49 protein-coding genes are annotated in these 55,045 nt (G+C 70.3%); 12 read left to right on the top strand and 37 right to left on the bottom strand.

Going from position 1 to position 55,045, the window contains the following annotated elements:
- Positions 1-95: 95 nt before the first annotated feature.
- From qcrB to ACZ7L9_RS34415, 8 genes are all read right to left on the bottom strand, one after another.
- Positions 96-1,757 (bottom strand): cytochrome bc1 complex cytochrome b subunit, encoded by a 1,662-nt coding sequence (qcrB, locus tag ACZ7L9_RS34450; protein ID WP_471421470.1) that lies wholly within the window; start codon positions 1,755-1,757, stop codon positions 96-98.
- Positions 1,758-2,121: 364 nt separating this feature from the next.
- Positions 2,122-2,964, bottom strand: coding sequence for a hypothetical protein (locus tag ACZ7L9_RS34445; RefSeq protein WP_471421469.1), 843 nt, complete (start codon positions 2,962-2,964; stop codon positions 2,122-2,124).
- A gap of 134 nt (positions 2,965-3,098) precedes the next feature.
- A complete protein-coding gene (gene mnhG, locus ACZ7L9_RS34440; RefSeq protein WP_471421468.1) occupies positions 3,099-3,452 on the bottom strand; it encodes a monovalent cation/H(+) antiporter subunit G in 354 nt (117 codons plus the stop codon).
- On the bottom strand, positions 3,449-3,808 hold the full coding sequence (locus ACZ7L9_RS34435; protein ID WP_471421467.1) for an MrpF/PhaF family protein: 360 nt from the start codon (positions 3,806-3,808) through the stop codon (positions 3,449-3,451). Before ACZ7L9_RS34435 ends, mnhG begins: the two co-directional genes overlap by 4 nt.
- The gene (locus tag ACZ7L9_RS34430) at positions 3,805-4,410 is read right to left on the bottom strand and encodes a Na+/H+ antiporter subunit E (protein ID WP_471421471.1); all 606 of its coding nucleotides are present in this window, start codon (positions 4,408-4,410) and stop codon (positions 3,805-3,807) included. The genes ACZ7L9_RS34435 and ACZ7L9_RS34430 overlap by 4 nt, the downstream gene beginning before the upstream one ends.
- A gap of 14 nt (positions 4,411-4,424) precedes the next feature.
- A complete protein-coding gene (locus ACZ7L9_RS34425; RefSeq protein WP_471421466.1) occupies positions 4,425-6,080 on the bottom strand; it encodes a Na+/H+ antiporter subunit D in 1,656 nt (551 codons plus the stop codon).
- Positions 6,077-6,679, bottom strand: coding sequence for a Na(+)/H(+) antiporter subunit C (locus ACZ7L9_RS34420; protein WP_471421465.1), 603 nt, complete (start codon positions 6,677-6,679; stop codon positions 6,077-6,079). Before ACZ7L9_RS34420 ends, ACZ7L9_RS34425 begins: the two co-directional genes overlap by 4 nt.
- Positions 6,676-9,603 (bottom strand): Na+/H+ antiporter subunit A, encoded by a 2,928-nt coding sequence (locus ACZ7L9_RS34415; RefSeq protein WP_471421464.1) that lies wholly within the window; start codon positions 9,601-9,603, stop codon positions 6,676-6,678. Before ACZ7L9_RS34415 ends, ACZ7L9_RS34420 begins: the two co-directional genes overlap by 4 nt.
- Before the next feature lie 417 nt (positions 9,604-10,020).
- Between ACZ7L9_RS34415 and ACZ7L9_RS34410 the strand changes: the two genes are divergently transcribed.
- From ACZ7L9_RS34410 to ACZ7L9_RS34390, 5 genes are all read left to right on the top strand, one after another.
- Positions 10,021-12,777: a sensor histidine kinase gene (locus ACZ7L9_RS34410; RefSeq protein ID WP_471421463.1), complete on the top strand. Its 2,757-nt coding sequence runs from the start codon at positions 10,021-10,023 to the stop codon at positions 12,775-12,777.
- A complete protein-coding gene (locus ACZ7L9_RS34405) occupies positions 12,774-13,211 on the top strand; it encodes a roadblock/LC7 domain-containing protein (protein ID WP_471421462.1) in 438 nt (145 codons plus the stop codon). The genes ACZ7L9_RS34410 and ACZ7L9_RS34405 overlap by 4 nt, the downstream gene beginning before the upstream one ends.
- Positions 13,208-13,612: a DUF742 domain-containing protein gene (locus ACZ7L9_RS34400; protein WP_471421461.1), complete on the top strand. Its 405-nt coding sequence runs from the start codon at positions 13,208-13,210 to the stop codon at positions 13,610-13,612. The genes ACZ7L9_RS34405 and ACZ7L9_RS34400 overlap by 4 nt, the downstream gene beginning before the upstream one ends.
- Before the next feature lie 6 nt (positions 13,613-13,618).
- A complete protein-coding gene (locus ACZ7L9_RS34395; RefSeq protein ID WP_471421460.1) occupies positions 13,619-14,188 on the top strand; it encodes a GTP-binding protein in 570 nt (189 codons plus the stop codon).
- Positions 14,189-14,250: 62 nt separating this feature from the next.
- Positions 14,251-15,384 (top strand): FAD-dependent monooxygenase, encoded by a 1,134-nt coding sequence (locus ACZ7L9_RS34390; RefSeq protein ID WP_471421459.1) that lies wholly within the window; start codon positions 14,251-14,253, stop codon positions 15,382-15,384.
- A gap of 64 nt (positions 15,385-15,448) precedes the next feature.
- Here the strand turns inward: ACZ7L9_RS34390 and ACZ7L9_RS34385 are convergent, their stop codons facing one another.
- Complete coding sequence (locus ACZ7L9_RS34385; RefSeq protein ID WP_471421458.1) at positions 15,449-15,850, bottom strand: RidA family protein; 402 nt, start codon at positions 15,848-15,850, stop codon at positions 15,449-15,451.
- On the bottom strand, positions 15,847-16,974 hold the full coding sequence (locus ACZ7L9_RS34380; RefSeq protein ID WP_471421457.1) for an acyl-CoA dehydrogenase family protein: 1,128 nt from the start codon (positions 16,972-16,974) through the stop codon (positions 15,847-15,849). Before ACZ7L9_RS34380 ends, ACZ7L9_RS34385 begins: the two co-directional genes overlap by 4 nt.
- Positions 16,975-17,103: 129 nt before the next feature.
- On the opposite strand from ACZ7L9_RS34380, the gene ACZ7L9_RS34375 reads away from it, so the two are divergent.
- Positions 17,104-18,711: an AMP-binding protein gene (locus tag ACZ7L9_RS34375; RefSeq protein WP_471421456.1), complete on the top strand. Its 1,608-nt coding sequence runs from the start codon at positions 17,104-17,106 to the stop codon at positions 18,709-18,711.
- 48 nt (positions 18,712-18,759) lie between these two features.
- Entirely contained in the window at positions 18,760-19,596 is an 837-nt protein-coding gene (locus tag ACZ7L9_RS34370; protein WP_471421455.1) for a GNAT family N-acetyltransferase, read from the top strand.
- On the opposite strand, the gene ACZ7L9_RS34365 is transcribed toward ACZ7L9_RS34370, so the two are convergent.
- On the bottom strand, positions 19,583-21,904 hold the full coding sequence (locus ACZ7L9_RS34365; RefSeq protein ID WP_471421454.1) for a bifunctional salicylyl-CoA 5-hydroxylase/oxidoreductase: 2,322 nt from the start codon (positions 21,902-21,904) through the stop codon (positions 19,583-19,585). The two genes, ACZ7L9_RS34370 and ACZ7L9_RS34365, sit on opposite strands and share 14 nt — an antisense overlap.
- A 76-nt stretch (positions 21,905-21,980) precedes the next feature.
- The gene (locus ACZ7L9_RS34360; protein WP_471421453.1) at positions 21,981-22,808 is read right to left on the bottom strand and encodes an enoyl-CoA hydratase family protein; all 828 of its coding nucleotides are present in this window, start codon (positions 22,806-22,808) and stop codon (positions 21,981-21,983) included.
- A 240-nt stretch (positions 22,809-23,048) separates the two neighbouring features.
- Here ACZ7L9_RS34360 and ACZ7L9_RS34355 point away from each other — a divergent pair, with 240 nt between their 5' ends.
- Complete coding sequence (locus ACZ7L9_RS34355; protein WP_471421452.1) at positions 23,049-23,513, top strand: ATP-binding protein; 465 nt, start codon at positions 23,049-23,051, stop codon at positions 23,511-23,513.
- Positions 23,514-23,515: 2 nt separating this feature from the next.
- Here ACZ7L9_RS34355 and ACZ7L9_RS34350 read toward each other — a convergent pair whose 3' ends face one another.
- From ACZ7L9_RS34350 to ACZ7L9_RS34280, 15 genes are all read right to left on the bottom strand, one after another.
- A complete protein-coding gene (locus ACZ7L9_RS34350; protein ID WP_471421451.1) occupies positions 23,516-24,955 on the bottom strand; it encodes an amino acid permease in 1,440 nt (479 codons plus the stop codon).
- A gap of 207 nt (positions 24,956-25,162) precedes the next feature.
- A complete protein-coding gene (argF, locus tag ACZ7L9_RS34345; RefSeq protein WP_471421450.1) occupies positions 25,163-26,170 on the bottom strand; it encodes an ornithine carbamoyltransferase in 1,008 nt (335 codons plus the stop codon).
- Between the two features lie 108 nt (positions 26,171-26,278).
- Positions 26,279-27,511: an arginine deiminase gene (locus ACZ7L9_RS34340; protein ID WP_471421449.1), complete on the bottom strand. Its 1,233-nt coding sequence runs from the start codon at positions 27,509-27,511 to the stop codon at positions 26,279-26,281.
- 115 nt (positions 27,512-27,626) lie between these two features.
- Positions 27,627-30,218 (bottom strand): polynucleotide kinase-phosphatase, encoded by a 2,592-nt coding sequence (locus tag ACZ7L9_RS34335; RefSeq protein WP_471421448.1) that lies wholly within the window; start codon positions 30,216-30,218, stop codon positions 27,627-27,629.
- The gene (locus ACZ7L9_RS34330) at positions 30,215-31,714 is read right to left on the bottom strand and encodes a 3' terminal RNA ribose 2'-O-methyltransferase Hen1 (RefSeq protein WP_471421447.1); all 1,500 of its coding nucleotides are present in this window, start codon (positions 31,712-31,714) and stop codon (positions 30,215-30,217) included. Before ACZ7L9_RS34330 ends, ACZ7L9_RS34335 begins: the two co-directional genes overlap by 4 nt.
- Before the next feature lie 173 nt (positions 31,715-31,887).
- A complete protein-coding gene (gene mmuM, locus ACZ7L9_RS34325) occupies positions 31,888-32,853 on the bottom strand; it encodes a homocysteine S-methyltransferase (RefSeq protein WP_471421446.1) in 966 nt (321 codons plus the stop codon).
- Positions 32,854-32,938: 85 nt separating this feature from the next.
- Complete coding sequence (locus ACZ7L9_RS34320) at positions 32,939-33,862, bottom strand: LLM class F420-dependent oxidoreductase (RefSeq protein WP_471421445.1); 924 nt, start codon at positions 33,860-33,862, stop codon at positions 32,939-32,941.
- Between the two features lie 111 nt (positions 33,863-33,973).
- Positions 33,974-34,510, bottom strand: a complete 537-nt coding sequence (locus ACZ7L9_RS34315) for a DUF6099 family protein (RefSeq protein ID WP_471421444.1) — start codon at positions 34,508-34,510, stop codon at positions 33,974-33,976.
- A 124-nt stretch (positions 34,511-34,634) separates the two neighbouring features.
- Positions 34,635-35,003, bottom strand: a complete 369-nt coding sequence (locus ACZ7L9_RS34310) for a nucleotide pyrophosphohydrolase (protein ID WP_471421443.1) — start codon at positions 35,001-35,003, stop codon at positions 34,635-34,637.
- On the bottom strand, positions 35,000-35,203 hold the full coding sequence (locus ACZ7L9_RS34305) for a hypothetical protein (protein WP_471421472.1): 204 nt from the start codon (positions 35,201-35,203) through the stop codon (positions 35,000-35,002). The genes ACZ7L9_RS34310 and ACZ7L9_RS34305 overlap by 4 nt, the downstream gene beginning before the upstream one ends.
- A gap of 168 nt (positions 35,204-35,371) precedes the next feature.
- Positions 35,372-35,770 carry a cell division protein SepF gene (locus ACZ7L9_RS34300; RefSeq protein ID WP_406384557.1) on the bottom strand — a complete coding sequence of 133 codons (399 nt, stop codon included), beginning with the start codon at positions 35,768-35,770 and terminating at the stop codon, positions 35,372-35,374.
- 104 nt (positions 35,771-35,874) lie between these two features.
- Positions 35,875-36,087, bottom strand: coding sequence for a hypothetical protein (locus ACZ7L9_RS34295; protein WP_471421442.1), 213 nt, complete (start codon positions 36,085-36,087; stop codon positions 35,875-35,877).
- A 429-nt stretch (positions 36,088-36,516) separates the two neighbouring features.
- The gene (locus ACZ7L9_RS34290) at positions 36,517-37,518 is read right to left on the bottom strand and encodes an MBL fold metallo-hydrolase (RefSeq protein ID WP_471421441.1); all 1,002 of its coding nucleotides are present in this window, start codon (positions 37,516-37,518) and stop codon (positions 36,517-36,519) included.
- Between the two features lie 369 nt (positions 37,519-37,887).
- On the bottom strand, positions 37,888-39,060 hold the full coding sequence (locus tag ACZ7L9_RS34285) for a Gfo/Idh/MocA family protein (RefSeq protein ID WP_471421440.1): 1,173 nt from the start codon (positions 39,058-39,060) through the stop codon (positions 37,888-37,890).
- 242 nt (positions 39,061-39,302) lie between these two features.
- A complete protein-coding gene (locus tag ACZ7L9_RS34280; protein ID WP_471421439.1) occupies positions 39,303-40,103 on the bottom strand; it encodes a DeoR/GlpR family DNA-binding transcription regulator in 801 nt (266 codons plus the stop codon).
- A gap of 185 nt (positions 40,104-40,288) precedes the next feature.
- On the opposite strand from ACZ7L9_RS34280, the gene ACZ7L9_RS34275 reads away from it, so the two are divergent.
- Entirely contained in the window at positions 40,289-41,173 is an 885-nt protein-coding gene (locus tag ACZ7L9_RS34275; protein WP_471421438.1) for an SIS domain-containing protein, read from the top strand.
- Between the two features lie 246 nt (positions 41,174-41,419).
- Here the strand turns inward: ACZ7L9_RS34275 and ACZ7L9_RS34270 are convergent, their stop codons facing one another.
- The 4 genes from ACZ7L9_RS34270 to ACZ7L9_RS34255 all read right to left on the bottom strand — a co-directional run bounded on the left by ACZ7L9_RS34270 (position 41,420) and on the right by ACZ7L9_RS34255 (position 45,513).
- A complete protein-coding gene (locus tag ACZ7L9_RS34270) occupies positions 41,420-41,989 on the bottom strand; it encodes a hypothetical protein (protein ID WP_471421437.1) in 570 nt (189 codons plus the stop codon).
- Between the two features lie 88 nt (positions 41,990-42,077).
- The gene (locus tag ACZ7L9_RS34265) at positions 42,078-43,199 is read right to left on the bottom strand and encodes a DmpA family aminopeptidase (protein ID WP_471421436.1); all 1,122 of its coding nucleotides are present in this window, start codon (positions 43,197-43,199) and stop codon (positions 42,078-42,080) included.
- Positions 43,200-43,307: 108 nt separating this feature from the next.
- Complete coding sequence (locus tag ACZ7L9_RS34260) at positions 43,308-43,997, bottom strand: 4'-phosphopantetheinyl transferase family protein (RefSeq protein ID WP_471421435.1); 690 nt, start codon at positions 43,995-43,997, stop codon at positions 43,308-43,310.
- A 121-nt stretch (positions 43,998-44,118) separates the two neighbouring features.
- Positions 44,119-45,513: an LCP family protein gene (locus tag ACZ7L9_RS34255; protein WP_471421434.1), complete on the bottom strand. Its 1,395-nt coding sequence runs from the start codon at positions 45,511-45,513 to the stop codon at positions 44,119-44,121.
- A 231-nt stretch (positions 45,514-45,744) separates the two neighbouring features.
- Between ACZ7L9_RS34255 and ACZ7L9_RS34250 the strand changes: the two genes are divergently transcribed.
- Positions 45,745-46,215, top strand: coding sequence for a GNAT family N-acetyltransferase (locus ACZ7L9_RS34250; RefSeq protein WP_471421433.1), 471 nt, complete (start codon positions 45,745-45,747; stop codon positions 46,213-46,215).
- An 86-nt stretch (positions 46,216-46,301) separates the two neighbouring features.
- Here ACZ7L9_RS34250 and ACZ7L9_RS34245 read toward each other — a convergent pair whose 3' ends face one another.
- Positions 46,302-47,135, bottom strand: coding sequence for a lysophospholipid acyltransferase family protein (locus tag ACZ7L9_RS34245; protein ID WP_471421432.1), 834 nt, complete (start codon positions 47,133-47,135; stop codon positions 46,302-46,304).
- Between the two features lie 574 nt (positions 47,136-47,709).
- On the opposite strand from ACZ7L9_RS34245, the gene ACZ7L9_RS34240 reads away from it, so the two are divergent.
- A complete protein-coding gene (locus ACZ7L9_RS34240) occupies positions 47,710-48,432 on the top strand; it encodes a hypothetical protein (protein ID WP_471421431.1) in 723 nt (240 codons plus the stop codon).
- Positions 48,433-48,716: 284 nt separating this feature from the next.
- On the top strand, positions 48,717-49,409 hold the full coding sequence (locus tag ACZ7L9_RS34235) for a DUF4232 domain-containing protein (RefSeq protein WP_471421430.1): 693 nt from the start codon (positions 48,717-48,719) through the stop codon (positions 49,407-49,409).
- 283 nt (positions 49,410-49,692) lie between these two features.
- Here ACZ7L9_RS34235 and ACZ7L9_RS34230 read toward each other — a convergent pair whose 3' ends face one another.
- From ACZ7L9_RS34230 to ACZ7L9_RS34210, 5 genes are all read right to left on the bottom strand, one after another.
- Entirely contained in the window at positions 49,693-50,838 is a 1,146-nt protein-coding gene (locus tag ACZ7L9_RS34230) for a YncE family protein (protein ID WP_471421429.1), read from the bottom strand.
- Positions 50,835-51,431 carry an ankyrin repeat domain-containing protein gene (locus tag ACZ7L9_RS34225; RefSeq protein WP_471421428.1) on the bottom strand — a complete coding sequence of 199 codons (597 nt, stop codon included), beginning with the start codon at positions 51,429-51,431 and terminating at the stop codon, positions 50,835-50,837. Before ACZ7L9_RS34225 ends, ACZ7L9_RS34230 begins: the two co-directional genes overlap by 4 nt.
- Before the next feature lie 272 nt (positions 51,432-51,703).
- Positions 51,704-52,600 carry a transcriptional regulator CynR gene (gene cynR, locus ACZ7L9_RS34220; RefSeq protein WP_471421427.1) on the bottom strand — a complete coding sequence of 299 codons (897 nt, stop codon included), beginning with the start codon at positions 52,598-52,600 and terminating at the stop codon, positions 51,704-51,706.
- 53 nt (positions 52,601-52,653) lie between these two features.
- The gene (locus ACZ7L9_RS34215) at positions 52,654-52,869 is read right to left on the bottom strand and encodes an SDR family NAD(P)-dependent oxidoreductase (RefSeq protein WP_471421426.1); all 216 of its coding nucleotides are present in this window, start codon (positions 52,867-52,869) and stop codon (positions 52,654-52,656) included.
- Positions 52,870-52,878: 9 nt separating this feature from the next.
- The gene (locus ACZ7L9_RS34210; protein WP_471421425.1) at positions 52,879-54,609 is read right to left on the bottom strand and encodes a hypothetical protein; all 1,731 of its coding nucleotides are present in this window, start codon (positions 54,607-54,609) and stop codon (positions 52,879-52,881) included.
- Positions 54,610-55,045: the final 436 nt, after the last annotated feature.

Here is a 55,045-nt window from a genome sequence, read left to right as displayed (position 1 = left end):
CCGCCGCCCTGCGCGTATCTCACACCCCACAGCTACCGACCCGACTCAGCCGCTGTCAGGCGAACGGCCCGACATCACCCAATCAAGTTCAGTAGTCAGCGTTTCCTGTCCGCCGCCGCGGTGGGCTTTTCTTCCGGAGCGGTGGCCGGGTCCTTCATTTTCTCCGAGATCTGCATGCGTTCCTTCGCCGTCGTCGGCATGTCGACCCGATCGCGGTAGTACCAGGCGCTCAGCGCGGAACGGAGCCGGGCCGCGCGTGATGCCCGCGTACGCGGCGGGGCCAGCGGCTGAGGGACGTCCCTGACCAACAATCGGTAGCGCCGGGCCGCGGTCAGTGGTTGATGGCTGTCGGTGATCCGCCCGTAGACACTCTGGCTGACCTTGCCTTTCGCCTCGCCCTCCGCCAGCACCTGTCGGTCATGTGCTTGCAGGGCCAGGCACGCGCGCTTGGCGACCATGAAGGCGATCACCGGGCCGACGATCAGGGCGGCCCTGAGAATCCAGGTCAGCGTTTCGATCGAGACTCGGAAGATGAAGGCGCTCAGATCATTTCCCCCCGCAATCAGCAGAACCGCGTAGAAGACAATCGCCGCCACTCCCAGACCCGTACGCGTGGGGCGATCACGCGGCCGGTCACACAAGTGGTGCTCCATCAGATCGCCCGTCACCCATTTCTCGAAGTACGGGTACAGATAGAGAATCATGAAGAGGACGCCAGGCAGCACCACAGCGGGGAGGAGGACATTCCACATGACGGTGTGCCCCGCCACTGTGGTCTCCCAGGGCGGCATCACCCGCAGCGCCCCCTCAAGAAAGCCCACGTACCAGTCCGGCTGCGAGCCGGTGGAGACGTGATCTGTGCGGTAGGGGCCATAACGCCAGACGGGGTTGATCTGGGCAGTGGCCCCGAGCCAGGAGATGACGCCGACGACCATCAGACTCAGGCCCGCGGACTTCGCGGTGAAATGCGGGAACATCGGCTGCCCGACGACATTCCGGTTGGTCCTGCCCTGAGACGACCACTGAGTGTGCTTCAAGTAGACGACCAGTACCAGATGCACAACGACCAGGGCGATCAACAGGCCGGGAACGAACAGCACATGAACGATGTACAGTCGCGGGATGATGACGTCACCGGGGAAATTCCCGCCCCACAGAAAGAAGCCCAGGTAGCTCCCGACAATCGGGATCGAGGTCACAATCGTGTAGGCGGTGCGCATCCCGGTGCCGGACAGCAGGTCATCGGGCAGCGAGTACCCGGCAAATCCCTCCACCAGAGCAAGCATGAACAGCGTGACGCCCACCATCCAGTTGATCTCACGCGGCCTGCGGAACGCGCCGGTGAAGAAGACTCGGAGCATGTGCACGCCCAACGCGGCGACGAAGATGAGGGCTGCCCAGTGATGCATCTGCCGAATCAGCAGCCCGCCTCGCACGTCAAAACTGATGTCCAGCGTCGTCGCATACGCCTGTGAGACCAAAACCCCTTGCAGGGGGACGTGCGAGCCCCGGTACAACTCCTGCTCCATGCCGGGGTCGAAGAACAGTGTGAGGTAGCTGCCCGTCACTACCAGAGCGATGAGGCTGTACAGGGCGAGCTCACCCAGCAGATACGACCAGTGGTCGGGAAACGCCTTGCGCAGGAGCGCTCTGCCCGCCTCGGAGACCGGCGCTCGACGGTCCATCGCAACGTAGCCGGCAACCGCTGTCTGACGGACTTTCCGTTCAATCCTTCGCCTACGGGTACGGAACAACAAATCCGTCAGCTCCTTTCCTCGTGCGAGCTGTGTGGGACACCGGCAGCGTCCAGGACTCGGACGGATATCGGCACTATGCGTGGTCGGACGAGTGCCATTCCCGCATTAGGCAGAACATGGGCACGGCCCTCCGGCCAGAGGTGCGCCCTGATTGCCGACGGCCGGTGCGGCGCCCCCCATCGGTCCACGTGGAGACGTCATTTGGCTGTGCGCCCCGCGCCGGGACTCCGACGCCAGGTTCGCCGCTCTCATCGTCGGCCCGGGCCATGGCACGAATCACCCCGCAGGGCCGCGCCTCAGAAGCGGTGGCCCCGGAGGACGGCCATGCCGCCCGGTCGGGCGCCGAAACCGCTGGTCGTGCCGTTCACCGGGGCGTCGGCCGGTCCGGGCGGCGCTGGTGGCCGACGTCGCGGACGAGGTCCAGGCCGAGGACGCGGTCGAGATGGGCGAAGGTCTCGAATTTGGCGCCGGGCGGCACATCGGACCGTTCCGCCACATCCGCGAGCAGATCGAGGACGGCGGCGACGTCGAGATCGTCGACCAGCGCCGCATGCGACTCCCGCAGCAGATCGGCGGGGACCGGCCGCGACGGCTCCTGCGCCCAGTCGGCCACCTGCTGACGCCACTGCCGCAGTGTCCCCCGGGCCTCGGCCAGCGCCGCACCGGTGACCGTGACCGGCGTGGCATAGGGACGGTGGAGCAGCAGCAGGCGCACTGCCAGCGGATCGGCGGTCTCGGGCACGAGTACGTCCGGCCTGTCCGGGGAGAGGAGGTGGCCGGGGTCGGGCACGCCCTCCTCCAGCAGGACCGTGCTCACCTGGCCCACCTCGATCCGGCCCCCGCTCGTGGCGTCGCCGGTGTCGGCGCCCTGGGCGACCACGTGCACGTCGGCGGGGCCGCCGAGTGCCGCGTCCGGGTGGTGGGCTCCGACGACGGCAGGGGGATGGATGCCGAGTACGGCCATGACGCGGTCGAGCGCGCTGGCCTGATCAGACGTCAGTTCCGGGGTGGTGAGGACCGTGAGGACCTGGAGGCCGTTCAGCTCGGCGGTGCGCGCCAGTACGTCACCGACCAGCGGCACCCGCAGGTGCACCGGACCGATGCCGGTGCCGAGGGCCGGCAGATGGACACAGCTGCGCAGCAGGTGGCGGGGCGCGGCGGGGATTTCCACGAGGTGGCCGGTGCGGGTGTCGGCGATACGCAGCATGGTGCGGAGGCTAGTCCCGGACACCGCCCGCGCGTGGGAGAAACGGGGCGGGGAGTCCGCCAGGGCGTTTCGGCAACGCGGGAAGCGTGCGTGCCAGGGCGTGGCCGCCCGATCAGAGGTCACCCGACAGGCTCTCAGTGCTCCTCGGTCAATTGCTCGTCCAGTTCGTCGAAGAGCAGCTCGCTGTGGTCGATCTGGCCGGTCCGGTAGGCGGATCGCGCCACCAGGTGGGCGGCGACCGGACCGGTCATCAGCTGGAAGAAGCCGATCAGCGCGAGGGTGGCGAGATCCATGCCGCTGCGCAGCCGCAGGGCCACCCCGGCGAGGACCAGGAGCATGCCGAGGGTCTGCGGTTTCGTGGCGGCGTGGCTGCGGGACAGCACGTCCGGCAGCCGCAGCATTCCGATCACACCGAGCAGACAGATCGCCGCACCGATGAACACCAGCACCGCACCGGCCGTGTCGAGGATCTGGAGCCAGATGTTCACCGTGCTTCCCCCTCGGTCCCGCCCGTGCCGTCGCGTCCGTCGCCGCCGGTTCCGCCCGCTTCCCGCCGCAGCGCCGGCCGGTCGCGCGCGGCGATGAAGCGGGCGATGCCGACCGACCCCGTGAACCCGAGGAAGGCCAGCACCAGCATGATCGGGAAATAGAACGGGTCGCGCGCGAAGGCGGACTTGGCGCCGAGGCCCGCGATGATGAGGGCGGCGCACACATCGAGTGAGATGGCCCGGTCCAGCATTGAGGGGCCTCGCCGGATCCGGGTGAGGAGCCCCGCACCGGCGATGACGATCACGACGACGGCCGCGGTGAGCAGCACCCGGTCGACGGTCTCCGGCACACTCATGCGCGGTCCCCCCTGTCGCGCCCGGTCGGTGGCGGCGGTTCGGCGACGCGGGCGATCTCGTCGGACGTGCCGAAGGCCCGTACGGTCAGCTCCTCGATCCGCCAGACGGAGCGCCGCGCCGCGTCGAGTACGGCGGGTCGGTCCGCGTCGAGGACATGCAGGAAGACGGTGGCCGTGGCTCGGCGTACCTCGACGATCGATCCGCCGGGCACGTTCGACACGGCGACGGCGGTGGCCGCGAGCATCAGGTCGGAGCGGCAGCGCAGCGGTACGGCGATGACGGCGGCCCGGTGCGGATGGTCGACGAAGATCTGCCGGGTGACCCGTACGCCCGAGGTGTACATGTCGTAGAGCAGATAGCCGGCGAGCATGAGGATGCCCCAGGGGTGCAGACGGAGCCCGAGGTCGACCCGGGGCAGCGGGAAGGCCAGGCAGACGGCGACCGCGACGACCGCGCCGATCAGTACGTTGGCCCAGTTCAGGCCGGACCAGAGCATCACCCAGATGAGGGTGAGCCAGGCGATCAGCGGGAGGTCGAGCACGCGTCCCCGTCCGCCGAACTCGCAGCTGAAGGGCGGCAGGTCCTTGTTCCGGAAGGACATCCTGACGATGCGTTTCACCGGCCGAGCACCGCCTCCACGTAGGGGGTACGTGCGAGGAGTTCGGCGGCCGCGCGGTCGGTGTAGGAGGTCAGCGGTCCGGCGCACACGGTGAAGGCGAGCCCGAGGGCGACGGCTGCCGCGGTGGCCGCGGTCATCGGCAGCGGGAGCTTCGTCGTGGTGGTGACGGCGTGTCCGTGCAGGGTGGCCGCGACCGCGAGCCCGGCGGGCTGGTAACGGGGGCGGACCGGTTCGTCGCCGCTGCCGGGGATGTGGTCGGGGCCCTCGTCGACGTCGTTGTCGTCCTCTTCGGAGTCGGACTCCAGGACGGTTCCTGCCGCGGTCTGCCCCGGGGGCGCGGCCCGCCAGAACGCCAGGTTCCAGACCTTGGCCATCACGTACAGCGTGAAGAGGCTGGTCACCGCCGATCCGGTGACGAGGAGCCATGCCCAGACGCTCCCGTCGGCGACGCCGGCCCGCATCAGTCCGAGCTTGCCGATGAAACCGGACAGCGGCGGGATGCCGGCCAGGTTCATGGCGGGTACGAAGAACAGGACGGCGAGCAGCGGGGATGCCTTGGCCAGTCCGCCGATCCGGGTGAGTTCGTTGGTGCCGCCCCGGCGTTCGATGAGGCCCGCCACCAGGAAGAGCGTGGTCTGGACGGTGATGTGGTGGGCGACGTAGACGATCGCGCCGCCGTACGCGTCCCGGGTGGCGAGGCCGATACCGAAGACCATGTAGCCGATGTGGCTGATGAGGGTGAAGGAGAGCAGCCGCTTCAGGTCGGTCTGGGCGACGGCTCCGAGGATGCCGACGACCATCGAGGCGAGCGCGGCGGCCATCAGCAGGTCGCCCAGCCGGTTGCCGGGGAAGAGCAGGGTCTCCGTGCGCAGCATGCTGTACACACCGACCTTGGTGAGCAGACCGGCGAAGACCGCGGTGACAGGGGCGGGCGCGGTCGGATACGAGTCGGGGAGCCAGGCCGCGAGCGGGAAGACGGCGGCCTTGATGGCGAAGACGGTGAGCAGCATCCCCTGGATCAGGGTCTGTACCCCGAGCGGGAGCGTGGCGAGCCGGCCGGCCAGTTGTGCGAAGTTGGCGGTGCCGGTCGCCGCGTAGGTCATGGCGATGGCGGTGAGGAACAGCATCGACGAGAACAGCGAGATGATCACGTACGTGGAGCCCGCGCGGATGCGGGGTCCGGTGCCGCCGAGGGTGAGCAGGACGAAGCTGGCGACGAGCATGATCTCGAAGCCGACATAGAGGTTGACGAGGTCACCGGCGAGGAAGGTGCAGGAGACCCCGGCGACCAGGATCAGATATGCGGGGTGGAAGACCGCCACGGGTGTTTCCTCGTCCCGGTCGGCCATGCCCTGGCCCAGTGAGTAGACCAGCACGCAGAGCGTGATGGCGGAGGAGACGGTCAGCATCAGTCCGGACAGCCGGTCGGCCACCAGGGTGATGCCGAGCGGCGGCGCGAAGTCGCCGAGGTGGACGGAGAGCGGGCCGCGGGTGTCGGCGACGATCATCAGCATGAGGGAGAGCCCGAGCACGGCGGTGAGCACGGCGACGCTGACGAGGCGCTGGATCTGCTTGAGCCGGGTGCCGACGGCGAGGCTCAGGCCGGTGGCGCAGAGCGGCAGCAGCACCGGCAGGGGGACGAGTGCGTTCATCCGGTGTCTCCCGGGTCGGCGTGGGGGTGGGGCCGTTTCTGGGCGTAGTCCTCGGGGTCCGCGCCCACTACGTCGTGCCAGAGGTCTCCGGTGGCGTACCGGCCTCGGGCCTGGAGGGCGCGGTCGGCGCGCAACCTGGCCCGCAGGCGGCGGCGTTCCTCGCGGTACCGGGCGCGTTCCTCTTCCGTGACGTCCGGGACGGCCCGGTACCGTTCGCGCAGTTCGTCCCGCTCCCCCAGCACCTCCGCGCGCAGTACGATGCGCCGGTCCTCGTCGTCGTCGTGGACCTCGTCGGTGCCGGTCAGCTGGTGGCTGCGGTAGGCCATGGCGAGGAGGAACGCCGTGGTGGCGAGGGTGATGACGATCGCGGTGAGCGCGATGGCCTGCGGCAGGGGGTCGGTGACCTCCCGCAGCGGGACGCCGTAGAGGAGCGGTTCCCGGCCGGCCGATCCGGTCGCGGCGATGATGAGCAGATTGATGCCGTTGCCCGCGATCACCGCGCCGAGCAGGATGCGGGTGAGGGGCCGGGTGAGCATGAGGATGCCGCCGACCGCGCACAGCACCGCGGCGGTGGCCAGGAGCGAGAAGCTCACCGTCATCCGGTGGGGCCTCCCGTCCCGGGTGCGGGTCCCGGTGGGGTGCCGGTGCGCGCGGCGGCGGCCCTTTCGAACGCCGCGCGCTCGATCTGCCGGTCGATCTTGGCGCCGAGCGCGCGCACGATGTCCAGCACCACGCCCAGGACCAGCAGATAGACCCCGAAGTCGAAGAGGACCGGGGTGCCCAGGTGGTATGCGCCGATCAGGGGCAGCCGGCCGTGGTGGGTCCAGGCGTGCAGGACCGTTCCCTCGGCGAGGCCGAGCAGGGCGACGCTCGTCGAGATGAACAGCCCCAGGCCGGTGAAGAGTCCGGGCTGCAGCGGCGCGGCTTCGGCGAGTTCGAAGCGGCCGCCCGCCAGGTAGCGGGTGATCAGGGCGAGTCCGGCGACGAGCCCGCCGACGAAGCCGCCGCCCGGCATGTTCTCGGCGCAGAACAGCAGGTACAGCGAGAGCACCAGGACCGGGTGGAACAGCAGCCGGGCCACGACCTCGAAGACGATCGAGCGGTGCTCGGGGGCGAGCGTGGACCCGGCCGCGAGCCAGCCGCGTTCCGGTGCCCCTTCGTCTCCGTGCGGAAGTCCCGTCATCTCGGGGGCCGTCAATGACCAGGCGGTACGTCCCCGCGTCTCTTGCCGCAGCGACGGGTCCTCGGCGCGGCGGTGCAGATAGATCAGGCTCGTCACGCCGACCGCGGCCGCGGCGAGCACGGCGGATTCCCCCATCGTGTCCCAGGCGCGCAGGTCGACCAGGATGGTCGCCACGACGTCCTTGAGCCCGTGGTGGGCGGTCTCCTCCACCATGGCCGCGCCAGCTGGTTCTGCCGAACGCGCGGCCGCCGCGACCCACACCACCACGCCGAGCGTCGCCGCCGCGGCCAGCGCGACCGGAATGCGTACGGCACGCCGCCAGGTGCTGACCGACTCCTGGAAGCGCACGGGCATCCGCCGCAGCACCAGCACGAACACGATCATCGACACGGTCTCGACGCAGAACTGGGTGAGCGCCAGGTCCGGGCCGCCCTGGACGACGAAGAGCAGCGCGGCGCCGTATCCGGTCAGCCCGGCCAGGACCACGGCCTTCATCCGCCGGCTGACGGTGAGACAGAGCAGGGCGGCCGCGCAGGTCAGCACGGCGATGGCGCCCTGCAGCGGGAAGTCCCAGATCTTCGGGGCGGCCGCCCCGTGCCAGGGCCGGTCCACGCCGAGGACGGTGAGCTGGCCGGCCAGCATCACGAGCAGGGTGGTGGCGAGGTACACGGAGAGCGAGCCGCGCTGGACGAAGCCGGTGAGCTGGAGAGAGAGCCGTTCCAGGCCGAGCAGCATTTGTCCGAAGACGCTGTCGGCGGTGGGCCAGGCGATCCGCCGGGAGAGCCGGGTGACGGTGGTGCGGCCGGCGAAGAGCAGCACGCCGCCCGCCACGGCGGCGGCCGAGAGCAGCAGGACGGTACCGAATCCGTGCCAGAGCGAGAGATGGTAGGGATGCGCGGACGAGGGGAACGCGTCCGCGTACGTGCCGAGCAGCCGGTCGGTCCACCCGACGCCGGGTCCGAGCACCAGCCCGCAGACCGCGAGCACGGCGGGCGGCGCGAGGAACCACGGGCCGACCCGGTGTACCGGAGTGTCCTCGACCCCGGGCTTGCGGGCGAAGGCGCCCCAGACGAACCGCATGGTGTACGCGACGGTCAGCGCCGAGCCCGCCACCGTGATGCCCAGTGCCCAGCGGTCGGCGGTGTCACCGTGCAGCAGCGCCTCGAACGCGGCCTCCTTCGCGGCGAAGCCGAGCAGCGGGGGCAGGGCCGCCATGGACGCGGCGGCGAGCACCGCGACCGTGCAGACGTGCGGCAGCGCCCGCCCGACGCCGGAGAGTTTGCGCAGATCACGGGTGCCGGCCGCGTGGTCGACGATGCCGGTGACGAGGAACAGCGGCGCCTTGAACAGGGCGTGGCCCAGGATCATGACGGCGGCGGCCAGCGCCGCGTCCCGATTGCCGACCCCGGCGAGCAGGGTGAGGAAGCCGAGCTGGCTGACGGTGCCGTAGGCGAGGACGAGCTTCAGGTCGTTCAGGCGCAGCGCCCGCCAGCCGCCGAGCAGCATGGTCGCGGCCCCGAGGACGATCACGACGGGCCGCCAGACCGGCACGTCGGCGAAGCCGGGGGCGAGCCGGGCGACCAGGTAGACCCCGGCCTTCACCATCGCGGCGGCGTGCAGATAGGCGCTGACGGGGGTGGGTGCGGCCATGGCGTTCGGCAGCCAGAGACTGAACGGCCAGATCGCCGACTTCGACAGGGCCCCGCACAGGATCAGCACCACGGCGACCGAGACGGCGAGGCTCGCCGGGGGCGGGTCGGCGAGGATGGCGGAGATCCGGTACGTGCCAGCCGACTGACCGATCATCAGGAAGCCGACGAACATCGCCAGGCCGCCGAGTGTGGTCACGGTGAGCGCCTGGAGCGCGGAGCGGCGGCTGTGCTTCTGCTCGCTGTCGTACCCGATCAGCAGGTACGAGAAGACCGTGGTCAACTCCCAGAACACATAGAGCGAGATCAGGTCGTCGGCGAGGACCAGGGCGAGCATGGCGCCCGCGAACGCGAGAAGGTTTCCGGCGAAGCCGGCCAGTTGCGGGGTTCCGTCGGTGAAGTACGAGGCGCAGTAGAGCAGGACGAGCGTGCCGATTCCGGCCGCGAGCAGCACCATGAGCTCGGCGAGCGCGTCGAGCCTCAGATCGACGGTGACGTCGTAGGCCGGCATCCACCGCCACGACCAGGTGACCGAGCCGCCGGAGGCGGCGGTGTTCCACTGCGTGGCCGCCCATACGGTGGCGGCGGCCGGTGGCAGCCCGAGCACCACGAAGGCACGCGTGCCCAGGGCCCGTACCAGCGGTCGCGCGCAGGCGGCCAGGACGAAGTGGCAGACGATGAGCGCGGTCATACGGCCCCGAGGGGCGTCCCGCGCCCGCGGGGAGCGGGGGTCCGGGGCCCGGGTGAGGCGTTACAGACAAAGGGCACTAAATACAGATATATCCCCGATCACGCTTCACCCGTACGGCGCGCCGCGCCCCGCCCGGCCCGCTACTCGAACCGGCCCGGCCCGGGCTCCGACCGCCTGGGCTTTCCGGCCCGTCCCCGACCAGCCCGGACCGGCCTGAACCAGGCGCTCCGGACCGCAGTGGCGGAGTTGTGTGTGATCAGTGATGCACATGTGAGCCCACTTCCTTTTCATTTTTGCAGTGTGACTAATATCAATGCGCCGAAGTTCTCAACGGATTTGACCAGTCGTGAGGCTGGCATCATCGTCAAGGAGCACGCCCTGCGCACGCGCGCCTCACGGCGGACCGAATCGACCACCATGTCGTTGCGGACAGCCCTGCTCGTACTGGCCATCGTCCCCGGCGTCGCCCTGGCCGCCCTCTGGGCGGTCACCAGCGGCCAGACCCTGCTGGACTTCCAACGTCAGGCAGCCCAGGGACAGTTGGCCCAGAAGGCGGGCCAGCCGTCCAACATCGTCTACTACAACCTGCAGGAAGAGCGCCGGCTCAGTGCCGAGGCGCTCGCCGGGCACAAGGGCTCGACCGATGCGTTGGAGCGGCAGCGCAAGAAGACCGACGACGCGATCAAGAGCTTTCAGTCGCTCTCCGACGTGGCGACGGACGACGCCCCCGCCGAGGTCCGTGACGCGGTCGGCAAGGCCCGCGAGGCGATCAATCAACTGCCCGCCCAGCGCGCCCTCGTCGACGAGGGCGGCAACGATCAGCAGAAGGTCGTGTACGGCTACTACACGGACCTGATCGCGGTCGACCTCGAACTCTTCACCGCGCTCAGCCATGTCGACAACGGCCGGATCACCACGCTTTCGCAGCCGCTCGTCGACCTGTTCTGGACCAAGGAGATGATCTCCCGTTCGGACGCCCTGCTGACGCGCGGCTGGTCCGAGGGGAAGCTGAGCAGCGAGGACCTGCGACAGGTCCGGGAGGCGGTGTCCGGCCAGTCGCTCCACTACTCCACCAAGGTCGTCCCCTATCTGCCGTCGGACGAGAAGGCCATGTGGGAGGAGATCACCCGCAGTCCGGCCTGGAAGACCAAGACGCGGGTGGAGAACGAGGTGCTGCGGCCGGCCGATGCCGACGCCGCCGGCTTCGTCGAGGTCGGCGCCGAGGAGAAGACCTGGCGCGGCGCGATGGACGAGCTCTCTCCCCAGCTCGAGAAGCTGTTGGAGCACCGCACCGCCCTCGTGGTCGAGGAGGGCAAGGGCAGTGTGATGTCCCTGCTGTTCAAGATGGTGCTGACCACGGTGGTCGGTCTGGTGGCCGTGATCGCGGTCATCTGGACCACCTGGCGCCTCACCCGTAACCTCCGCCGTCGGATCGGCAGGCTGCAGGAGCGGGCCGAGGAGTTGGAGAAGGCCCTGCCCGATGTCGTCGAGCGGCTGGGCAAGGGCGAGCGCATCGATGTCGAGGCCGAGGCCCGCGCCATCGAGCGCGACGACAAGGGCGACAAGGGCGACGAGCTGACCCGGCTCGGCGACGCGCTCAACCTGGCGCGCACCAGTGCACTGGCGGCTGCCGTCAAACAGGCCGATCAGCACCGCGGATTCGAGCGGCTGCTCCAGCGCATCGCGCGCCGTACCCAGCAGTTGATCGGCCAGCAGCTGAAGAAGCTGGACGAGCTGGAGCGCAAGCACGAGGACCCCGAGTTGCTGGAAGGCCTCTTCGACCTCGACCACCTCACCGCACGGCTGCGGCGGTACGAGGAGAACCTGGTGATCCTCGCGGGCGGCTCCCCGCACCGGCGCTGGCGCAAGCCGGTTCCGCTGCTGGATGTGATGCGTTCCGCCCAGGGCGAGGTGCAGGACTACCGGCGTGTGGTGCTGGACCTGGACGGCAGCCCCTGGCTGTCGGAGCGGGCCGTCGGACCGGTCTCGCACGTGCTGGCCGAGCTCATCGAGAACGCGCTCAGCTTCTCCCGGCCGCCCTCCCCGGTCGAGGTCCGGGCCGCCAGGGTGAGCCGCGGTCTGGCCATCGAGGTCGAGGACCGGGGCCTGGGGATGGAGGAGGACCAGCTGGCCGCGGCCAACGAGCTGATGGTCCGGCCGCCCCGGATGGACGTGCTCGCCCATTCCGACGACATTCGGCTCGGTCTGTACGTGATCGCGCGGCTCGCGGACCAGCACGGCCTGCGGGTGGAGTTCCGTTCCTCGGCGTACGGCGGTACGCGGGTGGTCGTGCTCGTCCCCGACGAGCTCACCGTCTCCGAGCCGCGGTCCGGTCCGGTCGGCGTGCCCTCCCCCGCTGCCGCGCCCGCCGCCCCAGCGGCGGCCCCCGGGGCCGGTGACGCGCTGCCGACCCGCGTCCAGGGTCAGGCACTGGCCGGAGTCACCGCGTTGAACGCGGCGGGCTCGCCCTGCGCCACCCCGGAGCAGCCGTACGCGGCGCCGGAGAACCCGGTTCCGGCGCCGGACGAGCCGTACGGGGCGCCCACCGACCCGCACTCCGCACCGGCCGCACCAGCGGCGCCGTACACGGCGCACGAGCCCCCGCACGAGCCCCCGTACAACGCGGCCGAACAGCCGTACATGACGGCAGCCGGCCAGTACCCCGTGGACCAGCCGCCGTACCCGATGCCCGAGGAGCCGCACCGGGCTCCGCAGCAGCCGTACGCCGCTCCGTACCCCTCGGGTGTCGGGGCGGACCGCTCCGGCCTCCCGATCCCCGGGCCCCGGCAGGCCGGGCCGGACGTCGCCCGGCCCGCGCAGCTGCCGGTGTCCGTTCCCGACCATCCGGCGCCGCCGGAGCCGGACGCCCTCCGCCCGGAGAGCGGGTCCGACCGGCCCGTCCTTCCCGCGCCCGGTGCGGAGCCCCCGCTGCCGCGCCGGGTACGACAGGCCAGCCTGGCGGACGAGCTGCGGATCGCCCCGGCCGCCCGACCCGCCGCGCCCACGCCGCCGAGCCCGAACGAGAACCCGCAGCTGCGACCGGCCCCGCGCCGGGCCGGAGCCGCGATCGGAGCGTTCCAGCGCCGCTCCCGCGCGGCCCGCGCGACCGACGGAACGACGACGCAGCCCGCTCCACCCGCCACCCCCCTCCCCACGAGAGAAGAACGGTCATGACACGCACAACCGCCACTCACCAGGATCTCGACTGGCTGCTCGACGGCCTGGTGGACTCGGTGGCCGAGACCCTGAACGCCGTGCTGCTCTCCGACGACGGTCTGGTGGTGAGCCATTCGCGCACCATCGATCGTGCCGACGCCGAGCGGCTGGCCGCCATCTGCACCGGTCAGCAGAGCCTGGCCCGCGGCGTCGGGCAGCTCTTCAACGGCGGCGGCGTACACCAGGTGATCGTCGAACTCGCCGACCTCTGGCTCTTCATCATCTCGGCCGCCCAGGGCACCCACCTGGCAGTGATCGCCTCCCAGGAGGTGGACGCCGAGATCATGTCGCTCGCCATGCACAACCTCGTACAGCAGGTCGGCCAGAAACTCGGCACCCCGGCCCGCGGTGAGTTCGACGCCTTCGGTTCCGGGGACGGGCAGCGCGCGTGACCCCGTACTGGGAGGAGGAAGCCGAGGAGGACGGGGCGGACTCGATGGTGCGCCCGTACACCATCACCCGGGGCCGGACCGCTCCCGAGCGGGACGACCTCACCCTCATCACCGTGCTGACGACCGCACAGGACCCTCGGGACGAGCACGGTGCGCCGATCCTGCGGGGGAGGCTCCAGCCGGAACACCGGCTGATCCTTGCGCGCTGCAGCCGCCCGTCCGCGGTCGCCGAGGTCGCGTCCGACCTCGGCTTCCCGGTGTCGGTGACCAAGATCCTGCTGGCCGACCTCGTCGCCCAGGGCCTCTTGCTGGCTCGTGCCCCGCTCTCGGTGGCGCGGGCGGCCGGCGGGGCCCGGATGGGCCTGCTGGCCGCCGTTCGTGACGGACTCCGGAGACTCTGAAGCAACATGACAAGCAGTCAGACGGCCCCCGCCGCCGTCAAGATCCTCATCGCCGGAGGTTTCGGCGTCGGCAAAACCACCCTGGTGGGAGCGGTCAGCGAAATCGCTCCGCTGCGCACCGAGGAGTACCTGACCAAGGCCGGCATCGGTGTCGACGACCTGGCCGGTGTCGGCGGGAAGGACACGACCACCGTGGCCCTGGACTTCGGGCGGATCACGGTCAGTCCCGAGGTGGTGGTCTACCTCTTCGGCACCCCCGGTCAGGAACGGTTCTGGTTCATGTGGAACGACCTGGTCAACGGGGCGCTCGGCGGTGTCGTGATCGCCGACACCCGCAGGCTGGAGACCAGTTTCGCGTCGATCGACTTCTACGAGAGCCGGGACATCCCGTTCGTGGTCGCGATCAACTGCTTCCACGGTCACAACACCCGCACGCCGGACGAGATCAGAGCCGCTCTCGACCTCGATCCGCACGTTCCGATGCTGATCGGCGACGTGCGCGAGCGGCCGTTCGGCCGGGACGTGCTGCTGGCCCTGGTGGACCACCTGATGAGCCTGCCCGTCGCGACCGGCTGACCGGGCGCTCCCCCTCGCTCCCCCGTACCTTCGGTACCTTTCTCGCTCTGGAGAGATCTGAGATGGCATCACCCCTGCGCGTCCTGATTCACGGCGGCGGCATCGGCGGGCTCACCCTCGCCACCGCGCTGGCCCGGCGCGGCCACACCGTCGAGGTCGCCGAGCTCCGCGACGAGCTGGAAGCGCTCGGCGTCGGCATCATCCAACCGTCCAACGCCCTCCACGTCATGCGGGAGATCGGGGTGCTCGACGACTGCCTCAAGGCGGGCTTCGAGTGGGAGATCCTGACCATCGCGGACCCGGCCGGCAACACGCTCGCCGAGATACCGCAGCCGAGGATGGGCGACGTCCCCTCGAACAACGGCATCCCGCGCCCCGCCCTCGCTCGGGTGCTGAACGCCGCCGCGGTGGCCGCCGGGGCCACGATCCGCTTCGCCACCACCATCACGGAGCTGACCGACGACGGCTCCGGCGTGGACGTCACCCTCTCCGACGGCTCCACCGGGCGCTGGGACCTGGTGGTGGGCTTCGACGGCATCGGTTCGCCGCTGCGCAGTCGGCTGTACGGGGACCGTTACGTCCCCGAGTACACCGGGTTCGCCAACTGGCGGGTGACGGTGCCCCGGCAGCCCCGGGTGCGCGGTGTGGTGATGGGCACCGCGGGCCAGGCGGCGAAGGCGCTGCTCACCCCGATCACCGAGGAACTGATGTACCTGGGCGCGGTGTTCGCCGAGTCCGAGGACTTCCGGCCGGACCCGGAGCGGGCCCACGAGCAGCTCACGGAGCGGCTGACGATGTTCTCCGGTCCGGTCGCCGAGGCGCTCGCCACCGTCACCGACCCGGCCGCGGTGGTGTACTCGCGGATCTCCCAGGTGACGGTCGAGGAGCCGTGGCACGTCGGCCGGGTGGTGCTGGCCGGTGACGCCGCGCACGCCTCCACCCCGCACATCGCGCAGGGTGCGGCGATGGCCGTCGAGGACGCGCTGGTGCTCGCCGAGTCGCTGGACGCCGACGGCGATGTGGCAGCGGCCCTCGAAGCGTGGGAGGCGCGCCGCCGTCCCCGGGCCATGTGGGTGCAGGCCATGTCGCGTGCGGTGCTCAAGCAGGAAACCGGCACCGAGACCACGCCCGAGGAGGACGAGCTGCTGAAGGTCGGCATTCCGGGTGCGGCGCATGTGCTGGTGAAGCCGTACTGATCAGCGCCTGATCAGCGCGTTTCCGGGCGGGCCGGGCACACTGTGCCCGGCCCGCCCGGCGCGTTCACGGCAGCACCGCCACCCCGTCGATCTCGACCAGTGCCTGCTCGTCCCAGAGCCTCGCCACGCCGATGACCGCCATGGCGGGATAGTCGCGGCCTGCCAACTGCCGCCAGATCCGGCCCAGTTCCCCGGCATGGGTGCGGTAGTCGGCCACATCGGTGGCGTACACGGTGACCCGGGCCAGGTCCGCCGGGGCGCCGCCCGCCGCGCGCAGGGCGGTGAGCAGATTGGTCAGCGCCGTCGTGAACTGCTCGGGCAGGCCCGCGCCGACGACCTTGCCGTCCTGGTCGAGGGCGGTCTGCCCGGCCAGGAAGACCAGTTGGCCGCCGGTAGCCGTGACGGCGTGCGAGAAGCCCGCGGGCGGCGACAGCTCGGCGGGGTTGATCCGGTGGACCGGACTCATGCGGACGCCTCCCGGTTCGCGTACAGCTCCTTGGCGATGATCGTGCGCTGGACCTCGCTGGCGCCTTCGTAGATCCGTGGGGCGCGGACCTCCCTGTACAGGTGTTCCAGGAGGTGGCCGCGGCGCAGGGCGCGGGCGCCGTGCAGTTGAACGGCGGTGTCGACGACGTACTGCGCGGTCTCGGTGGCGTACAGCTTCGCCATGGCCGCGCGGCGCGGTACGCCGGACTCGCCCGCGTCGTACGCGGCGGCGGCCGCGTACACCAGCAGCCGGGCGGCTTCGGTACGGGTGGCCATCTCGGCGACCTGGTGGGAGACGGCCTGAAGGTCCTTCAGCGGGCCGCCGAAGGCGGTGCGTCGGGCGGTGTGCGTCAACGTGGCGTCGAGGGCGGCGCGGGCCATGCCGACGGCGAACGCGCCGACGCTGGGGCGGAACAGGTTGAGGGTGTCCATGGCGACCCGGAAGCCGCGGTCCGGTTCGCCGAGCACATCGTCGGGGGTGACCGGGACGCCGTCGAAGACCAGGGCCCCGATGGGGTGCGGCGAGAGCATGTCGAGGGCGGTGCCGGTCAGTCCGGGGCGGTCGGCGGGGACCAGGAACGCGGTGACGCCACGGGATCCGGCACCCTGGGTCGTACGGGCGAAGACGGTGTAGAAGTCGGCCTCGGGTGCGTTGGAGATCCAGCACTTCTCACCGGTCAGGCGCCAGCCGCCGGGAGCGTGTTCGGCGTTCAGGGCGAGGGCCGCCGCGTCTGAGCCCGCGCCCGGTTCGCTGAGTGCGAAGGCGGCGACGGCGCGGCCCGCGCGCACCTCGGGGAGCCAGCGTTCGCGGTGGGCCGGGGTTCCTGCCCGGACCACGGGATGGGTGCCGAGACCCTGGAGGGCCAGTGCGGTCTCGGCCTCGGTGCAGCCGCGGGCCAGGGACTCGCGGAGCAGGCAGAGGTCGAGGGCTCCGGAGTTCAGCAGCCGGCCGAGGAGGCCCGACTCGCCGAGTGCGGCGATCAGGGGGCGGTTGACATGGCCCGGGTCGCCTTTTTCGGCGAGGGGGCGCAGTTGCTGCTCGGCAAGGACTCTCAGCTCCTCGCACCAAGCGGTTTGTGCCGGATCGAGCGAGAATGCCGTCATACCGGCGCCTCTCTTGTCGGTGTCCGAGGCGCCCGCGCGGGCGCGTCTCGTCCTTCTCGTCTTATCGCGGACCGTTGACTACCGTCACCCAAACGATACGCTCCGGAGGCGACAAGGGGGCGATCCGTCATGGACCCGAAAACCTCAGCGCACCTCGACAGCTTCGCCAGGGAGCACCTGCCACCCCCGGACGAGTGGCCGGAACTGCTCTTCGACCTGCCCGAACTGAACTACCCGCCCCGCCTCAACTGCGCGGCGGAGCTGCTGGACCGTACGGCCGACCGCTTCGGCCCCGACCGCCCCGCCTTCCGTACCCCCGACGGCGGAGTGTGGAGCTACGGGGAGCTGCGGGACCGGGTGGACCGGATCGCCCATGTCCTCACATCGGATCTGGGGGTCGTCCCCGGCAACCGCGTGCTGTTGCGCGGCCCCACCACGCCCCATCTCGCCGCCTGCTGGCTCGCGGTGCTGAAGGCGGGCGCGATCGCCGTCACGGTGCTGGACCGGCAGCGGTCCGCCGAGCTCGCCACCATCTGCTCGATCGCCCGGGTGAGCCACGCGCTGTGCGACGTCCGGGCGATCGACGACCTGGTGAAGGCTCAGGTGCCGGGGCTGCGGATCACGGCGTACGGGGGTGACACCCCGGACGATCTGCTGCGGCTGGCCGAGGCCGAGCGGGGGCCGTACCGTCCGGTGGACACGGCGACGGACGATGTCGCGCTGATCGCGTTCACCTCGGGCACCACCGGGCGGCCGAAGGGCTGTATGCACTTCCACCGGGACGTGCTCGCCATCGCCGACACGTTCTCGCGCCATGTCCTGCGTCCGACGCCCGACGACGTGTTCGCGGGCAGTCCACCGCTCGGCTTCACCTTCGGGCTCGGTGGTCTGGTGGTCTTCCCGCTGCGGGCCGGTGCCAGTTCCCTGCTGCTCGAACAGTCCGGCCCGGTCCAGCTGTTGCCCGCGCTCGCCGCACACCGTGTCTCGGTGCTGTTCACCGCGCCGACCGCGTACCGCGTGATGCTCGACCACATCGACGAGCACGATCTGACCGCGCTGCGGCGCTGTGTCTCGGCCGGCGAGAACCTCCCGGTCGGCACCTGGCGGTCCTGGTACGAGCGGACTGGGCTGCGCATCATCAACGGCATCGGCGCCACCGAACTGCTGCACATCTTCATCTCCGCCGCCGACGACGCGATCCGCCCCGGCACCACCGGAGTTCCCGTGCCCGGCTGGCGGGCCCGGGTGGTGGACAGCGAGGGCCGCCAGGTGCCGGACGGGGAGCCCGGACTCCTCGCCGTACGCGGTCCGATCGGCTGCCGCTATCTCGCCGACGACCGCCAGCGGGACTACGTGGCGCACGGCTGGAACATCACCGGTGACACGTATGTGCGCGAGCCGGACGGCTACTTCCGTTACGTGGCCCGCGCCGACGACATGATCATCTCCTCCGGCTACAACATCGCGGGCCCCGAGGTCGAGGACGCCCTGCTGCGTCACCCCGCAGTGGCCGAGGCCGCGGTGGTGGGGCGGGCCGACGAGCTGCGCGGCCGGATCGTGGTGGCGTACGTGGTGCTGCGCGAGGGCGCGGAACTGTCGGCCGACGAACTGCGTACGTACATGAAGAGTGAGCTGGCCCCGCACAAGTGCCCGCGCGTCGTCGAGTTCCTGCCCGCACTGCCCCGGACCGCCACCGGGAAGCTCCAGCGTTTCCGGCTGCGGGACAGCCCTTCGTGACCCGGAAATACGAGTGCTTCGCGCCACCCTCGCCCGGCAGGATGAAGCATGACCTGGACCTTCACCGACGACGTCGACGTATTTCTCGACGCGGCCGGCGCCTCGCTGGCCGCCCGGCCCGCCGAGAACACCCTGGTGCTGAGCGTCACCGCGGCCCTGCGCCGCCACGGCCCGCACGCCTACGGTGACTCCGCCCCGCTGCTGGGCTGGTGGCGCGGGGCGGACGGCGAGGTCGCGGGGACGCTGGTGCAGACCCCGCCGTATCCGCCGCTGCTGGGGACCGTCGCCCCGGAGGCGGTCGCCCCGCTGGCCGCCGCGCTCCCGCTGACCGGGATCAACGCGGAGCGGGCCACCGCCCAGGCGCTGGCCGCCACCTGGCCGGGCCACCGGGTCGACCAGGAGCAGCGGCTCTACCGGCTGGAGACGCTGGTCCCGCCCTCTCCGGCACCGTCGGGGAGGCCCCGGGCCGCCACCGCCGCCGACCGGGAACTGCTGGTGGGCTGGCACCTCGCGTTCGCCGACCAGGTCGGCCAGCCCGGCACGCATGCCGGACGGCTGGTGGACGAGCGGACGGCGTCCGGCGGGCTGACGCTCTGGGAGGCGGACGGCGCCCCGGTGTCGATGGCGGGCGTCTCACCGCGGATCGCGGGCACGGTGCGGATCGCGCCGGTCTACACGCCTGCCGAACACCGTGGCCGGGGGTACGCGGCCGCGGTGACGGCGGAGGTCAGCCGGGCGGCCCGGGAAGCGGGCGCGGAGGAGGTGCTGCTCTTCACCGACCTCGCGAACCCGACCAGCAACGGCGTGTACCGGCGCATCGGCTTCCGGGCCGTCTCGGACCGGCTGCTGATCAGCGCGGCAAAGGAGCCCGTCACCCCAGGGTGAGCCGCGGCTTCGGTGCGTCCGTGCGGCCCGTCGGCGGGGTGCGGCTGCCCGCGCGGTACGGGAGCGGCCAGGGCGCGCCCGGTCCGCTGTAGCCCTGGTCGGCCGCCGCATGCAGCGTCCAGTGCGGGTCGTAGAGATGTGGACGCGCCAGGGCGCAGAGGTCGGCCCGGCCCGCGAGCAGCAGTGAATTGACGTCGTCCCAGGAGGAGATCGCACCGACCGCGATGACGGGCACGCACAGCGTGTTACGGATCCGGTCGGCGTACGGGGTCTGGTAGGAACGGCCGAACTCGGGGCGCTCGTCGGGGACGACCTGGCCGGTGGAGACGTCGATGGCATCGGCTCCGTGGGCCACGAAGGCACGGGCGATCTCGACGGCGTCCTCGGCGGTCGTGCCGCCCTCGGCCCAGTCCGTGGCGGAGATGCGGACGGTCATGGGCCGGTCGTCGGGCCAGTCGGCGCGGACCGCGTCGAAGACTTCCAGGGGGAAGCGGAGCCGGTTGTCCAGCGATCCGCCGTACCGGTCGGTGCGGCGGTTGGTGAGCGGCGAGAGGAAGCCGGAGAGCAGGTAGCCGTGGGCGCAGTGGAGTTCCAGCAGGTCGAAGCCGCAGTGATCGGCACGGCGCGCCGCCGCCGCGAACTGTTCGCGTACGGCGTCGAGTCCGGCCCGGTCCAGGGCGTGCGGGACCTGGTTGACGCCGTCGGCGTACGGGATCGGGGAGGCGGCGGTGAGCGGCCAGTTGCCGTGGTCGAGGGGCTGGTCGATGCCCTCCCACATGAGTTTGGTGGAGCCCTTGCGTCCGGAGTGGCCGAGCTGGACGCCGATGGCCGTGCCGGGGGCGCTCGCGTGGACGAAGTCGGTGATCCGGGTCCAGGCCGCGGCCTGTTCGGGGGTGTAGAGCCCGGTGCAGCCGGGGGTGATGCGGCCCTCGGCGCTGACGCACACCATCTCCGTCATGACGAGCCCGGCGCCACCGAGTGCGCGTGCGCCCAGGTGGACGAGGTGGAAGTCGCCGGGGACGCCGTCGACGGCCGAGTACATGTCCATGGGTGAGACGACGACGCGGTTGCGGAGTTCGAGGCCGCGCAGCCGCAACGGGGTGAACATCGGCGGGGTGCCCGGGGCACAGCCGAACTCCTCCTCGACGGCGGCGGTGAAGGAGGTGTCCCGCAGCCGCAGGTTGTCGTGGGTGACGCGGCGGCTGCGGGTGAGGAGGTTGAAGGCGAATTGGCGCGGCGGCTGGTCGACGTAGGTGCCGAGCTCCTCGAACCAGCGCAGGCTGGCCGCGGCGGCCCGCTGCGTCGATTCGACGACCGGTCGGCGCTCGGCCTCGTACGCGGACAGCGCGGCGGGCAGGTCGGGCTGTTCCTCGATGCAGGCGGCGAGCGCGAGGGCGTCCTCGACGGCGAGTTTGGTGCCGGAGCCGATGGAGAAGTGCGCGGTGTGGGCGGCATCGCCGATGAGGACCGTGTTGCCGTGCGACCAGCGGGCGTTGACGACGGTGCGGAAGGTGAGCCAGGAGGAGTTGTTGGAACGCAGCGGCCGCCCGCCGAGCGCCTCGGTGAAGATCTTGGCGCAGCGCACGGTCGAGTGCTCCACGTCGCAGGCGTCGAATCCGGCGGCCCGCCAGACCTCCTCACGCATCTCGACGATGACGGTGGAGGCATCGGCCGAGAAGGGGTAGCCGTGCAGCTGCATCACCCCGTACGCGGTCTCGGCGATCTCGAAGCGGAAGGCGTCGAGGGCGAAGTCGGCGGCGAGCCAGATGTAGCGGCAGCGGTGGTCGGTGAGGCGGGGGCCGAAGGTGTCGGCGTGCGCGGCGCGGGTGAGGCTGTGCACCCCGTCGGCGGCGATCACCAGGTCGTGGGCGGCGGCCAGCTCGGCGGCCGGCGGAGCCACGGTGCGGAAGCGGAGGCGTACGCCGAGGGACTCGCAGCGGTCGTGCAGGATCTCCAGGAGCCTGCGCCGGCCCAGCGCCGCGAAGCCGTGGCCGCCGGAGGTCTGGGTCACACCGCGGTGGACGATGTCGATGTCGTCCCACCGTACGAATTCGTCCTGGAGCGCCCGGTACACGACGGGGTCGGCGTGCTCGATGCCGCCGAGGGTCTCGTCGGAGAGGACGACGCCGAAGCCGAAGGTGTCGTCGGGTGCGTTGCGCTCCCAGACGGTGATGTCGCGTTCCGGATCGAGCCGCTTGAGCAGGGCCGCGGCGTAGAGCCCACCGGGTCCGCCGCCGATGACCGCGATCCGTTTCACGCCGGTCGGCTTCGTGGTGGAGGGATACGCGCCGGGCGCCGGCGCCGTCATGGCGGATGGAATCGCGCCGGGCGCCGCCGCGGCGGATGCTCCCGAGCCGGTGGCACTCGCGTCGGGCGGCATCGCGCTACCGCCCTTGCCACTTCGGTGGCCGCTTCTCGGTGAAGGCGGCATGGAATTCGGCGTAGTCGTCGCCGTGCATCAGCAGGGCCTGGGTCGCGGCGTCCAGCTCGACCGCGGCGGCGAGCGGCATGTCGAGTTCGGCGGTGAGCAGTGCCTTGGTCTGGGCGAGGGCGAGGGCCGGTCCGTCGGCGAGGCGGCGGGCGAGCGCCGCCGCGCGCACATCCGCCTGGCCTTCCTCGGTCAGCTCACTGATCAGTCCGATCCGTTCCGCTTCGGGCGCGCGGACCGGTTCGCCGAGCATCAGCAGCCGGGTGGCGTGACCGAGGCCGACGACGCGCGGCAGCAGGTAGGCGGCGCCCATGTCGCCGCCGGAGAGACCGACCTTGGTGAAGAGGAACGCGAAGCGGGCGGACGGGTCCGCGATCCGGAAATCGGCGGCCAGCGCGAGAACCGCGCCGGCACCTGCGGCCACGCCGTGTACGGCGGCGATGACGGGGAAGGGGGTTTCACGAAGGGCCCGCACCACCTGCCCGGTCATGCGGTTGAAATCGAGGAGCTGGGCGGTGTTCATGGCGAGTGTCGCGCCGATGATGTCGTCGACATCTCCGCCCGAGCAGAAACCGCGGCCCTCCCCCGCGAGCACCAGCGCGCGCACGGTGCGTTCGCGGGACAGTTCGGCAAGCAGGTCGCGCAGATCGGCGTAGGCACCGAAGGTGAGCGCGTTGAGTTTCTCGGGGCGGGCGAGGGTGACGGTGGCAACTCCGTCGTCCGTCGTCAGCCGCAGATGACGCCAGTCATCCGTACGTGGGGCGGAGCTGGGAAACGGACTCATGGAGGGGGCTCCCCTTCAGCCGTCGGGCCGCTGCCTGCGACTACCTGCAACCGAACTTATCACTCGAGCGTGACTCCCGTCACGGGCACGCGATACGCGGAGCGTGAGAGAGCAGTGCCGAACGTCCCCTTCATGCCGGTCGGCAGACCCTTGTCCGAACTCGTCGCACTTCGTAAAGGTCGAATCGAAGAAGTGTTGACGTCCAGAAAGTCCACCCGACTCCGGAACGGAAACCCTGCCGTGGCCCCCGATGCCCCCCTCCCTGCCTCCTGGCGGATTGCCCTGCCCCACTCGACGGTGGCCGTACCGGTCGCCCGCGCCCTGATCCGTACGGCGCTGGCGGAGATCGACGCACCGGCCGATTCGGACACCGCCGAGCTCCTCACCGCCGAGCTGGTCACCAACGCGGTGGAGCACACCCGCGGAGAGGAGCCGATCGAGCTGGTGGTGGAGCTGCTGCCGACGCACTGCCAGGTGGAGGTGCACGACCGCGACCCCGCCCCGCCGGGTGATCTCTCGCATCCGCGGCCCGGCAGCGAGCCGGACCCCTGGCAGGAGCACGGCCGGGGGCTGCTGCTGATCCGTACGCTCAGCTCGTCCTGCGGTCACCGCACGACGGAGCACGGCAAGGCGGTCTGGTTCACTCTGCCGTCCCGTACGCCGCAGAACTTACCCGCCGCCCCCGCGCCGCCCCGGACCTCCTGATCTCACCCCGCGTCGGCAGCGGCCAGCCGGGAGCGGCTGCGGCCGTAGAAGGCGTAGATCGCCGCGCCGACGGCCAGGAAGACGGCGAACTGCACCCAGGTCGCCCAGCCTGTCCCGTAGATCAGATAGAGGCAGAAGCCAACACCCAGGAGTGGGCTCAGCGGGTAGAGCGGCACCCGGAACGAGCCCGTCACCTCAGGGTTGCGGCGACGCAGCACGATCACCGAGATGTTCACCGCGACCATGGTGGCCAGTGCGCCGATGGTCGTCAGGTTCACCACCACATCGAGCGAGGAGAAGGCCGCCGGAACCGCGAAGACCACCGCCACGATCCAGGTGTTGGCGACCGGCGTCGCCGTCCGCGGCGAGACCCGCTCGAAGACCCGGGGGATCAGGCCGTCGCGGGACATCGACATCAGGATGCGGGTCTGCCCGTACATCACCGCGAGCACGACGGACGCGATCGCGACGACCGCGCCGAAGGCGATGATCCCGCCGCCGACGTTCGAGTGGGTGACCTGGTCGACGACGATCGAGAGCGCGGCCGGCCGGTCGGCCACGGCCTTCGGGCCGAGGGCCCCGATGGCGGCGAGCGCCACGGCGCAGTAGAGCAGCGTGACCAGGCCGATGCAGATCATGATCGCGATCGGGATGTTCCGCCGCGGGTTCTTGACCTCTTCGCCCGCGGTGGTGATGGCGTCGAAGCCGATGTACGAGAAGAACGCCAGCGACGCACCGGCGGTGACCCCGCCCGCTCCGTGAGCGATGAACGGCGTGAGGTTCCCGTGCTCGAAGGCCGTGAAGGCGATGACGCAGAACATGATCAGGATGGTGATCTTGAGGATCGCCATCGCGGCGGTGGCCCCCGCGCTCTCCCGGACGCCGCGCACCAGCAGGGTGGCGGCCATCATGATCACCAGGACGGCGGGCAGATTGATCACTCCGCCGTCACCGGGCCCTGCAGAGAGTGCGGCGGGCAGCTGCAGACCGAACAGGCTGCTCAGCAACTCATTGACGTACTGGCTCCAGCCGACGGCGACCGCGGAGACCGAGACGCCGTACTCCAGCAGCAGACACCAGCCGACGAGGAACGCGATGCGCTCGCCGAGCGTCGCGTAGGCGAAGGAGTACGAGCTGCCGGAGACCGGGATCGCGCTGCCCAGCTCCGCGAAGGAGAACGCGGTGAAGATGCAGGTGATCGCCGCGAGCACGAAGGACAGCACGACGGCGGGGCCGGCCTCGGCGACGCTGTCGGAGAGGCCGACGAAGATGCCGGTGCCGACGATGGCGCCGACACCGAAGCACACCAGCTGGAAGAGGCCCATGGAGCGCTTGAGGCCGTGCCCCTCCAGGTCGGCGCCGGACTCGGCGATCAGCTGGTGCGGGTTCTTGATGCGTGGCCCGGACGGGCGCGTGGGGCTCGGTGGGCGCAGCGGACTCACGGGGACGGTCTCTTCTCTGGTGAGGCATGTGGGGGATGTGCGCCCGGGGCCTGTGGGGGGCTGCGGCTCCGGGCTCAGGCTCAGGACTCGGCAGCGTGGGCCGCACGAAAATGGGGTTCGAGCGTGCGAGCTCGAACCCCACCAGGAGGCAACATGATAGTCGCCCTCGCGCATGTTCACCCAATTGGGTGCATGTCCATGCAGTGCTCAGTGCGCGGCCGCCAGGGTTGCCACCAGAACGGCCTTGATCGTGTGCATCCGGTTCTCGGCCTCGTCGAAGACGACCGAGTGCGCGGACTCGAAGACCTCGTCGGTGACTTCCAGCTCCGTCAGCCCGTGGGCGGCCTCGATCTCCCGGCCGATCCTGGTATCGAGGTCGTGGTAGGCCGGGAGGCAGTGCAGGAACTTCACGTCGGCGTTGCCGGTGGCGCGCAGGACGTCCATGGTCACGGCGTACGGCGCGAGGGCCTCGATACGCTCACCCCAGACCTCCTTGGGCTCGCCCATGGAGACCCAGACATCGGTGGCGACGAAGTCCGCGCCCCGGACGCCCTCGGTGACGTCCTCGGTGAGAGTGACCGTCGCGCCGCTCGCCTCGGCCAGCGTGCGGGCCTCGGCGACGATCTCCTGGGCCGGCCAGTACGACTTCGGTGCGACGATCCGCACGTCCATGCCCAGCAGCGCGCCGGTGACGAGGTAGGAGTTGCCCATGTTGAAGCGGGCGTCGCCGAGGTAGGCGAAGGCGATGCGCTCCAGCGGCTTCTCGCTGTGCTCGGTCATGGTGAGGACGTCGGCGAGCGTCTGGGTCGGGTGCCAGTCGTCGGTGAGCCCGTTGAAGACCGGAACGCCGGCGTGGGCGGCCAGCTCTTCGACGGCTGCCTGGCTGTCACCCCGGTACTCGATGCCGTCGTACATCCGGCCGAGGACGCGGGCCGTGTCCTTCACCGACTCCTTGTGCCCGATCTGCGAGCCGGTGGGGTCGAGGTACGTCGTGGACGCACCCTGGTCGGCGGCGGCCACCTCGAAGGCGCAGCGGGTGCGGGTCGAGGTCTTCTCGAAGATGAGCGCGATGTTCTTGCCGCGCAGCCGCTGCACTTCGGTCCCCGACTTCTTGGCGGCCTTGAGCTCCGCCGCGAGGTCGATCAGGCCACGGAACTCCTCGGCCGTGAAGTCCAGCTCCTTGAGGAAGTGGCGGCCTGTGAGGTCTATGGCCATGGGACTGCTCCTGGGTAGGGCGAGGATCGCTCTTGCTGACCTTGGAAGTCTATACGACACAATGCATTGCTATACGATGACCCCCCTCAGGTCCGGGCGCGCACGCCACTACACCGGGTCGCGCACCACCGGGCAGCTCATGCAGCGGGGGCCGCCCCGGCCCCGGCCCAGTTCGCTGCCGCGGATCTCTACGACCTCGATGCCCTCCTTGCGCAGGTAGGTGTTGGTGGTGGCATTGCGCTCGTACGCGACGACGACACCCGGCTCGACGGCCAGCACGTTGCAGCCGTCGTCCCACTGCTCGCGCTGCGCGGCGTGCACATCCTGGGTGGCCGTGAGAACCCGGATCGAGTCCAGGCCCAGGGCGTGCGCGATCGCGTCGTGCATGTGCTCGGGCGGATGGTCGGTGACCTTCAGATCCCTCGGCCCGTCACCGGGCTCGATGGTGTAGGAGCGAAGCATGCCCAGCCCCGCGTACTTGGTGAAGGTGTCGCCGTCAATCATCGTCATGACCGTGTCGAGGTGCATGAACGCCCGGAGCTTGGGCATGTCGAGCGCCACGATCGTGTGCGCCGAACCGGCGTCGAACAGCCCGCGGGCCAGCATCTCCACCGCCTGCGGGGTGGTGCGCTCGCTCATCCCTATGAGTACGGCGCCGTGGCCGATGACCAGTACGTCGCCGCCCTCGATGGTGGACGGGTAGTCGTCCTGCCCCTCCGACCAGTGGTGGAAGACGCCCGCCTCGGGACCGGTGAAGAGCGGGTGGTGGCGGTAGATCGCCTCGAAGTGGACGGTCTCGCGCTGCCGGGCCGGCCAGCGCATCGCGTTGATGGACACGCCGTCGTATATCCAGGCCGAGGTGTCCCGGGTGAAGAGATGGTTGGGCAGCGGGCCGAGCAGGAAGTCGTCCAGGTCCATGACATGGAAGCGGACGGAGGTCGGCTCGCTGTGCCGGTCCAGGAACTCCCGCTTGGTCATCCCGCCCACCAGCGCCTCGGCCAGTTCGGCGCTGGGCAACTCCTCGAAGGCGGCCCGCAGATGCTCGGTGGCGAGCGGGCCGTACTCCTTCTCCTCGAAGACCCGGTCCAGGACGAGCCGCCTGGCCACGGGAATGTCCAGCGCCTCGCGGAGCAGATCGCCGAAGAGGTGCACCTCCACCCCGCGGTCGCGCAGCACGTCCGCGAAGCCGTCGTGCTCCTGGCGGGCGCGGCGCACCCAGAGCACGTCGTCGAACAGGAGCGCGTCCTTATTGCCGGGGGTGAGTCTCTTCAGTTCCAGATCGGGGCGGTGCAGGATGACGCGGCGCAGCCGCCCGGCCTCGGAGTCGACGTGGAATCCCATGTCTCCATCCTCACCGTGCGGAGCGCCGTTCGCCCGGTGAATCGCCAGCGGGTTTCCCGTGTATCCCACTCTGATCTCATCGTTGAACTCACGGAAATCCCGCTGCCGCCCCCTTCTACAGCCTCGGGTCGACCGGTTCCGACTCCAGGGCCAGCACCGCGAACACCGCCTCGTGCACCCGCCACAGCGGCTCCCCGTCGGCCAGCCGGTCCAGTGCTTCGAGCCCCAGCGCGTACTCCCGGAGCGCCAACGACCGCTTGTGGCCGAGGAACCGGCCGCGCAGCCGTTCCAGGTTCTCCGGGCGGGTGTACTCGGGGCCGTAGATGATCCGGAGGTACTCCCGGCCGCGCACCTTGATGCCCGGCTGGACCAGTCTTCCCTTCCCGTCCCGTACGAGCGCGGCGAGCGGCTTGACGACCATGCCTTCGCCGCCGCGTCCGGTCATCTCCAGCCACCAGTCGACGCCGGAGCGCACCGATGCCTCGTCACCGGTGTCGACGACGAGCCGGCGGGTGACCTGGAGCAGCCCCGTCGGGTCGTGCTCGACCAGGCGGTCGAGCCAGGCCAGCTGCTCGTCGTGCGGTACGGAGGCCAGCGAGCGGCCCTGCACGGCAAGGATCTGGAACGGGGCGAGCCGCACTCCGTCCAGGCCCTGGGTGCTCCAGCAGTAGCGGCGGTACGCCTCCGTGAACGCGGCCGCGTCCTCGGCCCGTTCCCGCTGGCGGTCCGCGAGCGTGCCCACGTCCACCCCACGGGCCGCCGCCGCCGCGAGGGCCGCCTCGGCCTCCGGGAGGACGGCTCCGGATGCGGCGCCGACCGCGGCGTACTGCGTGCGCAGCAGCCCGGCCGCCTTGAGGGACCACGGCATCAGCTCGGCGTCGAGCAGCACCCAGTCGGTGTCCCACTCCTCCCAGAGTCCGGCGGCGGTGACGGCGGTGCGCAGCCTGCCGAGGATCACCTCGGTGAGGGCGACGTCGTCGAGGAACGGCCGCCCGGTGCGGGTGTACAACGCCCCGGTCGGACCTCCCTCACCGCCGGAGGTGTCGGAGGTGTCGGAGGCGCCGACGGGGTCGCCCACGCCGAACCGCTCGCGGGCGGCGTTCACGTCCCGGCAGACCAGTGCAACCGCGCGCGAGCCCATGTGCTTCTCCTCGCACACGACCTGCGTGACACCGTCCGCCCGGTACTGGGCGAAGGCCTCGGCCGGGTGCTCCAGGTAGCCGTCCTCGTGCGAGGTGGCGGTGGGCGCCATGGTCGGCGGGAGGTAGCCGAGCAGCCGGGGGTCGACGGCGAACCGGCTCATGACTTCGAGCGCCGCCGCGGCGTTCTCCTCCCGGACCGAGATGCGCCCCATGTGCCGGGTCTCCACGATCCGGCGCCCGTGCACATCGGCGAGGTCCAGCGGCCGGCCCTCCCGGCCCCCGGGTGCCTCGGTGGTCAGCGGCTTGACCGGCTCGTACCAGACCTTCTCGGCCGGTACGTCGACGAGTTCGCGCTCCGGCCAGCGCAGCGCGGTCATCTTCCCGCCGAAGACCGCACCGGTGTCCAGGCAGATGGTGTTGTTGACCCAGGAGGTGTTGGGCACCGGGGTGTGGCCGTAGACCACGGCGGCCCGGCCCCGGTATTCCTCCGCCCACGGGTAGCGCACGGGCAGGCCGAACTCGTCGGTCTCGCCGGTGGTCTCCCCGTACAGCGCGTGCGAGCGGACCCGGCCGGAGGTGCGCCCGTGGTACTTCTCGGGCAGTCCGGCGTGGCAGACGACGAGTTTGCCCCCGTCGAGCACGTAGTGGCTGACGAGCCCGTCGATGAACTCCCGCACCTGCTCGCGGAAGGCCGGGTCCCTCTCGTCCTCCCGGTCCAACTGCTCGATGGTCTCGGCGAGTCCATGGGTGTGCTGGACCTTGCGGCCCTTGAGGTAGCGACCGAGCTTGTTCTCGTGGTTGCCGGGTACGCACAGGGCGTTGCCCGCCGACACCATGGACATGACGCGGCGCAGCACCCCGGGGCTGTCGGGACCGCGGTCCACGAGGTCGCCGACGAAGACCGCAGTGCGCCCCTCGGGGTGCGCGCCGTCGACGTAGCCGAGCTCGCCGAGCAGGGTCTCCAGCTCGGAACGGCAGCCGTGGATGTCGCCGATGATGTCGAAGGGGCCGTTGAGGTGGCGCAGGTCGTTGTAGCGGCGCTCCAGCACCACTTCGGCGTGCTCCGCCTCCTCCTCGGTGCGCAGGATGTGCACCTTACGGAAGCCCTCGCGCTCCAGTCCGCGCAACGAGCGGCGCAGTTCGCGGCGGTGGCGCTGGATGACGTGGCGCGGCATGTCGGCGCGGTCGGGGCGGGCCGCGTTGCGCGCGACGCAGACCTCCTCGGGCAGGTCGAGGACGATCGCGATGGGCAGTACGTCGTGGCTCCTGGCCAGTTGGACCAGCTGCTTGCGGCTCTCGGGCTGGACGCTGGTGGCGTCCACGACGGTCAGCCGCCCGGCTGCGAGCCGCTTGCCCGCGATGTAGTGGAGGATGTCGAAGGCGTCTCGGCTGGCGCTCTGGTCGTTCTCGTCGTCGGCGACCAGGCCGCGGCAGAAGTCCGAGGAGATGATCTCCGTGGGCTTGAAGTGCTTGCGGGCGAAGGTGGACTTGCCGGAACCGCTGGCTCCGACGAGAACCACGAGGGAGAGGTCGGTCACCGGCAGGGTGCGCGAGGTACTGGTCATGCGGCTTTCGCCTCCTTCACGGTCTCGTTCCTGTTCTGCTTCGCGGTCTCATCGGGTGCGGTCATCGTGAACACGGCCATCTGTGTGGGTGGGCCGACCTCGGGGTCCTCGGGCCCCACGGGGACGAAGCGGACCTCGTAGCCGTGCCGCTGTGCCACCTCACCGGCCCAGGCGCGGAACTCGGCCCTGGTCCATTCGAACCGGTGGTCGCCGTGGCGCACATGCCCGGCCGGGAGGGTCTCCCAGCGGACGTTGTACTCGACGTTCGGTGTCGTCACGAGCACGGTCCGCGGACGGGCCGAACCGAACACCGCGTACTCCAGCGCGGGCAGCCTCGGCAGGTCGAGGTGCTCGATGACCTCGCTCAGCACGGCCGCGTCATACCCCTTGAGCCTCTTGTCCGTGTACGTGAGAGAGCCCTGCTGCAGCGTGACACGTCCGGCCTGCCGCTCCCCCATCCGGTCCGGCTTCAGCCGTCGCGAGGCGATGGTGAGGGCGCGCATGGAGACATCGACGCCGACGATCTCCGTGAAGCCCACGTCCTTGAGCAACGCCTGCACCAACTGGCCCTGCCCGCAGCCGAGGTCGAGGACCCGGCCGGCCCCGGCGGCGCGCAGCGCGTCGATGATCGCGGTGCGCCGCTGCTCGGCGAGCGGCACCGGCTTCTCCTCGGTGTCGGTCGTCTCGTCCACCGCGTTGTCGATGCTCTCGACATCGAGGTCGTCCGACTCGGCGAGCCGTACCAGTTCCAGCCGCTGCATCGCCTCCCGGGTCAGTCCCCGACGCCGGGACAGATAGCGGCTGGTGATCAGCTTCTGCTCGGGGTGGGCGGCCAGCCAGCCGTCACCGGCCCGCAACAGCTTGTCCACCTCGTCCGGCGCGACCCAGTAGTGCTTGGCGTCGTCGAGCACCGGCAGCAGGACGTACAACTGCCGCAACGCGTCCGCCAGGCGCAACTCGCCCTCCAGCGCCAGCCGGACGTACCGCGAGTCACCCCACTCCGGGAACTGCTCGTCCAGAGGTACGGCCATGGCGTCCACGCTCGTCCAGCCGAGCGGCCCGAAGAGCTTGCGTACCAGTTCCGCGCCGCCACGCGCCGGCAGTGCGGGTACCTCGATGCGCAGTGGAAGCGGGGCTTGTACCCGTTCGGGCAGCGCGCGGCACGCCCCGTTCAGCGCGGACTTGAAGACGGTGCTCATCGCGACGGAAAGCAGCGAGGACGCCACGTACGGGCGGTCGTTGACATACTGCGCGAGCGCCGCGTCGGGGGCACCGCCCCGGCCCTTGCCCTTGCCGCGCCGCACCAGCGCCACGGGATCCACCTCCAGCAGGAGCGCCGCGGTGCAGAGCTCGGCGGATGCCTCGGGATAGAAGACATGCGCGGTGCCATGGGAGGTGGAGAACGCCTGCGCCTTCTCGGGGTGCTTGTGCAGCAGGAAGCCGAGGTCGGTAGCGGGACGTTCCGGATTGCCGGTCGTGCTGATTGTCAGGAACACACATCCGAGTATGGTCCGGCTCGCACGCGCCCCACCAGCGTATTTACCGGTGTCCGGACGCCGTTGCCCCGCCCTCCCTTCGCAGCCGTTCGCCGTCCTGGGACTTCCTGGCCCCGAGACTCCCCGGACCTCCTGGGAGTCTCGCAGGCTCCCTCCATCTGCCTCGTCTCCCTTCATCTGCCTTCTCCGTCTCGCCTCCCTTCGTCCGCGGTCGTTCCGCCGAGCAGCCCGGCCAGCTCCGCGATGGTGTCCGGGCCGACCCGGCAGCAACCCCCCACCAGCCGGGCGCCGGCCTTCTGCCAGGCCCGTACTCTCCCCGGATCGAACGTGGCGTCGCCGGCCCACCCCCGGCCCGCGGCGTCCCACTGCTCGCCGCTGTTCGGATAGACGACGACCGGTTTGCCTGCCACGTCCGCCGCCATCCGCACCGCCCGGTCCGCGTCCGCCGGATCACAGCAGTTCACCCCGACGGCCAGCACACGGTCGTTTTCCGAGGCGAGGGCGAAGGCCGTCTCCAGCGGCTGCCCCGCCCTGGTCCGGTCCCCCGCCACGCTGTACGAGAGCCAGACGGGGAGCCCGCAACCCTCGACCGCCCGCAGCAACGCCTCGGCCTCGTCGATGTCCGGCACCGTCTCCAGCGCCAGCGCGTCGGGCCCGGCGGCGGCCAGCGCCTCGACCCGGGGACGGTGGAACCGCTCCAGTTCCCGGACGGAGAGCCCGTAGCGGCCCCGGTACTCGCTGCCGTCCGCCAGCATCGCCCCGTACGGGCCGACCGAGGCGGCGACCCAGACCTCCCGCTCCACTCCATCCGCGGCCCGCCGCGCCAGCCGCACGCTGCGGGCGAAGAGCTCCGCCGCCCGGGCCCGTCCGATCCCTCGTCGCTCGAATCCCTCGAACGTCGCCTGGTAGCTGGCCGTGATGAGCACCTGTGCGCCCTCCCGCACATAGGCCGTGTGCGCCGCCTCGATCTGCCCCGGCCCGTCGGCCAGCAGCCGGGCCGACCACAGAGCGTCGGACAGATCACAGCCCTGCGCCTCCAACTGGTTGGAGAGACCGCCGTCGAGCAGGAGTGCCCCCTCCGAGAGGGCCTGCCCGAGGGCACGGGCGGGCGGGGCATCGGCTGACCGGACGGTTTGCACAGGTGACTCCCTCATGGACCGGGCCATGGCCCGGCTCGGTGCGCTGGGACCGGACTCCGGCTCACCTGAGCCGGAACCGCCCGGCTCAGGTGAGCTGGGTTTGGACCTGGGAGGAGATCAGCTCCAGGTGCTCCAGGTCGTCCAGATCCAGGACCTGGAGGTAGATCCGGGACGACCCGATCGCAGCGTATTGGCCGATCTTGTCGACCACCTCGGCGGGCGAGCCCGCGAGCCCATTCGCCTTCAGCTCCGCCACGTCGCGGCCGATGGCGGAGGCGCGGCGCGCCACCTCTGCGTCGTTCCTGCCGACACAGACCACCAGGGCGTTGGAGTACACCAGGTCGTCCGGTCCGCGGCCGGCCGCCTTTGCCGCCTCCCGGACCCTGCCGAACTGCTTCTCGCTGTCCTCCAGCGACGCGAAGGGGATATTGAACTCGTCTGCGTACAGGGCGGCCAGCCGCGGTGTACGCGTCGCACCGTGACCGCCGATCAGGACCGGGATCTTGGCCTGCGCCGGCTTGGGCAGCGCGGGCGAATCCGTCAGCTGGTAGTACCTGCCGTCGAAGCTGAACGTCTTGCCGATCTCGGTCGCCCACAGCCCGGTGACGATGGCCAGCTGCTCCTCCAGCCTGCCGAACTTCTCCTTGGGGAACGGAATGCCGTAGGCCTTGTGCTCCTCCTCGAACCAACCCGCGCCGAGACCGAGCTCGACGCGTCCGCCGGACATCTGGTCGACCTGGGCGACCTGGATGGCGAGCACGCCGGGAAGCCGGAAGGTACCCGCGGTCATGAGCGTGCCGAGACGGATCCGCTTGGTCTCGCGCGCCAGCCCGGCCAGGGTGATCCAGGCGTCGGTCGGGCCGGGCAGCCCGTCGCCCGACCCCATACGGAGGTAGTGGTCGGAGCGGTAGAAGGCGTCGAAGCCGAGGTCCTCGGCCGCCTTGGCGACCGTGAGCAGGGTGTCGTAGTCGGCCCCTTGCTGGGGCTCGGTGAAGATTCGAAGATCCATGCATCCATCCTGCACCTCCGGCCGCCGGTCATCCCTCACCTCCTCCCTTCTCCCCTCTCCCCTCTCCTCGGCGCCACCACCGGCACTGGTCGTCGTCGAAGTGCTGTGCGGTCACGGCTGGCCCGCCGCCGAGCCCGCCGGTCCGCGGACCGCGCCGTACGGGCCGTCCCGCTCCCGGCCGCGCTCCAGATCCTGCTGCCGCTCCCGCTCCTGCTCGTCGAGGCGCCTGAGCATTCCGTGCACCCGGTCCAAGGACTCGTCGGCCGCGTCGATCGCCTCCATGCACTGCCAGTAGAGCCCCTGCTCGTCGGTCTCGCAGGCCACCCCGACCAGGGCCATCCCCACCTCCCCGAGCAGCGTGCCCAGACCCGTCAGGGTCGCCCGCGGCTCGGCGAGATCGGAGAGCTGCGCGGCCCGCGCCACTCCGGCCCGCGCCGCCGGGTGGTCCAGCGACCCGCTGCTTCTCCCGCCGATCTCGCTGAGCCCGCGGGCATCGCCCCGTAATTCCTTGGGCCCGTCCGCCGCCAGCCGGCTGCCGATCGCCTGAGCGAGCGCCTGGGCCTGCCACGCCTCGGCGATGATGTCCGGCGTGCCCCGGCTCTGCGCCAGCGCACGTCGGCTGACTCCTACAAGCCGCTCCGCTTCCATGCGTTACCCCCGTCCGTACGAAAAGCCGCTCAACTCATCCATTACCCACAGTGAGGGAGTCGGCACCGAAAAGCCAGAGGAATTCGGAAATCTGTGGACACGAAGTCGACTGTGCATAAGTTGATCACTCCGAAGAGTAACGATCCCGGGGTTCGGGGGTGTCCGGGGGCTCCGGTACCGGGAACCGGGTCTCATTCCGGTCGATCTTCTCCGCCAGCGCCGACAGCACGTCGATCCCCAACACCTCGCAGAACTGCAGCAGATAGGCGAGAACATCCGCGACCTCGTCCGCCACCCGGTGCGCCGTCTCGGGCCTCTCCATCACCCGCGCCGACTGCTCCGGCGTCAACCACTGGAAGATCTCGACCAGTTCGGACGCCTCGACGCTCAGTGCCGTCGCCAGGTTCTTCGGGGTGTGGTACTGCCCCCAGTCCCGTGCGGCCGCGAACGCGGCGAGCCGCTGCTGCAAGGCCCGTACATCAAGTTCTGTCACAACTCCAGGTCTACCACCGTCACGCCGGGCGCCTCCCGGGCCCGCACCGCACCCGATTTCGTGACCGTGCCCACCAGCCTGAGGTAGCCGGCCGCCCCGATCGACACGGCCAGATCCACCAGTTCGCGCAATTGCCGTCCGTCCAGGTCCCGGTCGATGCGGAGGGTGGGCTCCGCCTGGACGGCGCCGTCGAGCCGCACCGGGCCCGCCGGGCCGTCCGTCGTGGAGCCGTTCCGGAACGTTCCGCCTGAACGACCTTCCTGCGATCGGACTACGCCCACCGTGGCAGCCCCGCCCGGACGGCACTCCCACGAACGGGGTAGGCCGCCGGCACACCGCTCCCGGCCGCCCCCCGCCCCGCAGCCCTCCTACGAACCAGGCACGCCCGCCGCCGCGACCCCCTCGACCTCCATGCCGACCGGGGACAGCAGGAAGACGTTCCGGTCGACCCGGTGCATTCCGCTGCCGAGCCCGAAGACGACCCCGCTGGTGAAGTCCAGGATGCGCTTGGCCACATCCGTCTCCGCGCCCGTCAGGTCGAGCAGCACCGGGACCTGCGCGACCAAGTACTCCGCCACCTCCCGCGCGTCCGCGAAGACCTGGACCCGCAGCACGACGAGGCGCCGCTGTTCGGCTTCCGCGCTCTCGTCGGGGACCGTTCGGTGGTCTACCCGGGACGGCCATTCGTTGCGGCTGCGCAGAGGTACGACCTGGGCAAGCCCCTCCCACTGCTCGTCCGTGACGTCGTACCTGTCGTACCTGCTCACCGGACCACCCCGTCTGTGCTTCGGTCGGCGTTGCGCCGGCTGCGCTCGCTGTTCATCGGGCAATTCTCTCGCCCCTCACCCGTTCGGCGTACCACCGACACGGTTCACGGGCTGATCGACACCGCCGACGGCCCGTCCGACGCACTCCCGGCGGCTTGGCGCCGGTACGTTTCCGCGGTCATGTCGACGGGGGTGAAACGTACCGGAAGCCGGACCAGGGCGCGGTGGAAGGGCCCCTGCCGCCACTTCAGTCCGCTGATCGGAACGTCCAGTTCCGTGTCGCACAGCTGACTGGTCAGCTGCTCGATCGCGGTCATCGCGATGAGCAGCGCCGGCTGTTTCGCCGGGCACCGGTGCGGACCGGCCGACCAAGCCGGATGGGCGCTGCCCCCGGAGCGGATCCCGGGGTCGGTGACCAGGAGGGCATCGATGCCCGGGGCGAGCCGGACGCGGGCGAGGGGGCCGTGTTCCCGCAGGCTCCGGTAGTGGCTCTGCGGGTCGGCGGCGAAGTCCGGGCCGTACAGCGCGAGGGCTGCGGAGGTACGGGCGGTGTCATGAGGGGGCCTCGGGCCGGGGCATTCGGGTCAGCACGTGCTCGGCCAGCGCGATCAGGGCGTCGATGCTACCGCGGCGTTCCCGGGCGCCGTCACCGCGTTTCTGTCGTCGGATCGGTCTTCCGGCCGAAGCGGCGACGGAAGCTCCCGTTGTCTCTTCGCAGGGCCCGTCGGTTCACGGGACTGCTCCGCCTACGTCTCCGCGGGGCCGGCAGCCTCATGGGACTGTTCCACTTCCTGGGCGACCACGGCGACATCGGTCATCACCTGGAGCACTCCGGGCAGTTCGGAGCCGTCGAGCTGCCGGAACTCGCTGCCGATGGTCACCACCAGCCGCTCGGGAAGGCCGAGCTCCGGATAGCGCCCCTCGCCGATGACCCGGCGGGCCGCCTCGAGGGCCGGGATCCCGGCGGCGTGGAAGGCATGGGCCCGCTCGCGCACGTACTCCAGATACACGATGTGATCGCGCACCCCGGCCCGGTCGAGGACCGGTCCGTGTCCGGGGACGATGGTCTCGGCGCCGGTGGCCAGCACCCGTTCGCAGGCCGCGATCACATTGCTGAGGGGACCCGCCCAGTGCACCGGATGATCACCGGGCTGAGCGGGGGTGGAGGAGAAGATGACGTCTCCGCTGAACACCGCACGCTGCGCGGGCAGATGGACGATCAGGTCGCCGGTGGTGTGTGCGGACGGCAGGGCGGAGATCTGGACCGGGTACTCCCCCAGAGTCAGCTCCAGCTCCCCGGTGAAGTACGTGGTCGGCTGCACCGGCTCGGTGTGCGACCAGTCGAAGGGGCCGAAGTGACGTCCGAGGTAGGCGCCGAGCGCGGTGGTCGGATCGCCGGTGGCGACGAGCGCGTGCTGCTGCTTCGGCGTGGGCTCGTAGTGGATGTGTTCCCGGGCCTCGCGGGTCGCGATGATCTCCGCGTCCGGGAGCACGCCCGCGCCCCAGAAGTGGTCCCCGTTCGCATGGGTGACGATCACCCGGTCGATGGAGACACCGTCGGGCAGCCGCTTCGTGGACTCGGCCAGGAACTGGCCGGCCAGCACGGTGTCGTACGGGGTGTCGATCCAGAGCGCGCCACGGGGCGAGACGAGGAGTCCGCAGTTGGCCAGCCCCCAGCCCCGCTTCGGCGGGAGCCATGCATACAGGCCCCGCCCCAGGTCAACGACGTCCCCACGCGTGATCGACATGGACGCGATTATGCCGACCATGATCCGGCCATGCGTTCGAACTCGGCCACCGTGTCGTCCTATTGGCGCAAAATCCTCGCTCACACCGCTCGGCGGGAGCGACTCGGTGACCCTGCGAGACCGGCACCCCGCATCCCCGTACGGCACTTTCCGGGCGATTTCCTTCAATTCACCCGGCATCGTCACCCCTCGAGGCGGACAACCATCGGGCGGGCATCAAACCGGAATGAACCGACTACCCACCGAGCATGGCTGAAAACAGCTGCACCGAGACCTCCGGTGGCGATGCCGGACGCACGGCCACCGGAGGTCGTCGAGCGGTCGCCGAGAGACCGTCGAAAGGCCGTCGAAACGATTCGTGCCGGTTTCCTAGCGGACCTGACCGCGTTCGAAGTACCCGATGAGCTCCGGATCGAGGGCCGGGACGTCGTACGGCGCGCCGCCCTCACGGAGCGAACGGGTGGCGAGTACACCGGCGGCGACGCTCATCCGCGCGGCGACCGGCGAGGTGTCGGTGACACCGCCGTCGCGTACGAACCGGCAGAACTCCTCCATGATCCGGGTGTCACCGCCACCGTGCGAACCACCGGCATCCGGCACCCGGTAGGTGATGTCGGCGTCGCCGCGGTATCCGCTGGGGCCGGTGTTCCAGACCTTGACCTCGTCACCGGGGCCGTCGCCGAAGTTCTCCAGCCGCCCCTCGGTGCCGATGACGGTGTAGTTCCGCCAGTAGTCCGGGGTGAAGTGGCACTGCTGGTAGGCGGCCACGACGCCGTTGTCGAGCTGCATGTTCATCACCGAGACGTCCTCGACGTCCACGATGTGGTGCAGGTCCTTGCGGGCCGTCGGCGGCCAGTCGAACTCGCGCAGCCAGTTCGCCGGGCGCGGGGTGTCCGGCTCGCGACGCGGCAGGTCGCCGTAGACGAGGAGGTCACCGAGCGCGTTGACACGCCGGGTGTAGCCGCCCGCCAGCCAGTGCAGGACGTCGATGTCGTGGGCGGCCTTCTGGAGCAGCAGACCGGTGGTACGGGTCCGGTCGGCGTGCCAGTCCTTGAAGTAGTAGTCACCGCCGTAGCCCACGAAGTGCCGCACCCACACGGCCTTGGGCTCGCCGATGTCGCCGCGGGCGATGATGTCGCGCATCAGCCGCACGACGCCCATGTGCCGCATGTTGTGTCCGACGTACAGCCGGGTCCCGGTCTCGTACGCGGCACGCAGGACGTTGTCGCAGCTCTCGACCGTGATAGCGAGCGGCTTCTCGACGAAGACGGCCTTGCCGGCCCGGAGCGCGTCGATGGCGATGGTCTCGTGGGTGTCGTCCGGGGTGGCGACGATGACCGCGTCGAGGTCGTCCCGGTCGAGGAGCAGCTTGTAGTCCTCGACCGCGACATCGGTGCCGAAGCGCTCTGCCTCACGCTGCCGCACCTCGGGGTCGAGGTCGCAGACGGCGGTGATCGCCGAACCCTGCCCGGGGTGGTGGGCGGACATCGCGATGGAACGGCGCAGGCCGAGCCCGATGACGCCGAGTCGCAGGTCTGACACGGTGGTCCCTTCTGTCTGTACTGGTGGTGCGGACGCTCCTTTGCGGCGGCAGGCACATAGTTCACGAAGGCGCACCCAAATGGCAAGAGTTGTTCATTTTACCTAGGTAGCAAACATTTATTGGCACGATGCTAGCGCTTTGGTGACAGCGGACAGGCCGTCGCCGCTTTCGCCGACGTACCCACGCCGCACGCGCACACGCCCACGGAAACGGCGGGCCGTCGCCGTTTCGTGCGACCGGTTCAGACAGCGATGACGGTGACGCCGGCCTCCGTGAAGCGGGTTGTCGCCTCGGGCGTGATGCCCTTGTCGGTGACCAGGAAGTCGATCTGCCCGAGGTCGCAGACCCTGGCGAAGGCCCGCTTGCCGATCTTCGAGGAGTCGGCCGCCACGACCACCCGTTGCGCCTGCTGGGCGAGCAGCCGGTTGATGCTGGCCTCGCCCTCGTGATGGACGTACGCACCGCGTCCGGTGTCGATCGCGTTGACGCCCAGCACGGCGACATCCAGCGTGATTTCGCCCAGTACCCCACTGGCCAGCGGCCCCGTCAGCTCGTACGACTGCGGCCTGGCCACCCCACCGGTCACCACGATCTTGATCTGCGGCCGGATCACCAACTCGTTGGCGATGTTGAGGGCATTGGTGACAACGGTCAGCGTCGGCTGACCACCCATCCCGGCCGCGGTGTCACCGACGACATCGGAGCGCACCGCCAGCGAACGGGCCACCTCGGTCAGTGTCGTACCGCCGGTCAGCCCCACCACTTCACCCACCGCCACCAGTTCGGAGACGGCGCGGCCGATGGCCTGCTTCTCGGGGGCGTGGCGGCCGGTCTTGTAGCGCAGGGCCAGTTCGTAACTGACACCGTGCGCGACCGCGCCACCGCGAGTACGCGTGAGCAGCTGCTGCTCGGCGAGCTGGTCCAGGTCACGGCGGATGGTCGCGGCCGAGACGTCCAGCTTGGCGGCGGCGTCCTCGACCTCCACCCGGCCGTGCTTACCGACAAGCTCCAGCAGCGCGTTCCACCGGGCATCCCTGGACAAGAGAACTCTCCTTACGGGCCCGGGCTTCAGGCACCCATCCCCTTGGGTACGGTCACCGGACACGCGTAAGCGTGGCACAAGGCTCCGCCCAGTCAAGCATCCTGCGTGCGAAATGCTTGATAATGCTCGCACGTCATGTATAACGTGCATGAACGTGCATCACACTACGAGTACGGAGTGCAAAAGTGTCATTTGTCGAGATCGAGACGGCCAGTCAGCCGGAGTGCTGGCACCGCGCCGCCGAGCTGGCCCAGACCCAGGCCTCCGCTCTGCCCGCCGCCGGTGAGCGCATCGCGGTCGTCGGCTGCGGCACCTCGTTCTACATGGCCCAGGCGTACGCCTCCCTCCGTGAGGAGTCCGGACAGGGCGAGTCCGATGCCTTCGCCGCCTCGGAGTTCCCCTTCGGCCGCAGCTACGACCGGGTCGTCGCCCTCACCCGCTCGGGCACCACCACCGAGGTGCTGGCGCTGCTCGACCGGCTGCGCGGTGTCACCCGCACCGTGGCCATCACCGCCGACCCCAAGACCCCGGTCATGACGTCCGCCGACGAGGTCGTCGTACTCGACTTCGCCGACGAGCAGTCCGTCGTACAGACCCGGTTCGCGACCACCCTGCTCACCCTGCTCCGCGCGCACCTCGGTCTGCACACCGACGCCGTGGTCCGCGACGCCGAGACCGCACTGGCCGAGCCGCTGCCCGAAGGCCTGCTGGACTGCACCCAGTTCACCTTCCTCGGCCGCGGCTGGACGGCGGGGCTCGCCAACGAGGCAGCGCTGAAGATGAAGGAGGCGTCACTGTCCTGGACGGAGGCGTACCCGGCGATGGAGTACCGCCACGGCCCCATCAGCATCGCCACCACCGGCACCGCGACCTGGATGTTCGGCACCGCCCCCGAGGGCCTTGCGGAACAGGTGCTCTCGACCGGTGCCCGTTGGGTGGAGAGTGACCTGGACCCGCTGGCCGAGCTGGTCCGCGTCCAGCGGCTGGCGATCGCCCGCGCCGCCGCCCGCGGTCTGGACCCGGACAGCCCGCGCCACCTGACCCGCTCGGTGGTCCTCGCGGACGCCTGACCGGCCGCGGCTTCCGGATGAGGGCCGGGCTCCCGCCTCCGCGCACTTCCTGTACGGGGTGTGCCGGGGACGCGGCCCTCGCGGCGACAGCCCGGCCCCACATACCCGACGTGTTCCGCGGGGCACATCAGGGTGGCGTCCGGCTGCGCCCCGCGCCGGGGCCCGCCGTGGCCCGGCCGGGCGGCCGTGAGGGGGCCGACGTCCATTACGGCCGCCGGCCCGGCCTCTCGGACGGCACCTCCGTGGTCAGGACTCCTCGAAGTAGACGTCCAGGACCGCGTCGAGGTCCTCCGCCCACTTCTTGAGGTCGCTCCTGGCCGGCGCCTCGACCTCGGCGTTGAACCATCGACGGGTCGACATGTGGACCGTGACGGTGAACCGGCGGCCGAACCGAGGGGTCTTCACCTCGACCGCACCGACCTCGTCCCAGCGGAACTCGGCCTCCTGGTCGTCCAGCCGGAACCGGACGCCGTCGCGGTCGGCGGTGATCGAGCCGCGACGGTCACTCACCTCGAACACGGGGCCGTCCACCGCCTCCTTGTCGTCAGCCGCCGCGCCCTCGGACACGGTCTCCGCGACGGCCTCGTCGGGGGCGACGGCGTCGGGTACCCCCTCGTACGCCTGTTCGTGGTCTGTCTGCTCCGGGTCCGTCTGCTCCTGGTCCGTCTGCTCCTCGTCCGTCTGTTCCTGGCTTCTCCGCTCCTGGCTCGTATCCGGCTTCCCGGCAGGGACAGGGGCCGTGAGACCAGGGATGTACGCCGGGTCTGTCCCTGCGGCGTACCCGGGCTGAGTGTTCGGATCTATGCGCTGCTCCACGGCGGGCAGTATGGCCGACGAACCTGTACGAGACCAGTGACCACCACGCCGGGCGCCTGTCTTTCGGGGCCGGGCCGTCCGTACTACGTCACCGTTCCCGCACCGCCAACAGTTCCGCCACCCGGTCCAGCGGGAGCGCCGGGACGTGGTGGCCCGCGCGGCCGGTCATCGAGTGTGCGCCGGTGAGCACGTTGAGCACCGCCTCCTCCACCGACTCGACCACCGCGCCGTAGAAGGGGTCCATCCGGCCCCACGGCACGAAGCGCATCGACTCGTACGGCGCACTGCCGTCGTCGTCGGGGAACGTGCTGGTCAGCGCGGACGGGTTGGCCGTGGAGAAGGCCAGGAAGAGGTCCCCGGAGAAGTGGCTGCCGGTGGTGCCGGTGCGGGCCAGGCCCAGCGTCACCCGACGGGCCAACGCCTTGCACTGCCCCGGCAACAGCGGTGCGTCGGTCGCCACGACCACGATCACCGAGCCCGCGCCGGGCGGCACGGGGCGCTCCCCACCGGGCGCCGGTTCGGGGTCCGGCGTTCCGACCGGACCGGACAGCTCACGCCCCACCGGCACACCGGCCACCACCAGTTCGCGCCGGGCGCCGAAATTGGCCTGCACGAAGGCGCCGACGGTGTAGCGGTCCTCGCCGTACTCGACCACCCGCGACGCGGTCCCCGAGCCGCCCTTGAAGCCGTAGCAGCGCATGCCCGTTCCGCCGCCGACGCATCCCTCCTCGACCGGGCCGGACCCGGCCGCCTCGATCGCGGCCGCCGCGTGACGGGACTGCACGGCCGGACCGTGGATGTCGTTGAGGTGGCCGTCCCAGGTCTCCGTGACCACCGGCAGCAGCCACTCCGGTGCCATGCCGCGGCAGTGGGCCCGCACCCACTCGACGACGCCCCGGTGCACCGGGCCGACCGCGTACGTGTTGGTGATGACGACCGGGACGGCGAGCGATCCGCTCTCCTCGATCCAGGCCGTTCCGGTCATCTCCCCGTTGCCGTTGAACGAGTGCCAGCCGGCCGCGCAGGGCGTACCGACTCCGTCCCTGCCACGTGGCAGGAGCGCCGTCACTCCGGTGCGTACGTCGTCGCCCTCGACAAGGGTGACGTACCCGACCTCGACACCGGGCACGTCTGTGATCGCGTTCCACGGCCCCGGCTCCCCGGTCAGCGGGATGCCCAACTCGCGTGCACGCTTACGATTTTCACTCATGCGGTCAGAGAGTACGGGCGGACCCGCACGCCGGACGAGGTGCGAGCGCCGACGCTCGGCGTTCGTGGCTGCCTCGCGCTGCCCGGCGCGCGTGTCCGGCTCGTCGCGCTACCCGGTTGACGTGTCCTGCTCGTTCTCGACGGCGATCGCGGTCGCCACGAGGCCGTCCGCGACCAGCCACCGGCCGCGAAACCCTGTCGGGGTCACCCTCACCCCGGCGGCCGGGTCCGGCTCCGTGGCAGGGATCAGCAACTCAGCTGTGAACGTGCCGTTCGAGTGGAGCACGATGTCGGCCTGTTCGAAGCCGAGCCACCGGTGGGTGAGCGGGAACCACACCTTGTAGACGCTCTCCTTCGCACTGAACAGCAGCCGGTCCCAGCGGATCTCGGGGGCCGCCCTGCACAACTCGCGCTCGCGCTGCTGTTCCGTCGGCAGGGCTATGGTCTCGTGCACCCCGTCGGGCAGCGGCTCGTGCGGTTCGGCGTCCATGCCGACGGAGAGCAGGTCCTCCCGGCGGGCGACCGCGGCGGCTCGGTAGCCGGCGCAATGCGTCATGCTTCCGACGACGCCTTCCGGCCAGATCGGCGCACCGCGTTCGCCTTTCAGGATGGGCGCGGGCGCGAGACCGAGTGCGCCGAGCGCGCGGCGGGCGCACCAGCGGGCGGTGATGAACTCCTTGCGCCGGGACTCCACCGAGTTGCGGATCAGTTCTTCCTCGCCGGGGAAGAGAGGCGCGTCGGCCGGATCGGAGAACGCCTCCGCCACGGCCACCTGGGGCGGCAGAATCTTCTCGATCATGTTCTCCCTCGTGCCGGCTGGTTGATCCTCTGCATCGTCTCCGAAGCCTGCCCCTCGCCGCCAGCCCCTCGTCGCAGGGCCGGGCATGGCGCGGCTCGCGCGCCCCCGTCGTCCGTCAGGTTCAGCGAATGCCGTCGTAGTTGTCGCCGACGGTCAACATCACCGAGCCCGGAGCGGCTGCGGAGTCCTGCGTCGCGCGCGCTCCCGGCACCCGGGAGGCCAGTGCCTTCGCCTGCTGGTCGAGTCCCTGCGGAAATGTGACCGCCGTCGTTGCTGTGTCGCTGGGGGCGTTACCCGTGCCGACGATGGTGTATCCCGCCATGCGCAATGCTTCCGCGACCTTTACCGCCTGCCCCTGCTTTCCCGTCCCGTTGAGTACGCGCACACGGATCGTGGCGGCGTACACGGGGTTCTTGCTGCGGGCCTCCAGTGACTTCTTGTCGACTTCCTTGTCCGCGGCCAACGAAGTAAAGAGGTCCGCCGCCTGGGGGTACTGCCACACCACATTGGCCTGGTCGGTGGGCACGTCCGCCTGACGCGCGTAATTCGGCACGGTCAGGAAGGTAAGCCGGTCACTCGGGATTCCCTTGAGTTCGGAGGCGAGCCCGGCGAGCGGCTTGATCCCTGCCAGTTCCTTGTCCGTGGTCAGTGAATCGGTCGCCGATTCGAGGAAGCCGTACAGGGCGGCCGGGCTGGTGAGTTTCTTCTGCGCCTTGGCCACCAGGGCCTCCATGAATTCCTGCTGACGTCCTATTCTGCCGAGGTCGGAGCCGTCTCCCACGCTGTAGCGGGTCCTGACATAGCCGAGGGCCTTCTCGTCCTTGACCGTCTGACACCCCGACTCCATATCGAGATGGGCCTTCTTGTCGTGGATCGCCGTCTTGGGACAGACTTCTATGCCGCCCAGGGCATTCACCATGCCCTTGAAACCCTGGAAGTCGATCGACATGAAGTGATCGATGCGCAGGCCGGTGTTCTGTTCGACGGTCCGGATGGTGCAGGCCGCAGCCCCTGCGACCTCACCGCTCGTTCCGCCGACGGCAAAGGCTTCATTGATCTTGAAGTGATGCGGGGTGGAACGGGAGCCGTCGCCCCGGTCGCAGGCCGGTATTCCCACCCATGAATCGCGCGGGAGGGATACGACGGTGGCCCACTTCCGGTTGGCTGCCACGTGCATGACCATCAGGGTGTCCGACTGCATCGTGGTCAGACCCTTGCCGTATTTCCCGTTGTCGCCGGCGCGCGAGTCCGAGCCCACCACCAGGATGTTCTTGGAACCGGGGCTCATGTTGGCCGGCCGGTCGCCGCCGAGCTTGTCGTCGATGTCGGCGGAGTGGATGTTCCCGTCGAGGCTCTGATAGATCCAGGCGCCGACGCCGCCCGCCGCCAGAAGCAGCACGGCCAGCCCGGCCGCGCCGCGGACGAGCAGCTTGCCCCGTCTCGTGAGCCGCCCCCCTGGCTTCTCGCCGGCCCTGTGCCCCGCCCCGCCTCGTGGCTTCCTGCGTTCCTTGCTCACGCTGACCCCCTCCGCGCCCGGCCCCGCGGCCGCTCGCTCGCCCCGTTCTTCGTCCACCGCACCTTGCGGTGGACGAACCTTACATACCTGCGGAGAACAGCCGCTCAGACGATGTCGACGCGGTAGCGGACGACGATGGGGGGGCCGACGGCACGTCGGTGTCCAGCGCACTACGAAGGCCAACGTCCGCGACGTTGAAAGACACCTGACACACCGACATATGGTTCCTGCATGACGTCTACGCTCCGCCTGGAGAAGATCACTGTCGACAACTTCGACGTTGCGATCGGCCTGAAGGTACGCACCGACCAGGAACACCTGGTCGCGCCGGTCGTGAAATCGCTCGCTGAGGCGTACGTGTACCCCGGCATAGCCTGGCCTCGCCTCATCTTCGACGGCGACCGGCCCGTCGGCTTCCTCATGGCCTTCTTCGACATCGACTTCGCCGGCGACGGCAGGAACACCGACATCCGCTCGGGTCTCTGGCGTCTCAATATCGCGGCGGGCGAGCAGGGCTGCGGCTACGGCCGTTTCGCGGTCGAGTCCGTGGCCGCTGAAATCCGCCGCCGCGGCGGCACCCGGCTCACCGCCACCTGGCACCCGGGCGAGGACGGCCCCGAGGGCTTCTATCTGGGGCTGGGGTTCCGGCTGACCGGAGAGACGAGCGGGGATCAAACGGTAGGGGAGCTGGAACTGGGCTAGGGACCCGCCACCAGGAAGACGATCAGCCACGGCCAGGGCGGGCCCAGCGACGCCGCAGCAGCTCGACCGGCTGGGGTCGGAGCGAGTCAGGCGTGGGCGGGCGCCCTGGAGCCCGACACGGCCCGCTGGGCCTCGACCGCCAGTGAGCGACGGTCGCCGCCGATCAGCGGACGGTGCGAGGTGACCCGTACGGACAGCTCCCGGGCGCCGACGACCCGGCGCAGGGACGTGGCGAACCCCTCGTCGCCGAGGAAGCCCGCGGCCGTGCTGGGGACGCCCTGCTGGAAGTAGTCGATCGTCACCGGCCGTACCGGGGCGCCCGCGTCGACGGCCGCCTGAAACATGGCGCGCCGGAACGTGCCGCCGGGTACGGAACACCAGGTGGTCCCCTGCGGAAACACCATCACGGACTGCCCGGAGCGCAGCGTCCGCGCCAGTTCGGCAACGGTGGACGGCAGCTCGCGCAGGCCTTCGCGATCGATGAAGCGGGTGCCGATGCGCCGGGCCAGCGTCCCTATGACGGGCCAGGTGCCGACCTCGCGCTTGGCAAGCAGTGTCACGGGCTCGATCGCGAGCAGGACGACCACGTCGAGCCAGGAGATGTGGTTGGCCACAACCAGGGTCCCGGTCGGCCCGGGTACGGTCAGCGCCGCCTGGTCCTGCCCCTGGTCCTGCCGCTGGTCCCGCCCCAGGCCGATGTCCTGCTCCAGGTCCAGTCGTATCCCGAGGGCGGTGAGGACGGCCCCGGCCTCGGCGCGCAACGTTTCGGGGCCGGCCAACCGCTCGCCCGCCGCCGCGCTGTGGATGACGGTGCCGGCGACGGATGCGTAGCGGCGGACCGCCTCGGGCAACGGCACGCCGGATGCCGCGTTCTTGGCGCAAGCCGGTGTGCAGACCGGCTCGACCGCCCAGGGGTTCACCGGCTCTTCCCGGGGAAGGGGCGTCCGACGCCGAGGCGGCTGGTTGCACCTGTCAGCAGTCGGCGCGGCATTGCGGTGCGCCGACGGGCGGCGGGGCCGGTGCCCGCGGAGGCTGCCGCGGAAGGGCCGGGCTGAACAGAGAGGCCGGTGTCGGTCACGGTTCTTCCTTTCGTCGCCGCTCGGAGTATGGGCGCGCCGGATGAATACCGCGCAAATCGAGGCGGAAGTCCGGCCCCCGGATCGGGGTTGGCCAGTGGGCATGACGGAATCCCGGCGCCACCGAGCCCGGCGATGCCTGCCTGGGTTCGAGTCAATGAACGACACGCCACTTCCAGGGTGAATAAACCTCCAGAAGGCACCCGAACAGGCGAATGTCGCATCAATTCACCCATGCACAAAGCTATTGACAGGGCATCAGGTCGCAGCCGGATGGCATACGAGTGACTGCCGTCTCAGCCGATGCTCCGGCACCGGCGTTTCGGTATGCCCCGATATGACAGCTATGGAGTCCCTACGTACGTTCAATCACGGGTCCGCTGCTGAGCCGACCTCACTCCGAGACAGGAGAAACGACATGACCACACGTTCCACCGTCCTCACTGCCGTCATCGCCGCCGCCGCGGCCCTGACCACCACCGGCAGCACCTTCACTTCGGCCGCCATGACCGAGGCGCCCAAGGCCGCCCCGGTCGTCCAGCAGGCCGCCGCCCCAGCCCCAGCACCCGCTGCGGCCCCCAAGGACAGAGGTGACGCCGGAAAGAGCAACGAAGGCCGCGGGGGCAACGACGAGGGCCGCGGGAATCAGGGCCGAGGCGGCGACGAAGGCCGCGGAGGCAACGACGAGGGCCGCGGCAATCAGGGCCGAGGCGGCGACGAAGGCCGCGGAGGCAACGACGAGGGCCGCGGCAATCAGGGCCGAGGCGGCGACGAAGGCCGCGGAGGCGGCGAGCGCAGAGGTGACCAGGACCGGGGTTACGGAGGCAGGGGCGGCGGAGGCCGGGGCTACGACGAAGGCAGGATTCACTTCAACGAACGCACGTACCCCGCCTTCCCCAGCGGATGCATCACCGTGGCCAGCGGCCTGGGCTCCACCAGCTTCAACATCTTCAACGACAGCCGGCGAACCGTCGAGGTCTTCAGCGGGACGACCTGCGACAACGGCGCCCCCGTCGCCATCGTCGGCCCTCACGGCGCCACCGAAGGTGTGTTCCCGAACCGCGTCGAAGGGGGTGTGTTCGTCAACGACGGAGTAGGGGGCAGCTTCCGAGTGATCGAGAACGACTACTACGACTACTGACCGGATCGCCCGCGCGCGGCGTGACGTGATACGCCGGCCCGCCGGAATCGGGCTGGCGTACCACGTCCCCACCACCCGCGCTCCTCCGTCCCGGCCTCCCACCCCGACGTTCCAGGGACCACCTGTTTCCCCAGGCCAGGAGGATGGAAACGTTCCAGCGTCCCGAATCAGGCGTGCCGACTTGATCAACGTCCCAGCCGTCCCCCAGAGTTCAGGACGGGGCCCGGCAGCCACGCCGGACGACCGAGCAACACGACCGAAGAACACCGCACACGGGGGAACCCATGAAGCACACGCACCTCACCAAGAGCCTTCTCGCCGGCATCACGCTCGTCTCCGCACTCGCTCTCACTGCCTGCAACGGCGATGACGCCGCAGCGGGCGCGTCAACTCCCGTAGCGCGTAAGTCCGCCGACCAGAGCGACAACGGCAACAGCGCCACCGACGACAGCAGCAACAGCTCCGGAACCGGCACGAGCGGCAGCACCGGCACTGGCACCGGCGGCAGCACAGGCAACAACAACAGCTCCAGCACGGGCGGCAGCAACAGTTCCAAGGCACCCATCTGCACCACCTCCACCCTCCGCGTCACCGCCGCCGACAACAGCGCGGGCGCGGACAGCAAGGACACCGGCGTCGTCACGGTCCAGCTCTTCAACAAGGGCGCGCAGAACTGTCGCATCAGCGGGTTCCCCGGCGTCGACCTGAAGACCAATGCCGGAAGCATGTCGGTTCCGCGCAACAGCGAGAAGCCGTACCCGGCCACCCTCAAGCCCGGCGAGTCCGCCGCCTTCAACATCCAGTTCCCCGTCAACAACTCGGGCGGCTCCGGCGTCCGGCCCACCCAGATCGTCGTCACGCCCCCGAACGACACGCACCAGGCGACCGTACAGTGGCCTGCGGGCTCACTCCCCGTCACCGACGGGTCCGACAGCGGCCCCAAGCTGGAGGTCGGCCCCGCCAACAAGGTCGGCTGACACCCCGCGCACACCGCTCGCAGGTCGTAGCCGCCGTCTCGGAGCTGCCGGCTACTGCCCGGGCGCAGGAGTGGCAGGGCCACGATCACGCCGGTGCGACTGCGGTGGCCGGCGAACACTTCCATGGCATCGGGATGTCGGAGTGTGAACCGGGGGATACGGACGGAGCATGCATCAGAGGCCCCGTGCCCCCGGTATGCCCCATCAACAAATGGACCTCCGCCGATGGACCTCCATCGGCGCAGGTCCATCAGTGCAGGTCCATCAGTGGATCTCCGCCGGCTCAGAGGACCGCGATACCCAGTGGGCGTTCGCCGGCCGTCAGTCGTCGGGTGGCGCCGGAGGACAGGTCCACGACCGTGATGCCGTCCCAGTAGCCTTCGCGGGTGAAGCCTCCCGTGAGGTACGCGGTGCGGCCGTCACGGGAGGCGGCGACGTCCTCATGGGGCCCGTCGAGCGGGATGACGCGCTCCCGGCCGTCCGGGCGGCGCACGGTCAGTGACGGGCCCTTGTCGTGCGTGGGGTCGATCGGGCCGGTGCCGACCACGAGCAGCGTGCCGTCGCTGGTGATCGCCACGCCGTGCTGGTGGGTGTTGGCGGTCATGCTCTCCACGCGGGACGTTCCCGTCTCCGGGTCGAGGACGACCAGCCGCTCTCCTTCGAACGGCAGGAGCAGCCGTCCGTCCGAGGGCCGTACGACGGCGTAGTGCGGCTTGAGCCAGGAGCCCAGGCCCCCTTCGGTACCGTAGGGCGCGACCTCGATGCGCCGGGTGTCCAGGCCGGCCGTCTCCACCACGGTGACGTCGAAGGAGTCGTGGTCCGTCGCGTACACCTCGCGGCCGTCGCGCGAGACGTCCACGTCGAACGGGCGGCGGCCCACCTCGGCCACGCCCGTGACCTTCAGGGCTCGGGCGTCGATCACCTCAACGGTGCCGTCGCCGCCGGGCCGGTTCACGCCGACGTACACATGGCGGCCGTCGGGGGCGAGGGCGATGCCCATGCCTCCCCCGCGGTACTCGCCGTACATGGGCTTTCCGATGCCCTCCGTCTCGTACGGGATACGGGCGATCCTCGTCCGCCTGCCCGTGTCCACGACGGCAACGCCCTCGGCGGTGGCGACCCACGCCCGTCCGTCGTCGCCGACTATGAGCCCGTACGGGGCGGTGCCCACCTCGACCGAGTCGAACGCACCCCGGTCCGGGTCGACGAACGTGACGGTGTCGGCCCCGAAGTCGGCGACGAGGAGCGTGCCGGACGGGGTACGACCCGACGGCGTGGCGGCCGGGTCGGAGCTGCGGCCCTGCGGCGTCGACTTGTCAGCGACTGAACCTGCGGTGACGGAAGGGGAGTTGTTCTCTCCCCCGGCAGCGCACCCGGTGACGAGCACGACGGCCGTGACCACCGCGGCGGCCCACGCGGCCCGCCTCACCGTACGGCCCTCAGCAGACCGGCGATCCCGGTGAACCCGCGGCGCTCGGCGTGCTCCAGAGCGGTGACGCCCTCGCCGTCGGGCAGCTCCGGATCGGCTCCGGCGGTGATCAGCAGTTCGACGATCTCCTCGTGGGCGCGGCCGCCGTCCCCGAGGATCACCGCCTCCAGCAAGGCGGTCCAGCCGAGCCGGTTGACGTGGTCGACGTCGATGTCGGTCTCACGGAGCACGGCACGGACGTAGTCGACGTGGCCGCGTTCGGCGGCCGGGATCAGCGAGATGCCGCCGAAGCGGTTGGTGACCTTCAGGTCGGGACCCGCGGGCAGCAGGGTCCGCATCATGGCGACGCTACCGGTGCCGCCGGTGGCGAGCCAGGGGCTGTCGAGCCGGTCGTCCTGGGCGTCCGGGTCGGCGCCCGCGGCGACCAGCACCTGCGCGGCGGCCACGTGGTCGCCGCGCGCGGCGAGCAGCAGCGGGGTGTGATCGTGCTCGTCGCGGACGTCCGTCGTGGCGCCTGTGTCGAGGGCGGCGCGTACGGCGTCGGCGTCACCGCGTGCGGCGGCCTCCAGGAGGGCGCGGCCGAGAGTGTTCATTGCTGTGCTCCTTGTCCTTGCTACGGTCCCGGCCCATCGAGTCGCCGTCGGCTCCAGGGGGACGCCGGGTAACCGCGGGACCACGGAGGAATCCGGCTGTCCCGCTCTCTGCTCCATCCTGGGTCCGCCTCCCCCATCCCTCGTCGTCGCACCGGCTGGACACCGCGCGCGGGACGGCGGACACCGCTGTCGTCCGATCGGTTGACCCCGGACCCTGGCCACTCGGGACGGCCGACCGGACCACGGCTGCGTGACGGCAGGTGCCAGGGGCCTCAGGTGACCGAGTAGCCGTGGCGGTGTGCCCACTCGGTGACCTGGCGGGTGAAGGCGTGGGAGGCGGCGCTTCGGTACGCGCTCTCCCGGCGGAGCAGTGTGACGGTGCGGGAGGGAAAGGCCGGCTCGAGGGGAATCGGGCGCAGGCGCGGATGGTCGCGGGTGATGGGGTCGGGCACGACGGTGGCCAGCGGGGTGCGCTGGACGATCTCGATGAGTGCGTTGATCGAGTTGGCCTCCACCGCGATCCGCGGACTTCCCTGGTGCTTGCCGAGGTGTTCGTCGATCTGCCGTCTGGTCGCGAAGTCGCCGCTGAGTAGAGCGAGTTGATGGTTGTGCAGGTCGCGGATGGTCATGGGGCCGGTGCCGGGGTGATGTGGGCCGACAACGAGGCTGAGGGCCTCGGTGAACAGCTCCGTGGCCTCGATGCCCGGCAGGTGGGTGCCCGCGAAGGCGATGCCGAGGTCGAGCCGGTCGTCCAGGAGATCGGCTTCGATGCGGTCCTGGGTGGCCTCCCGTACGTCCAGCGTGATCCCGGGGTGACGATCGTGGAAGCCGGCGACGAGCGGGCCGGTGAGGTAGGCGGTGAAGGTGGGTGTGACCGCGAGCCGGAGGCGGCCGCGCGCGAGGTCCTGCACGTCGAGCACCGCCCGCTCCCCGGCCGCCAGGTCCCGTAGCGCGCGCCGGGCGAAGTGGACGTACGTCGCTCCGGCGTCGGTCAGGCGCACGGTGCGGCCGGTCCGGTCCAGCAACTGGACTCCGAGGGACTTCTCCAGTTGCCTGATCTGCTGGGACAGGGTGGGCTGTGAGATGCGCAGCTCTTCGGCGGCGCGGGTGAAGTTCGCGTGCTCGGCGACCGCGAGCAGGTAGCGCAGGTGACGCAATTCCGGCCTCATGAAGTCGACTATAGATGACATCAATAATTGCCACCTCTAATACGCCTCAGACGCTATAGACACAGTTCGCACAACGGCCAGTAAGGGACGAACCCGTCCCGGTGCATGGTCGGAGTGCTCACCGAGATGTTGATGATGTGACCCCCGCCGGCAGCCGGCATCCGCGGCGTGACCTCGCGCGCCACCAGGAAACAACCGGTCAGATTGGTCTCCATCACCGCTCGGAAGCCGCCGACCGGCACTGCCCAGAAGCCCTGCGGGTGCGTCATGAAGCGCGTTCACCCGGAGTTGTAGCCCCAGCGGGCCTGGCCGTCCTTGCCCATGAAGCACTTCGCGGGCCGTCCGTCGACAGTCGTCGCGATGGCGCCCACGGGAGAGCAGTACTGACCGAACCGGGCGCCGGCCTGGCTGCCGGTGCTGCCGCCCGAACTTCCGGAAGTGCCGCCGCTGGTGGCGCCACCACCGGTGGTGCCTCCGCTGCTGGACGAACTCCCACCGGTACTGCCTCCACTGGTGCCGGCCCCTGTGGCACCGCCGCCCGAAGTGGTGCCGTATCCGGGCTGGGGGCGCGGCTTCGGCTTGGGCTTGGGCTCGGGTTTGGGCTTCGGCTCCGCGCTGGGTGCGGTGCAGGGGTCATGGGGGCCGATCAGCCACAGTCCGACCGGCGTCCAGGTCGAGACCTCGGTGTCGGGTTCCGGCTGCTGCCGACACACCTGCCAGTCGGCCAGGTCGCGCGACTCGTCGTCCAGACGCTTGCCGGTATGCGCGTGGAAGTACGCCGCACGAGCGAGTCCGAGATCACCGAGGGCGCGCGAGGCGTCGTCGAACCGTTCACCGACGAGGTCCGGCATGACGATCCGGCGGGGGCCGAGCAACCGCGTCGGACACTCCTCCCGCTCCGGGACCGCGTACAGCGTCAGCGTCCTGGCGGACGGGAGAACAGTCTCGTCACGGGCGGGCGTCTGGAAGCAGACCCGCCAGCCCGGCTCGGTGCTCGTCACCGGCCGGTGGGCGGAGGAGGCATCAGCTGCCGACACCCCCAGCCACGCATGGGTGCTCGCCTCCGCCACGGCTATCGACAGAGAGGCCCCATTGAAATCGCGAACGACCAGAGTGCGGTCCGCACGAACCTGCGCCACGGCCCCCTCCCTGCTGGAATCAGACCCCGGGCCGGTGAGGAAGGCGAGGAACATCACGGCCACACCTATGGACATCAGGACGGGATGTCGGCGTAGCCATGTGAAGAACCGCGTCCCGCGACCGGGGCGCAAGGGAGATCCAGGAGGCAGGAGCTCCCCCATGGCCTCCAGGAGCTTTCCCTTCGGGTCGAGCTTCGAGCCGTGCAGCTTGTGCGGTCTTCCGTCGACAAGGATCTCGACGGCGTCGAACATGCCGTACCTGCGGCGGAGGATCGGCAGCGGCTTCGGCACCCGGGTCACCCTGGGCGACAGGAGATTCCTGAGAAGGATGAGGTCATTCCGGGTGAGCGCGGCGTAGCCCCATCCGTTGTGGTAGATGGCCCGGACGACTTCGTCGGGCTCCAGCTCGTCCAGCAGCACCTTCTTGCAGTCGTCGGAAAGGGAGATGGTCTCGCCGTCCACAGCCGCGGCAATGCGCCAGTCCGTGTCCCTGACCGGCGGGCCGGGCACGAGTTTCCGGGTGCGCACGAGCAGATCGCCGGACTCGTCGATCCGCGAGCCCCAAAGACTTATTCGTCGCCCCTCCACGGACACGTCCACGCGCCGCGGGGAGCCGTACGCGGGGCTCAGTATCGCCAAAGGCCTCGGAACACGCGCCGGAACATCCCCGTCCAGGAGGATGAGAGCATCCTCAGTGAGCGCGGCGTGCCCTGCCCCCTGGTGATACAGGGCCAGCACCGACTCCCCAGCCCGGAGAGCGCGGAGCAGAGCCTCCGCTCCACAGGTCGGGAGCCCGACGACCTCATGGGCCGCCACCTGCACGGTGCGTGAGTCGTTTCGCAGGAGGCGCTGCGCAGCAGTCTCGGACATGTGCGGATATTAACGACTACTGTTCGTGACTCGAACACCGGTGCAAGTTCGCCGCACGCCTGTGACCTGCTCCGATTCCGCGGCTTCATCGCCATCTTCCGCGCGGGAATGAGCGTTCACAGCCGTCCGAGCCTCTGTGCGCACTGCTTTCAGGGGCGATTTCCATCAGCGCTCCCAGCCCGGCGGGCTGTGAACGAGCTCGGACTCAGCCAACTGCCAGCGGTTCCCAACCCCCGTTGCCTCGATGCGCTCGGCGACCGGGCCGAGGAGAAACACTTCAGTGACTCCTCCACCCCTGAAGGGGGTGGCTTCTCGCTATGCCGGTTGGGCTTCGCGACGGGCCAGCCCGGCCCGTAGAACGTTCAGGGCGCCCACTGTGTCGGCGTGCGCGGTGTGGCCGCACACGGTGCAGTGGAACTTCTCCTGGGTGGGCCGG

Source organism: Streptomyces sp. NPDC111516 (genome assembly GCF_055635345.1).
The sequence above is the reverse complement of the archived record's forward strand: the minus strand, read 5'-3'. Positions and strand labels throughout refer to the sequence as shown.

Excerpts from the sequence above, each read along its gene's own strand:
- ACZ7L9_RS34445 (WP_471421469.1), bottom strand. The coding sequence starts at position 2,964 with ATGCTGCGTATCGCCGACACCCGCACCGGCCACCTCGTGGAAATCCCC.
- ACZ7L9_RS34435 (WP_471421467.1), bottom strand. The coding sequence starts at position 3,808 with ATGAGTGTGCCGGAGACCGTCGACCGGGTGCTGCTCACCGCGGCCGTC.
- ACZ7L9_RS34430 (WP_471421471.1), bottom strand. The coding sequence starts at position 4,410 with ATGTCCTTCCGGAACAAGGACCTGCCGCCCTTCAGCTGCGAGTTCGGC.
- ACZ7L9_RS34425 (WP_471421466.1), bottom strand. The coding sequence starts at position 6,080 with ATGAACGCACTCGTCCCCCTGCCGGTGCTGCTGCCGCTCTGCGCCACC.
- ACZ7L9_RS34420 (WP_471421465.1), bottom strand. The coding sequence starts at position 6,679 with ATGACGGTGAGCTTCTCGCTCCTGGCCACCGCCGCGGTGCTGTGCGCG.
- ACZ7L9_RS34415 (WP_471421464.1), bottom strand. The coding sequence starts at position 9,603 with ATGACCGCGCTCATCGTCTGCCACTTCGTCCTGGCCGCCTGCGCGCGA.
- ACZ7L9_RS34410 (WP_471421463.1), top strand. The coding sequence starts at position 10,021 with ATGTCGTTGCGGACAGCCCTGCTCGTACTGGCCATCGTCCCCGGCGTC.
- ACZ7L9_RS34405 (WP_471421462.1), top strand. The coding sequence starts at position 12,774 with ATGACACGCACAACCGCCACTCACCAGGATCTCGACTGGCTGCTCGAC.
- ACZ7L9_RS34395 (WP_471421460.1), top strand. The coding sequence starts at position 13,619 with ATGACAAGCAGTCAGACGGCCCCCGCCGCCGTCAAGATCCTCATCGCC.
- ACZ7L9_RS34390 (WP_471421459.1), top strand. The coding sequence starts at position 14,251 with ATGGCATCACCCCTGCGCGTCCTGATTCACGGCGGCGGCATCGGCGGG.
- ACZ7L9_RS34385 (WP_471421458.1), bottom strand. The coding sequence starts at position 15,850 with ATGAGTCCGGTCCACCGGATCAACCCCGCCGAGCTGTCGCCGCCCGCG.
- ACZ7L9_RS34380 (WP_471421457.1), bottom strand. The coding sequence starts at position 16,974 with ATGACGGCATTCTCGCTCGATCCGGCACAAACCGCTTGGTGCGAGGAG.
- ACZ7L9_RS34375 (WP_471421456.1), top strand. The coding sequence starts at position 17,104 with ATGGACCCGAAAACCTCAGCGCACCTCGACAGCTTCGCCAGGGAGCAC.
- ACZ7L9_RS34370 (WP_471421455.1), top strand. The coding sequence starts at position 18,760 with ATGACCTGGACCTTCACCGACGACGTCGACGTATTTCTCGACGCGGCC.
- ACZ7L9_RS34365 (WP_471421454.1), bottom strand. The coding sequence starts at position 21,904 with ATGACGGCGCCGGCGCCCGGCGCGTATCCCTCCACCACGAAGCCGACC.
- ACZ7L9_RS34360 (WP_471421453.1), bottom strand. The coding sequence starts at position 22,808 with ATGAGTCCGTTTCCCAGCTCCGCCCCACGTACGGATGACTGGCGTCAT.
- argF (WP_471421450.1), bottom strand. The coding sequence starts at position 26,170 with ATGGCCATAGACCTCACAGGCCGCCACTTCCTCAAGGAGCTGGACTTC.
- ACZ7L9_RS34340 (WP_471421449.1), bottom strand. The coding sequence starts at position 27,511 with ATGGGATTCCACGTCGACTCCGAGGCCGGGCGGCTGCGCCGCGTCATC.
- ACZ7L9_RS34335 (WP_471421448.1), bottom strand. The coding sequence starts at position 30,218 with ATGACCAGTACCTCGCGCACCCTGCCGGTGACCGACCTCTCCCTCGTG.
- ACZ7L9_RS34320 (WP_471421445.1), bottom strand. The coding sequence starts at position 33,862 with ATGGATCTTCGAATCTTCACCGAGCCCCAGCAAGGGGCCGACTACGAC.
- ACZ7L9_RS34315 (WP_471421444.1), bottom strand. The coding sequence starts at position 34,510 with ATGGAAGCGGAGCGGCTTGTAGGAGTCAGCCGACGTGCGCTGGCGCAG.
- ACZ7L9_RS34295 (WP_471421442.1), bottom strand. The coding sequence starts at position 36,087 with ATGACCGCGATCGAGCAGCTGACCAGTCAGCTGTGCGACACGGAACTG.
- ACZ7L9_RS34290 (WP_471421441.1), bottom strand. The coding sequence starts at position 37,518 with ATGTCGATCACGCGTGGGGACGTCGTTGACCTGGGGCGGGGCCTGTAT.
- ACZ7L9_RS34265 (WP_471421436.1), bottom strand. The coding sequence starts at position 43,199 with ATGAGTGAAAATCGTAAGCGTGCACGCGAGTTGGGCATCCCGCTGACC.
- ACZ7L9_RS34260 (WP_471421435.1), bottom strand. The coding sequence starts at position 43,997 with ATGATCGAGAAGATTCTGCCGCCCCAGGTGGCCGTGGCGGAGGCGTTC.
- ACZ7L9_RS34250 (WP_471421433.1), top strand. The coding sequence starts at position 45,745 with ATGACGTCTACGCTCCGCCTGGAGAAGATCACTGTCGACAACTTCGAC.
- ACZ7L9_RS34240 (WP_471421431.1), top strand. The coding sequence starts at position 47,710 with ATGACCACACGTTCCACCGTCCTCACTGCCGTCATCGCCGCCGCCGCG.
- ACZ7L9_RS34235 (WP_471421430.1), top strand. The coding sequence starts at position 48,717 with ATGAAGCACACGCACCTCACCAAGAGCCTTCTCGCCGGCATCACGCTC.
- ACZ7L9_RS34225 (WP_471421428.1), bottom strand. The coding sequence starts at position 51,431 with ATGAACACTCTCGGCCGCGCCCTCCTGGAGGCCGCCGCACGCGGTGAC.
- cynR (WP_471421427.1), bottom strand. The coding sequence starts at position 52,600 with ATGAGGCCGGAATTGCGTCACCTGCGCTACCTGCTCGCGGTCGCCGAG.
- ACZ7L9_RS34215 (WP_471421426.1), bottom strand. The coding sequence starts at position 52,869 with ATGACGCACCCGCAGGGCTTCTGGGCAGTGCCGGTCGGCGGCTTCCGA.
- ACZ7L9_RS34210 (WP_471421425.1), bottom strand. The coding sequence starts at position 54,609 with ATGTCCGAGACTGCTGCGCAGCGCCTCCTGCGAAACGACTCACGCACC.